The sequence below is a fragment of the Pedobacter cryoconitis genome (genome assembly GCF_001590605.1).
In the GTDB taxonomy this organism is placed as follows: Bacteria; Bacteroidota; Bacteroidia; order Sphingobacteriales; family Sphingobacteriaceae; genus Pedobacter; species Pedobacter cryoconitis_A.
The window spans coordinates 5,362,496-5,420,166 of sequence record NZ_CP014504.1; the positions used below are offsets into that span (position 1 = coordinate 5,362,496).

Annotated in this window: 49 protein-coding genes, 6 tRNA genes and 1 riboswitch (2 of these 56 running past the window's edge); of the genes, 26 read left to right on the plus strand and 29 right to left on the minus strand. The window is 40.1% G+C overall.

Translation table 11 applies throughout. The features are described 5' to 3' along the window. The 4 genes from AY601_RS22770 to AY601_RS22785 form a co-directional block, all read left to right on the plus strand. A protein-coding gene (locus tag AY601_RS22770) for a TonB-dependent receptor (protein WP_068405581.1) crosses the window boundary here: on the plus strand, positions 1-562 show its 3' end. It extends 1,862 nt beyond the left edge of the window; only the last 562 of its 2,424 coding nucleotides appear in the window; its start codon lies beyond the left edge, outside the window; the stop codon is at positions 560-562. A 546-nt stretch (positions 563-1,108) separates the two neighbouring features. Then, complete coding sequence (locus AY601_RS22775; protein ID WP_068405584.1) at positions 1,109-1,324, plus strand: FeoA family protein; 216 nt, start codon at positions 1,109-1,111, stop codon at positions 1,322-1,324. 7 nt (positions 1,325-1,331) lie between these two features. Then, positions 1,332-3,449 (plus strand): ferrous iron transport protein B, encoded by a 2,118-nt coding sequence (gene feoB / locus AY601_RS22780; protein WP_068405587.1) that lies wholly within the window; start codon positions 1,332-1,334, stop codon positions 3,447-3,449. An 18-nt stretch (positions 3,450-3,467) separates the two neighbouring features. Next, complete coding sequence (locus AY601_RS22785) at positions 3,468-4,082, plus strand: SprT-like domain-containing protein (protein WP_232324652.1); 615 nt, start codon at positions 3,468-3,470, stop codon at positions 4,080-4,082. Here AY601_RS22785 and AY601_RS22790 read toward each other — a convergent pair. From AY601_RS22790 to pdxA, 13 genes are all read right to left on the minus strand, one after another. After that, positions 4,031-4,849, minus strand: coding sequence for a hypothetical protein (locus tag AY601_RS22790; RefSeq protein WP_157288070.1), 819 nt, complete (start codon positions 4,847-4,849; stop codon positions 4,031-4,033). The two genes, AY601_RS22785 and AY601_RS22790, sit on opposite strands and share 52 nt — an antisense overlap. Positions 4,850-4,906: 57 nt before the next feature. Continuing rightward, a complete protein-coding gene (locus AY601_RS22795; RefSeq protein WP_068405593.1) occupies positions 4,907-6,883 on the minus strand; it encodes an alpha-ketoacid dehydrogenase subunit alpha/beta in 1,977 nt (658 codons plus the stop codon). Positions 6,884-6,888: 5 nt separating this feature from the next. Beyond that, the gene (locus AY601_RS22800; protein ID WP_068405596.1) at positions 6,889-8,280 is read right to left on the minus strand and encodes a LutB/LldF family L-lactate oxidation iron-sulfur protein; all 1,392 of its coding nucleotides are present in this window, start codon (positions 8,278-8,280) and stop codon (positions 6,889-6,891) included. Between the two features lie 105 nt (positions 8,281-8,385). Then, positions 8,386-10,020, minus strand: coding sequence for a M28 family peptidase (locus tag AY601_RS22805; protein ID WP_068405599.1), 1,635 nt, complete (start codon positions 10,018-10,020; stop codon positions 8,386-8,388). Positions 10,021-10,229: 209 nt separating this feature from the next. Further along, positions 10,230-10,664, minus strand: a complete 435-nt coding sequence (gene rpiB, locus AY601_RS22810; RefSeq protein WP_068405602.1) for a ribose 5-phosphate isomerase B — start codon at positions 10,662-10,664, stop codon at positions 10,230-10,232. 4 nt (positions 10,665-10,668) lie between these two features. Further along, complete coding sequence (tatC, locus tag AY601_RS22815; RefSeq protein ID WP_068405604.1) at positions 10,669-11,559, minus strand: twin-arginine translocase subunit TatC; 891 nt, start codon at positions 11,557-11,559, stop codon at positions 10,669-10,671. Positions 11,560-11,639: 80 nt separating this feature from the next. After that, complete coding sequence (gene accC / locus AY601_RS22820; protein ID WP_068405607.1) at positions 11,640-12,980, minus strand: acetyl-CoA carboxylase biotin carboxylase subunit; 1,341 nt, start codon at positions 12,978-12,980, stop codon at positions 11,640-11,642. A gap of 36 nt (positions 12,981-13,016) precedes the next feature. Further along, on the minus strand, positions 13,017-13,499 hold the full coding sequence (gene accB, locus AY601_RS22825; RefSeq protein ID WP_068405610.1) for an acetyl-CoA carboxylase biotin carboxyl carrier protein: 483 nt from the start codon (positions 13,497-13,499) through the stop codon (positions 13,017-13,019). Positions 13,500-13,571: 72 nt separating this feature from the next. Beyond that, the gene (locus AY601_RS22830) at positions 13,572-14,561 is read right to left on the minus strand and encodes a beta-ketoacyl-ACP synthase III (protein ID WP_068405612.1); all 990 of its coding nucleotides are present in this window, start codon (positions 14,559-14,561) and stop codon (positions 13,572-13,574) included. A gap of 13 nt (positions 14,562-14,574) precedes the next feature. Beyond that, on the minus strand, positions 14,575-15,513 hold the full coding sequence (plsX, locus tag AY601_RS22835) for a phosphate acyltransferase PlsX (RefSeq protein WP_068405615.1): 939 nt from the start codon (positions 15,511-15,513) through the stop codon (positions 14,575-14,577). A 100-nt stretch (positions 15,514-15,613) separates the two neighbouring features. Further along, complete coding sequence (gene rpmF, locus AY601_RS22840; RefSeq protein ID WP_068405618.1) at positions 15,614-15,805, minus strand: 50S ribosomal protein L32; 192 nt, start codon at positions 15,803-15,805, stop codon at positions 15,614-15,616. An 18-nt stretch (positions 15,806-15,823) separates the two neighbouring features. Next, positions 15,824-16,357 (minus strand): YceD family protein, encoded by a 534-nt coding sequence (locus AY601_RS22845; protein ID WP_068405621.1) that lies wholly within the window; start codon positions 16,355-16,357, stop codon positions 15,824-15,826. 75 nt (positions 16,358-16,432) lie between these two features. Further along, a complete protein-coding gene (pdxA, locus tag AY601_RS22850; protein ID WP_068405624.1) occupies positions 16,433-17,512 on the minus strand; it encodes a 4-hydroxythreonine-4-phosphate dehydrogenase PdxA in 1,080 nt (359 codons plus the stop codon). Between the two features lie 273 nt (positions 17,513-17,785). Between pdxA and rsmA the strand changes: the two genes are divergently transcribed. The 4 genes from rsmA to AY601_RS22870 all read left to right on the plus strand — a co-directional run bounded on the left by rsmA (position 17,786) and on the right by AY601_RS22870 (position 23,345). Next, positions 17,786-18,568, plus strand: a complete 783-nt coding sequence (rsmA, locus tag AY601_RS22855; protein WP_068405626.1) for a 16S rRNA (adenine(1518)-N(6)/adenine(1519)-N(6))-dimethyltransferase RsmA — start codon at positions 17,786-17,788, stop codon at positions 18,566-18,568. Positions 18,569-18,579: 11 nt separating this feature from the next. Beyond that, positions 18,580-19,503: a 2-hydroxyacid dehydrogenase gene (locus AY601_RS22860; protein WP_068405629.1), complete on the plus strand. Its 924-nt coding sequence runs from the start codon at positions 18,580-18,582 to the stop codon at positions 19,501-19,503. A gap of 112 nt (positions 19,504-19,615) precedes the next feature. After that, positions 19,616-22,120, plus strand: a complete 2,505-nt coding sequence (locus AY601_RS22865) for a DUF2339 domain-containing protein (RefSeq protein ID WP_068405633.1) — start codon at positions 19,616-19,618, stop codon at positions 22,118-22,120. Beyond that, on the plus strand, positions 22,113-23,345 hold the full coding sequence (locus AY601_RS22870; RefSeq protein WP_068405637.1) for a DUF3999 family protein: 1,233 nt from the start codon (positions 22,113-22,115) through the stop codon (positions 23,343-23,345). The genes AY601_RS22865 and AY601_RS22870 overlap by 8 nt, the downstream gene beginning before the upstream one ends. A 70-nt stretch (positions 23,346-23,415) precedes the next feature. Here the strand turns inward: AY601_RS22870 and AY601_RS22875 are convergent, their stop codons facing one another. Then, on the minus strand, positions 23,416-25,296 hold the full coding sequence (locus AY601_RS22875; RefSeq protein ID WP_232324653.1) for a M1 family metallopeptidase: 1,881 nt from the start codon (positions 25,294-25,296) through the stop codon (positions 23,416-23,418). A gap of 329 nt (positions 25,297-25,625) precedes the next feature. Here AY601_RS22875 and greA point away from each other — a divergent pair, with 329 nt between their 5' ends. Continuing rightward, the gene (gene greA, locus AY601_RS22880) at positions 25,626-26,099 is read left to right on the plus strand and encodes a transcription elongation factor GreA (RefSeq protein WP_068405640.1); all 474 of its coding nucleotides are present in this window, start codon (positions 25,626-25,628) and stop codon (positions 26,097-26,099) included. 9 nt (positions 26,100-26,108) lie between these two features. Then, positions 26,109-26,501 carry an HIT family protein gene (locus AY601_RS22885; RefSeq protein ID WP_068405643.1) on the plus strand — a complete coding sequence of 131 codons (393 nt, stop codon included), beginning with the start codon at positions 26,109-26,111 and terminating at the stop codon, positions 26,499-26,501. A gap of 109 nt (positions 26,502-26,610) precedes the next feature. Here AY601_RS22885 and AY601_RS22890 read toward each other — a convergent pair whose 3' ends face one another. Genes AY601_RS22890 through rsgA form a run of 3 tightly spaced genes read right to left on the minus strand, consistent with a single transcriptional unit; the run spans position 26,611 to position 28,316 of the window. Further along, positions 26,611-26,937: a nucleotide pyrophosphohydrolase gene (locus AY601_RS22890; protein WP_068405648.1), complete on the minus strand. Its 327-nt coding sequence runs from the start codon at positions 26,935-26,937 to the stop codon at positions 26,611-26,613. Beyond that, complete coding sequence (gene dtd, locus AY601_RS22895; protein WP_068405652.1) at positions 26,937-27,389, minus strand: D-aminoacyl-tRNA deacylase; 453 nt, start codon at positions 27,387-27,389, stop codon at positions 26,937-26,939. The genes AY601_RS22890 and dtd overlap by 1 nt, the downstream gene beginning before the upstream one ends. 6 nt (positions 27,390-27,395) lie before the next feature. After that, a complete protein-coding gene (gene rsgA / locus AY601_RS22900) occupies positions 27,396-28,316 on the minus strand; it encodes a ribosome small subunit-dependent GTPase A (protein ID WP_068405655.1) in 921 nt (306 codons plus the stop codon). Positions 28,317-28,702: 386 nt separating this feature from the next. Here rsgA and thrA point away from each other — a divergent pair, with 386 nt between their 5' ends. From thrA to thrC, 3 genes are read left to right on the plus strand one after another with little or no spacing between them, the layout of a single operon-like run. Beyond that, positions 28,703-31,150: a bifunctional aspartate kinase/homoserine dehydrogenase I gene (gene thrA, locus AY601_RS22905; RefSeq protein ID WP_068405658.1), complete on the plus strand. Its 2,448-nt coding sequence runs from the start codon at positions 28,703-28,705 to the stop codon at positions 31,148-31,150. Beyond that, positions 31,147-32,082: a homoserine kinase gene (locus tag AY601_RS22910; RefSeq protein ID WP_068405661.1), complete on the plus strand. Its 936-nt coding sequence runs from the start codon at positions 31,147-31,149 to the stop codon at positions 32,080-32,082. The genes thrA and AY601_RS22910 overlap by 4 nt, the downstream gene beginning before the upstream one ends. A gap of 11 nt (positions 32,083-32,093) precedes the next feature. After that, entirely contained in the window at positions 32,094-33,404 is a 1,311-nt protein-coding gene (gene thrC, locus AY601_RS22915; RefSeq protein ID WP_068405665.1) for a threonine synthase, read from the plus strand. A 241-nt stretch (positions 33,405-33,645) separates the two neighbouring features. Here thrC and AY601_RS22920 read toward each other — a convergent pair whose 3' ends face one another. From AY601_RS22920 to murQ, 7 genes are all read right to left on the minus strand, one after another. Continuing rightward, complete coding sequence (locus AY601_RS22920; RefSeq protein WP_068405011.1) at positions 33,646-35,097, minus strand: IS1182 family transposase; 1,452 nt, start codon at positions 35,095-35,097, stop codon at positions 33,646-33,648. A 131-nt stretch (positions 35,098-35,228) separates the two neighbouring features. After that, on the minus strand, positions 35,229-35,666 hold the full coding sequence (locus tag AY601_RS22925) for an META domain-containing protein (RefSeq protein ID WP_068405668.1): 438 nt from the start codon (positions 35,664-35,666) through the stop codon (positions 35,229-35,231). A gap of 74 nt (positions 35,667-35,740) precedes the next feature. Beyond that, positions 35,741-36,694 (minus strand): methylenetetrahydrofolate reductase [NAD(P)H], encoded by a 954-nt coding sequence (metF, locus tag AY601_RS22930; protein ID WP_068405672.1) that lies wholly within the window; start codon positions 36,692-36,694, stop codon positions 35,741-35,743. 18 nt (positions 36,695-36,712) lie between these two features. After that, entirely contained in the window at positions 36,713-40,372 is a 3,660-nt protein-coding gene (gene metH, locus AY601_RS22935; RefSeq protein WP_068405675.1) for a methionine synthase, read from the minus strand. Between the two features lie 117 nt (positions 40,373-40,489). After that, positions 40,490-40,599: riboswitch (SAM riboswitch) on the minus strand. A gap of 252 nt (positions 40,600-40,851) precedes the next feature. Then, positions 40,852-41,601, minus strand: coding sequence for a Bax inhibitor-1/YccA family protein (locus AY601_RS22940; protein WP_068405679.1), 750 nt, complete (start codon positions 41,599-41,601; stop codon positions 40,852-40,854). Between the two features lie 50 nt (positions 41,602-41,651). Next, complete coding sequence (locus AY601_RS22945; RefSeq protein ID WP_068405682.1) at positions 41,652-42,221, minus strand: hypothetical protein; 570 nt, start codon at positions 42,219-42,221, stop codon at positions 41,652-41,654. A gap of 7 nt (positions 42,222-42,228) precedes the next feature. Next, positions 42,229-43,035 carry an N-acetylmuramic acid 6-phosphate etherase gene (murQ, locus tag AY601_RS22950; RefSeq protein WP_068405685.1) on the minus strand — a complete coding sequence of 269 codons (807 nt, stop codon included), beginning with the start codon at positions 43,033-43,035 and terminating at the stop codon, positions 42,229-42,231. Positions 43,036-43,226: 191 nt separating this feature from the next. On the opposite strand from murQ, the gene AY601_RS22955 reads away from it, so the two are divergent. After that, complete coding sequence (locus AY601_RS22955) at positions 43,227-44,834, plus strand: S41 family peptidase (RefSeq protein ID WP_068405688.1); 1,608 nt, start codon at positions 43,227-43,229, stop codon at positions 44,832-44,834. Positions 44,835-44,921: 87 nt separating this feature from the next. Here AY601_RS22955 and der read toward each other — a convergent pair whose 3' ends face one another. After that, positions 44,922-46,223, minus strand: a complete 1,302-nt coding sequence (gene der / locus AY601_RS22960) for a ribosome biogenesis GTPase Der (protein WP_068405690.1) — start codon at positions 46,221-46,223, stop codon at positions 44,922-44,924. A 46-nt stretch (positions 46,224-46,269) separates the two neighbouring features. Beyond that, positions 46,270-47,148 carry a GTPase Era gene (gene era / locus AY601_RS22965; RefSeq protein WP_068407853.1) on the minus strand — a complete coding sequence of 293 codons (879 nt, stop codon included), beginning with the start codon at positions 47,146-47,148 and terminating at the stop codon, positions 46,270-46,272. Positions 47,149-47,259: 111 nt separating this feature from the next. Between era and AY601_RS22970 the strand changes: the two genes are divergently transcribed. The 7 genes from AY601_RS22970 (at position 47,260) to AY601_RS23000 (ending at position 48,944) form a co-directional block, all read left to right on the plus strand. Further along, a tRNA-Met gene (locus tag AY601_RS22970) sits at positions 47,260-47,332 on the plus strand. Between the two features lie 41 nt (positions 47,333-47,373). Next, positions 47,374-47,445: transfer RNA gene (locus AY601_RS22975), tRNA-Glu, on the plus strand. Positions 47,446-47,497: 52 nt separating this feature from the next. Continuing rightward, a tRNA-Met gene (locus AY601_RS22980) sits at positions 47,498-47,570 on the plus strand. A 44-nt stretch (positions 47,571-47,614) separates the two neighbouring features. Further along, a tRNA-Glu gene (locus AY601_RS22985) sits at positions 47,615-47,686 on the plus strand. A 179-nt stretch (positions 47,687-47,865) separates the two neighbouring features. Continuing rightward, a complete protein-coding gene (locus tag AY601_RS22990; protein ID WP_068405693.1) occupies positions 47,866-48,561 on the plus strand; it encodes a hypothetical protein in 696 nt (231 codons plus the stop codon). A gap of 197 nt (positions 48,562-48,758) precedes the next feature. Next, a tRNA-Met gene (locus AY601_RS22995) sits at positions 48,759-48,831 on the plus strand. 41 nt (positions 48,832-48,872) lie between these two features. Continuing rightward, positions 48,873-48,944: transfer RNA gene (locus AY601_RS23000), tRNA-Glu, on the plus strand. 460 nt (positions 48,945-49,404) lie between these two features. Here AY601_RS23000 and AY601_RS25975 read toward each other — a convergent pair. The 3 genes from AY601_RS25975 to AY601_RS23015 all read right to left on the minus strand — a co-directional run bounded on the left by AY601_RS25975 (position 49,405) and on the right by AY601_RS23015 (position 53,956). Beyond that, positions 49,405-50,916 (minus strand): glycosyl hydrolase family 18 protein, encoded by a 1,512-nt coding sequence (locus AY601_RS25975; protein WP_068405696.1) that lies wholly within the window; start codon positions 50,914-50,916, stop codon positions 49,405-49,407. Positions 50,917-51,209: 293 nt separating this feature from the next. Next, a complete protein-coding gene (locus tag AY601_RS23010; RefSeq protein ID WP_068405699.1) occupies positions 51,210-53,414 on the minus strand; it encodes an alpha-galactosidase in 2,205 nt (734 codons plus the stop codon). A gap of 110 nt (positions 53,415-53,524) precedes the next feature. After that, positions 53,525-53,956 carry a DUF417 family protein gene (locus AY601_RS23015; RefSeq protein WP_068405702.1) on the minus strand — a complete coding sequence of 144 codons (432 nt, stop codon included), beginning with the start codon at positions 53,954-53,956 and terminating at the stop codon, positions 53,525-53,527. A gap of 681 nt (positions 53,957-54,637) precedes the next feature. Between AY601_RS23015 and AY601_RS25450 the strand changes: the two genes are divergently transcribed. From AY601_RS25450 to AY601_RS23040, 5 genes are all read left to right on the plus strand, one after another. Continuing rightward, positions 54,638-54,901, plus strand: coding sequence for a helix-turn-helix domain-containing protein (locus tag AY601_RS25450; protein WP_232324654.1), 264 nt, complete (start codon positions 54,638-54,640; stop codon positions 54,899-54,901). Between the two features lie 580 nt (positions 54,902-55,481). Next, positions 55,482-56,036, plus strand: coding sequence for a hypothetical protein (locus AY601_RS23025; protein ID WP_068405708.1), 555 nt, complete (start codon positions 55,482-55,484; stop codon positions 56,034-56,036). An 83-nt stretch (positions 56,037-56,119) separates the two neighbouring features. Continuing rightward, complete coding sequence (locus tag AY601_RS23030; RefSeq protein ID WP_068405711.1) at positions 56,120-56,968, plus strand: bifunctional helix-turn-helix domain-containing protein/methylated-DNA--[protein]-cysteine S-methyltransferase; 849 nt, start codon at positions 56,120-56,122, stop codon at positions 56,966-56,968. Positions 56,969-57,084: 116 nt separating this feature from the next. Then, a complete protein-coding gene (locus AY601_RS23035; RefSeq protein ID WP_198163568.1) occupies positions 57,085-57,351 on the plus strand; it encodes an Ada metal-binding domain-containing protein in 267 nt (88 codons plus the stop codon). Beyond that, positions 57,324-57,671: the 5' portion of an alpha-ketoglutarate-dependent dioxygenase AlkB family protein gene (locus AY601_RS23040; RefSeq protein WP_068405714.1), read on the plus strand. The gene runs 252 nt beyond the window's last position; only the first 348 of its 600 coding nucleotides appear in the window; it begins with the start codon at positions 57,324-57,326; its stop codon lies beyond the right edge, outside the window. The genes AY601_RS23035 and AY601_RS23040 overlap by 28 nt, the downstream gene beginning before the upstream one ends.

Here is a 57,671-nt window from a genome sequence, read left to right on the forward strand (position 1 = left end):
AACTCCTGACCCGGCATACCCTCTTGGAGATCCAAATAACTTCATGGTACAATTAGGTGAAGTTCAATCTAAAGGTATTGAATTTGACTTAGTAGGAGAAGTAGCAGAAGGCTTAAACTTAACCCTGAACTATGCTTACACAGATCCAAAAGTAACCAGAGATGAGAACAAAGATCCGGCAAGAAATGCTACTGGAACTTACCTGGCGAATACAGCTAAGCACATTACTAACGGATGGTTATCATACCGATACAGAAATGCAAACTCGATATTTGACGGAATTGGATTCTCAGGTGGTTACCAAATGCTATTAAACCGTTACGCAGGATCAGGACCTACTCAAACCCCATTTGCAGATTATATCCGTTTCGATGCAGGTATATCTTACGTAAAAGGTAAATTCTCCATCACAGGTTTAGTAAGTAACTTGTTGGATAAAAAACTATTCACTCAAGGTTCTTATACTAAACTAGCAAAAGAAACAGCGACATCAGTTTCTTATTACACTTACATTTATGAAGTACCTAGAAACGGAAGAATCAGTGTTAAATACAACTTCTAATACTGAATAAATATTAAACAAATAATAACCTCAGGTGTCAATAAACAAGCACCTGAGGTTATTAACAAATAACAATCTTAAGGGGCTCCCAATAAGCACTTGAGGCTATTAACAAATAACAATCCTTAGCGTTTCTTCAATAAACACCTAAGACTACTAACAAATAACAATTCTTAGCGCGTCATCCAATAAATACCTAAGGTTTCTGACAATAACAATCCTTAGGGCGCCAACAAACAAGCAATCCTTAAAGCATCATCAAATAACAATCCTTAACGCGTCAACAAGTAAAGCGCCGACAAAGGCGTTAACCGCCATCCATAATTAAATTCCAAATAAATCCACTCGTATAAAACACTTCTCCATTGTGGATTGGATAAAAACAAAGATACTTAATGTGAGGGCATTCGTTCCGAGCCCCTTCAGGCGACGGCAATGTCGCCCGAACATAAGTATCCTTTGTTTTTATGTATTAATGGTGTCACAACGAGGGTCTTTATTTGGATTTATTATTGATAAAGGGTACATTGCGGGCTAATTAAATATATGAAACTTTCGCAGTTAAATCCAGGAGAACGTGGCACTATTGTAGCCTTTACAGATTTAGAAATGTCAGTAAAACTAATGGAAATGGGCTGTTTGCCTGGAGAAGTTGTGGAAGTTGAACGTTTTGCACCACTAGGTGACCCCATGGCAATACGCGTTGCCGGATACCAATTATGTTTACGTAAAAACGAAGCTTCTGTTATTATAATTTCTTAGATCTATCTTGGCTACTACACTGAAAATTGCGTTAGTTGGTAATCCGAATACAGGAAAATCAACACTATTTAACTTACTAACCGGATTGAACCAGAAGATCGGTAACTTCCCCGGTATCACTGTTGATAAGAAAACTGGTTTCTGCAAACTCTCCGCCACACAACAGGCCGAAATAATCGATCTGCCAGGAACCTACAGCTTATATCCAAAAAGCAGAGACGAAAGTATCGTATTTCAAGTATTAGCCGATAAAAAAAACTCAAGCCATCCAGACCTCATTGTATTGGTCGCCGACGCAACTAACCTGCGCAGGAACCTGCTCCTTTACTCACAAGTAGCAGACTTACGTATTCCAGTCGTACTCGCACTGAATATGACTGACATGGCTACCAAAGAAGGCATCAATGTCAATATTGATGAACTCTCTTCACGCCTCGGCATCCAGGTTGTTGCCATCTCTGCCAGAAGTAAAACAGGCCTTGACGCACTAAAACAAGCTATTGCCAATACCACTGCTATCCCTACACAAGTAGACGGAACTGACGTTAATGTACTGGCTCCAGCCGCTATTAATGAAAGCAAAACCCTCCTTGATACCGATAACGACTACTTTGCACTGCAAATTCTGCATCAGCACGAGCATCTTGAAATCTATACCGCTCAGCAACATTCGCAATTCGAGCAAATTAAAAAAGCACACGAATTCGAATCCTCCAAACTACAGGCAGCAGAAACCATTGCCCGTTACAGATACTTAAGTACCATATTATCCGGCGTTATCGAAGATACCGGCGCCTCCAAAAAATTTGCATTCAGTGATAAAATAGACTCGGTTCTGACCAACCGTTTCTGGGGATTCTTCATCTTCCTGTTTATCCTGTTCTTTATTTTTAATGCGATCTTTTCATGGTCTGCCTATCCAATGAGCCTCATTGAAGGTGCCTTTGGCTGGATTGCGAAAACAGGACACGAATACCTTCCCGACGGAGTATTAACCAACCTTCTTTTAGACGGGGTAGTTGCCGGACTAGGCGGGATTATTGTATTTATCCCTCAGATTGCCATTCTGTTTGCACTGATTTCCATCCTGGAAGATACCGGCTATATGGCCAGGGTAACCTTTATGATGGATAAGATCATGCGAAAGTTTGGAATGAGCGGGAAGTCAGTCGTACCGATGATCGGTAGTTTCGCCTGTGCCGTTCCCTCTATTATGAGTGCACGGAATATTGAAAACTGGAAAGACAGGATCATTACTATTATGGTTTCCCCCTTAGTCAGCTGCTCAGCAAGGCTTCCGGTTTATACCTTACTTATCTCCCTGATTATTCCTGACACCAAACTACTTGGCTTTATCAGTATGCAGGCACTGGCCCTGATGGGCATGTACCTGATCAGCATCATTGCTGCGGTTACCGTAGCTTTCGTGATGAAATTTATGATTAAGGCAACAGAAAAATCTTACTTTATTATGGAGCTGCCTGTTTACAGAATGCCAAGATGGAGTAACGTCCTGTTCACCATGTATGAAAAATCTAAAACCTTCGTATTTGAAGCAGGTAAGGTGATTATTGCAATATCTATAGTCTTATGGGTGATGGCAACCTACGGCCCCTCAGAGAAATTCGAGCAGATAGAAACGAAATACGCTAAAATAGAAATGCAAAAAGACAGTGTACAGATCAGTACGCTCGAAAGAGATAAATCAGCTGAAAAGCTGGAAAACTCTTACGCAGGGATTCTGGGCAGAAGTATTGAACCAGTTATTAAACCTTTGGGATTTGACTGGAAGATTGGTATTGCACTGATTACCTCATTCGCTGCCCGCGAAGCCTTTGTAGGCACGATGGCTACGATTTATAGTGTTGATAACGGAGAAGAAAACCCAGGTACTATACGGGATAAAATGAGAGAGGCGAGAAATCCGGAAACCGGGTTGCCAGTCTTTACCTTTGCCACCGGATTTGCCCTGATGCTGTTTTACGCTTTCGCCATGCAATGTATGAGTACTGTCGCAGTTGTTTACCGCGAAACGAAATCGTGGAAATGGCCGTTGATCCAAACCGTATATATGACCGCTATGGCCTATGTAGCCAGTTTAATCGCTTATCAGTTTTTGAAGTAAATTCTTTATCTTAGGGCTGTGGAAAAAGTTGATGTTTTAGCACAGTATATGCCCCCTGAAGCAGCTCCCGTGATTGCTAAATGGATCGACTACTTTCAATGCGAATTTAAGATCTCTAAAAGCAGGGCGACCAAACTCGGTGACTACAGACACCCTTTTAAAGAACTGGGACATAAAATCTCTGTCAATAATAACCTGAACCGGTATGCCTTCCTGGTGACTACAGTGCATGAATTTGCACACCTGTTAACCTGGAATGATCATAAAAATAAGGTCAAGCCGCACGGTGGGGAATGGAAACACAACTTTAAAAGAATGATGACGCCCTTTCTGGAGCAGCAAGTTTTCCCTGAAGACCTGCAAAAAGCCATTAGTACCTATTTAACAAACCCTTCCGCATCCAGCTGTACCGACTTAAGCCTCTCCAGAGCCCTTAAAAAGTATGACGGTACACTTGACCACTCCCGATTAGAAGAACTCCCCCAGCATACCATATTTACTATTAAAGACGGCCGCAGATTCAAAAAAGGGGAGAAGCTTAGAAAACGTTTCAGATGCGAATGCCTGGATAATGGCAATACTTATTTATTTAGCCCTTTAGCCGAAGTTATTGTATCTGCAACAGGTACATAAATAGAAGCATTATCTTCTATTCTCCATTTAAAGTTTAATTTGTCATCTTTAAACAACGAAGGGAAATTCAATAAACTATCGATATAAGCATCTTTGGTCTTCACCAGAATACTGGATTTGTAATTCGGCTGCTGCTTACTTTTAAGCATGATATAAAGCGCATCCGGGTAAGTGGAAATATTATCAAATACCATTTCAAATTTATCGGTGCCATTGATCGCATCATCGATTCCCTTCACATCCGAAGCATAACTTTCTTCAGGGTACTTATTGTCAGCTGCTTGTACAGGTAAATAAGGAAGTGTACGTAAAGCCTCAGCAGAGCTTGCTGTGCGGCTATCTATTTTGAAGATCACATTGTTTCGCATATAAGTCCGGACGTCCTTAAAAACGCTCCCTTCCTCATTCATAAGCTTAATCCTTTCTTTGACCAGGATCAGGCTGTCATTCTTAAAATAATAACTTTTTACCGAATTACTGATTGTGCCATTTGAAGTATAGGTTTTATACAACATCCCATCGTTATGTGCACTGTACTTTTCTGCATATACAGAAAGATCGCCCGATAAATAGATCAGACTGTATTCTTTCTTATAATCTCTCAATGTCCGGTCAATCGAAGCAGTATAGTTTAAAATAGACTTATCAGTCATATTTGTGGTGCCTTCTTCAGGTAAACCAGCTTGTGGGTGTGTAGATTTAAAATACTTACAACCCGGAAGTGTAAACAGTAAAACTCCTAAACATAGTAGATAAATGGTCTTCATAAAGCGCTCCGGTAAGTAATGGTCTTTTGATGAGCAGGCCATTATCGTGCCAAGGCCTTAGTAAGCCATCAATTTCTGAACAGTTTCATGCAGGCGGCTTTTAGCCAGGAACTGATCTTCAAGCAGCTTACTCATTGGAATAGCAGTGTCCAGACTCGCGCAGCGCATTACAGGTGCATCTAAAGCCGTAAAGCAATGCTCCCCGATCCATGCAGCGATCTCGGCGCCAAAACCACTGCTGAGGGTGTCTTCATGGAGGACAATCACGCGGCCCGTAACTTTTACAGCCGTTGCAACTGTTTCCTTATCCCAAGGCTGCAGACTGCATAAATCTACCAGGTTTACTGATAATTCAGGATGGTCATAAAGATAAGACAGCGACCAGTGAACGCCTAAACCATAGGTAATGATCGTGAATTGCTGCCCCTTTTTAAGCCAGTTAGCTTTGCCGATTTCCAGCGTATAATGACCAGCAGGAACTAATCCACATAAACTTCTGTAGAGAAGTTTATGCTCAAAATAAATAACAGGATTAGGATCTTCAATTGCTGCGAGCAACAAACCCTTCGCATCATAAGGAAAAGCAGGATAAACTATTTTAAGGCCAGGAGTCTTGGTAAACCACGCCTCGTTACTTTGAGAGTGAAAAGGACCCGCACCAGTTCCTGCGCCTGTAGGCATTCTGACTACTACATCCGCTTTTTCTCCCCAGCGGTAATGCGTTTTCGCCAGGTTATTTATGATCTGATTAAATCCACAGGTCACGAAATCTGCAAACTGCATCTCTACGACCGCTTTATAGCCATTGATGGACAGGCCAAGCCCGGCACCGACTATTGCAGACTCGCAAATAGGGGTATTACGGACTCTCGCTTTACCAAATTCTTCTGCGAAACCTGCTGTGATTTTAAATGCACCTCCATATTCAGCAATATCCTGCCCCATAATCACCAGGTTAGAATGCTGTTGCATACCAATTCTCAAACCATCACTGATTGCATCCAGATAACGGGTTTCTACAGAAGGTTCAGCAGGCGGGATTACTTGTTGTATATAAGGATAATACATATCCGTGAGTTCTGTTACTGCAGAAGGCTCGGGATCAGCATCTTTAAAAGCCTGCTCAACTTCCTGGTCCAGTTCAGTTTTAAAACCTGTTTTAATCTCTTGTAAAAGCTTATCAGTCAGAATACCCTGTTCAAACAGATAGCGCTCGAAATTCTTAACCGGATCTTTTTCAGCCCACTGCTCAAACAAGTGGGGAGGAACATATTTTGTACCTGAAGCCTCTTCATGACCTCTCATCCTGAAAGTGAGACATTCCAGTAAAACCGGTCTTGGATTGGCACGGATGTTTTTGGTAATCTCAGTAATCGTATCAAAGACCTCTAAAACGTTGTTTCCGTCAATCTGAATACCTTCAATTCCATAACCAATAGCTTTATCTACTAAATCATTACAATTGAATTGTTCGTTAATTGGTGTAGAAAGGCCGTAACCATTGTTTTCGACCAGAAAGATGACAGGTAAATTCCAGACTGAAGCCACATTAACTGCTTCATGGAAATCACCCTCACTAGTTGCACCTTCTCCTGTAAAGACAAGGGTAGCCTGTTTTTTTTCCGCTATCAGGTCGGCCAGGGCAATTCCATCAGCCAGCGCCAGTTGAGGCCCAAGGTGAGAAATCATCCCTATAATTTTAAATTCCTGGGTGCCAAAATGAAAAGACCGGTCTCTCCCTTTGGTGAAACCAGTCATTTTTCCCTGCCATTGCGCCATTAAATTACGCAGCGGGATATCCCTGGAAGTAAACACACCCAAGTTCCTGTGCATCGGCAAAATGTATTCTTCCGCATTCATGGCTAAGGCAGCCCCCACTGCAATGGCTTCCTGGCCTATACCAGAAAACCATTTACCTATTTGTCCCTGCCTGAGCAGGATCAGCATTTTTTCTTCGACCATTCTGGGATAAAGCAGACGCTTATAAAGCGATAACAACGTTTCATCGTCTTTTTCTTTCCGGTCGAAATGCATATAGGTTAGGTTTGCGGTTTATTTTTGGATTTTTCTTCCCACTGTTTGGCGAAAGATTTTGGTGCGACCTCTGGCATAGCACGGTACTTGCCCCACATTTTTTTGAAGATCAGCTTCATCAAAAAGTTCTTGATTTTTCCACCGAACAAGTCCATTTTTGATCTTTTGGACATCCCTGTATTCCAGATCTTCCAGCCAATATCTTCTGTTTTGGTATTTTGATGCTGTTCTACCGCATCTCTTCTGTTCAGCAGCAACATTTTATGGATGTCAATCTTTACCGGGCAAACTTCAGAGCATTTACCACAAAGACTTGACGCATAACTCAGGTGCTTGAATTCCTTCATCCCCTGTAAATGAGGTGTTATAATAGAGCCAATAGGGCCACTATAAGTGGTATTGTAAGTATGACCGCCAATATTCTTATAAACAGGGCAGGCATTCAGACAAGCGCCGCAACGGATACAATATAACCCCTGACGCTGATCTTTTTGCGCCAGCAGATTCGTGCGTCCGTTGTCCAGTAAAATCACATACATTTCTTCCGGGCCATCAGTTTCATTTGGCTGTCTTGGCCCGCTCAGGATTGAATTGTAAACTGTTAAATTCTGACCTGTTCCATGGCTGGACAACAAAGGCCAGAAAAGATCAAGATCAGCCATAGAAGGAATGATTTTCTCAATCCCGACAATAGCAATGTGTATTTTAGGAAAGGTGGTACTTAAACGTGCATTTCCTTCATTTTCAGTTAGCGCAATGCTCCCTGTATCTGCAATCAGAAAATTTCCACCAGTAATCCCGATATCAGCACTCAGGTATTTCTCTCTTAAGAGCTCCCTTGCTTTTTGTGTAAGCTGTTCTGGCGTATAATCTATCGGAGTACCGAATTTTTCATGGAATAGCTTCGCAATATCCTCCTTGGTCAGGTGCATTGCAGGTGTTACAATATGATAAGGTGCCTGTCCTAACAACTGTACAATAAATTCACCCAGATCACTCTCTAAAGATGATATCCCATTCTTTTCCAGAAAGTCATTCAGGTGAATTTCTTCAGTAGTCATGGATTTCGATTTAATAACCGATTTGCCACCACTTTTATTAATTATATTTAATATTTCTTTTTGTGCTTCTTCTGCATCATTGGCCCAGATTACTTTTCCACCACGGCGTTGGAAATTGGTTTCAAATTCCGGTAAGAACTTGTCCAGGTTTTCCATTACTCTCCACTTGATGACATGCGCCTTCTTTTTTGAGTTTTCTAAATTCTCAAACTTCGTTAAACCCCTTGCAACCGCATCATTGTACTTTCCTATGTTGTGGTTGATTGTGTTACGATGATCTACATCAAATGCCTTCTCATCTGCCTTCACCAAAAACTCTTCAGCAATCTTCGTCATGTTCAAATATAAATAAATGTTTGAGAGCCTGTTTAAAATTAGGGGCTAAAATTAACAAGCTCTTAATAAAACGAAAAAACCTGCAGGTTATGCAGGTTTTTAAAATTATTTCTTTGGTGTGCCGTCTTCATTTTTATCTACGACGGGGCGGGCAGGGCGGTTAACAAGGTTCCAGGCCGTATAATAGACTAACTGAGCACGTCGGGCCAGCAAGTCGAATTTGATCTTGCTCACCTCATCACCCGGCTGGTGGTAATCTTCATGTACCCCATTAAAATAAAAGATAACCGGGATACCATGTTTCGCAAAATTATAGTGGTCTGAACGGTAATAGAACTGGTTTGGATCAGTTCTGTTATTATATTTCATGTCCAGGTTCATTTTCATATACTGCTCATTCGCATTGATTCCTGCTGCATTCAGATCAGAACTCAGCATATCAGAACCAATGATATAAATATAGTCAGGTTTGTCTTCGTGTTCTTTATCCACACGCCCGATCATATCAATATTTAAGTTGGTAATTGTATGCTCCAATGGAAATACAGGATGTTCAGAATACCATTCAGAACCTAATAGTCCTTTTTCTTCTCCAACTACAGTCATAAACAGGATACTTCTTTTAGACCCTTTACCAGCAGCTTTAGCTTTGGTAAAAGCATCAGCAATCAGCAATACGCCCGTAGTTCCAGAACCATCATCGTCAGCTCCATTGTTTACTTTATCAGTACCCGAAGTTGTTAAACCAATATGATCATAGTGACCAGTGATCACCAGGATTTCTTTCTTTAAAACAGGGTCAGATCCTTCCAGAAAACCCAGTACATTTTCGGCTCTGACCTTTACTTCTTCCTTTTTAGCACTACCCGACAAAGCAATTTTAATTACCTGTGAAGCTGGCTGGCCAGTTGAACTGATCTTTTGTTGTAAAGCTTCTACAGTTGTACCTGCTGCTTTTAACAATTCGTTTGCAGTAGCTGTATTGATGTTAATGGTAGGAAAAGTTTTCATCTTTGCCATCCTTGCGGTATTCTCTTCACTTTTCAAAGTAAGCTGTCCTGAACCTGCATTCATCAATTTTGTTTCTTCATTCAAACTATCCAGTGAAGGATCTATCTGAATTACAGCCAATGCTTTGTGATTAGCCAGGTACTGAATTTTTTCTCTTTTCGCAGTCATTGCTTTTCTTCTTGCAGCGCGGTCGGCCGGAGCAGCTTCTGACTGCTGTGATGGGTTGCCAGAAGCAAAGATCACAATCACTTTACCTGCAACATCAATGTTCTTATAGTCATTGTAACCCTCTGTATCCAAGCCGTAACCAGCAAAGATGACTTCTTTCGTATTGAAAGTAAAACCTTCAAGAGAGACATTCGAAGCAGGAACAACAAAATCCCGGTTATATACTTTAGCCTGACCACCAATCGTAAAAACAGGTTGGTTCAGCTGATAAGTAACCATGCCTATCGGTTGAAAATAATCGCCTTGAACAGGGCCTTTTAAACCAATACTTTTGAAATAATTTTTGATATAATCTGCTGCCATCCAGGCACCTTTTTTACCAGTTTCCCTGCCTTCATATTCATCAGATGCGAGTACAGAAAGATGTTTGTAAGCGTTAGCTTTATTGATACTTGCGCTAAACTTTACTGCCGTTTGATTCTGAGCAGGAGTTTGATTTTGTGCACATGCACCCAAGCAAAGCAATAAAGCAATGCTCGTACTTAAAAAGTGTTTATTCATTATTTAGTTTTATGCTGTTTTCTTGTTTTCCAGATGAATTACCCTGGCCTTTAAAAGGTCTTAATATAGGAAATTAACTATTTCTTTTAGCGGCACACGGCCGATTTTTGAGGGAGTCACTATTATGTTACAGCGTAGTCAGAAAAACAACAGGCCCATAATGCCATAGCATTACGGGCCTGTTGTTTTTTTAAGCTAAGCCCGTAAGGCTAGCAGGATATTTTAGCTACGCGCAAAGCATGTCTTCCGCCTTCAAATTCCTTATTCAGAAAGGTCATGACCATTTCTTTGGCCAGATCTTCTGACACGAACCTTGCAGGGATACAAATGATATTCGCATTGTTATGCTGTCTTACTAAAGAAGCAATCTCATTTTCCCAGCAAATCGCTGCTCTGATTCCCTGGTGCTTGTTAGCTGTAATCGCAATCCCATTCGCACTACCGCAGATCAGGATTCCAAAAGCGAACTCCCCATTTTCTACAGCCGAAGCCACCGGATGTGCAAAATCAGGATAATCTGCAGATTCCGGGCTATAAGTACCGAAATCCTGCACCTGGAAATCCTTCAGAAAATCACGTAATAACTCCTTGTAAGCGAAACCAGCATGGTCAGCACCAATAGCGATTTTTAGTTTTGTGGACATCTTTTTAAGCGTTGTTACCTTTAGTTGTACCGTAAAGTTCTTTGTTTTTTCTGCGTTCAATTTTTGCAGAAATGAATATACTCAACTCATATAAAATAAAGAGCGGGAAGGCTACGACAAGCATCGTCATCATATCCGGAGTAGGGGTAACTACAGCAGCAATGATCAGGATGATTACAACCGCATATCTCCGGCTGGCACGCATAAACGCAGGTGTCATGATCCCGAATATCGAGAGGATATAAATGACAACAGGTAATTCAAATATAATCCCTGTTCCGATGGTTAAAGTAGAGACAGAGGATAAATACGAATCAATCGTGAATGTATTTTCGATCATCGGGCTCACCGAGAAATTAGTCAGGAAGTTAATTGATAATGGACAGATGATGAAATAACCAAATAAAACACCTATCAGAAATAATACAGAAGCAAAGAAGACAAATCCCCTTGCAGCCTTCCTTTCCTTTTCATGAAGGGCAGGTTTGATGAATAACCAAAGTTCAAAAAGGATATACGGGATTCCAAAAACGATACCCGTCATGATACAGGAATTAATCTGTAACGTAAACTGGCCTGCCATTTCTGTATTGATAATTTTACCCTTAATAGAGGTAATACAAAAATCAGATCCCAGCGAAGGGAAGATCTGAACCAGCTTACACATCATGCGGTAAGTCCAGAAATCAGGGCTCTTAGGGCCCATTATAATCGTGTTAAACAGGAAATCGTAAAACCAGAAGGCTAAACCAGTAAAAATTACGATCGCCAATAATGCCCTGAGCAAGTGTTTTCTTAATACATCAATATGGTCAAAGAAAGACATTTCAGACTCCAGATTCTTTCCTTTATTCTTAATGGCCCCTATAAGGTCCTGCGCTTTATTATCACTCATGTACGTTATTTGTAAAACAAAAATACCATTCTATTTTATTAGAATGGTATTTACGTTTTAAATATAATAATTAGATGTCTTTATTCAGAAAAAACAAATGTTTCCATGAATTTAGTCGTGAAATTTCCAGCTCTGAAGTTCGGATCTTTCATTAATTGCAAGTGGAAAGGAATCGTAGTTTTTACACCTTCAATTACAAACTCACTTAAAGCACGCTCCATTGTACTGATTGCTTCTTCACGTGTTTGTGCAACACAGATTAGTTTAGCAATCATAGAATCATAGTTAGAAGGAATCTGATAGCCTGCATAAACATGCGTATCAACCCTCACCCCATGTCCACCCGGAGAATGGAAATTAGTGATTTTTCCAGGACAAGGCCTGAAGTTATTAAACGGATCTTCCGCATTGATCCTGCATTCAATAGCATGCATGTTCGGAAGATAGTTTTTACCAGAGATAGGAACGCCGGAAGCTACCTTAATCTGTTCTTTAATTAAATCATAGTTGATTACTTCTTCCGTAACCGGATGCTCTACCTGGATACGGGTATTCATTTCCATGAAGTAGAAGTTACGGTGTTTATCAACTAAAAATTCGATTGTTCCAGCACCTTCATAAGATACAGCTGTGGCACCTTTAATGGCAGCCTCACCCATACGTTCTCTCAATTCCGGAGTCATGAAAGGAGATGGAGCCTCTTCAACCAATTTCTGGTGACGACGCTGAATAGAACAGTCACGCTCAGATAAGTGACAAGCTTTACCATATTGATCACCAATAATCTGGATTTCAATGTGGCGTGGATCTTCGATATATTTTTCTAAATATAAACCGTCATTTCCAAAAGCAGCGCCAGATTCCTGTCTTGCACTGTCCCATGCATTTTCAAAGTCTTCATCTTTCCATACTACACGCATTCCACGGCCACCACCACCGGCAGTTGCTTTCAGGATTACAGGGTAACCGATTTCATTCGCTAAGACAATACCTTCTTTTACACTTTCCAGCAAACCCTGAGAACCAGGGATAGTCGGGACGCCAGCTTTTTTCATCGTTTCTTTAGCGGAAGCTTTATCTCCCATAGAATTGATCTGCTCAGGTGTAGCACCAATGAACTTAATTCCATAGTCTCTGCAAACAGAAGAGAATTTAGCGTTCTCAGATAAAAAGCCGTAGCCTGGATGAATCGCATCTGCATTGGTCAATTCAGCAGCTGAAATAATATTTGGGATACTTAAGTAAGAATCTTTACTCGGAGGCGGGCCAATACAAACAGCTTCATCCGCGAAACGAACATGAAGACTCTCCCTGTCGGCAGTTGAATAAACTGCAACAGTTTTAATGCCCATTTCCTTACAGGTACGAATAATACGTAACGCAATTTCGCCCCTGTTGGCAATTAGTATTTTTTTAAACATATAATTGATAAGATGATAATTTGCCAGAAGCAAATATTACATAGGTTCTACTAAAAATAAGGGTTGGTCGTATTCTACAGGTGATGAGTTATCAACCAATACTTTAACGATTCTTCCAGAAACTTCACTTTCAATTTCGTTGAATAATTTCATTGCCTCAATGATACAGATCACTTTACCCGGAGCGATTTCATCACCAACATTTGCAAATGAAGGTTTGTCAGGGCTCGACGAACGGTAGAAAGTTCCGATCATTGGAGATTTTACAGTAATATATTTAGAATCATCAGCCTCAGCAGCAGACGAAGCATTGTTTGCCGTTACAGCAACAGGTTGTACTGCTGGAGCAGATGGTAACACCTGTGGTGCTACTGCCTGCGCAGGAACTGTTGTGGTAATAACTGTTGGGGCCTGATTAGTTTTAATAGTAATTTTGAAGTCCTTTTGTTCTATTGCAACTTCATTGACGCCCGAACGAGAAACAAATTTAATGAGTTCCTGAATTTGTTTGATATCCATTTTTAGGTATTTTGTTGAAAAGATATTGGTCTTTTAAAGACTCAAAGTTAATATTTTTATTTGTAATAAAATTTAGTAAGCCCACTTTATATAGACTGATCCCCAGGTAAATCCACCCCCAAAAGCAGCAAGAATAATATTGTCTCCTTTTTTTAGTTTGTCTTCCCATTCCCATAAACAAAGCGGGATGGTCCCATTGGTGGTATTGCCGTAACGTTCTATATTGATCATTACTTTTTCAGCTCCTATGCCCATTCTTGAAGCCGTCGCATCAATAATCCTTTTATTTGCCTGGTGCGGAACTAACCATTTCACATCTTCAGCATTCAGCTGGTTCCGTTCCATGATTTCGGCCGCTACATCTGCCATGTTGGTTACCGCAAATTTAAAAACAGCTTTTCCTTCCTGGTAAACGAAATGTTCTCTCTGGTCAATCGTTTCGTGCGAAGCTGGTTTTACAGATCCACCCGCTTTCTGATGCAGGAATTGTCTTCCGGCACCATCCGATTTTAAAACAGAGTCAATGATCCCATTACCTTCATCATTAGGTTCCAATAATACAGCACCACAGCCGTCACCAAAAATGATGCAGGTTGTTCTGTCCGTATAATCAATGATAGACGACATTTTGTCGCCGCCCACTACCAATACCTTTTGATGTTTTCCTGACTGGATAAATTGCGAAGCAGTAGAAATCCCATAGATAAATCCAGAACAGGCAGCCTGCAGATCAAAACCCCATGCATTTTTTGCGCCGATTTTGTCAGCTAAAATATTTGCAGTGGCTGGGAAAGGCATGTCGGGAGTCGTGGTACAAAAGATAATCAGGTCGATTTCTTCTGCAGTAATACCTCTTTTCTTTAACAGTCCGTTCACCGCGTGAACAGCCATGTCAGAGGTACCTAATCCTTCACCTTTTAATATTCTTCGCTCTTTAATACCTGTTCGTGAGGTGATCCATTCATCTGTTGTGTCAACTATCGTCTCTAACTCTTTATTAGAAAGGATATAATCAGGAACATAACCTTGAACCGCAGTAATAGCAGCGTGAATTTTACTCATTTGTTGTCAGATTTTATTTAAATGCATCTTGTATTTTTCCTACCAAACCTGTAATAATCATATCTCTCGCTTGAAAGATCATGTTTTTTACAGCGGTAGGCGAGGAGATTCCATGACCTATGATCACAGGTGCATTTACTCCAAGAACCGGACTTCCACCGTAATTTTCATAATTAAATCTGTCGAAGAACTCATCTTTAAGTCCTTTCTTGATAGTCATTATGTAAAACGATTCAGCTAATTTCAACATAATGTTCCCGGTAAACCCGTCACATACAATTACATCTGCTTTTTCGTTGAATAAATCACGTCCCTCAATATTTCCAATGAAGTTGAAGAGACTACATTCTTTCATCAATGGAAAAGTGGCCAGGCTTAACATATTCCCTTTTTCATCTTCTTCGCCAATATTGATCAGGCCGACTTTAGGGGTATTGATCTGCATGACATTTTCAGCATACAAACTTCCTAAAATGCCGAATTGAAGCAGAGTATCAGGCTTACAGTCAGCATTTGCGCCAACGTCCAGCATTAAACCTCTTCCTCCATCAAGTTTGGGGACGATCGTGCACAGACAAGGTCTGATAATGCCAGGAACAGTTTTTACACTAAAAACAGCGCCAACCATCATCGCACCAGAATTACCTGCGCCGACAAATGCATCGATTTCTCCTTTTTTTAACATAGAGAAACCCAGAGAAATACTTGAGTTTGGTTTTTGAGCAATTGCTCTTGTGGGATGTTCGCCCATACCAATTACCTCTTCGGTATGAACATATTCAAAGTGATCGGGATTGAACCCGCTTTCAGCGAGCAAAGGCTTAATTTGCTGAGTATCGCCTATTAGCACTAAATGCTCATTTGGCGCTAATAATTCATGAGCAGCTATTGCTCCCAAAACGTTTGCTTTGGGAGCATAGTCTCCGCCCATTATATCGAGACCTATTTTCATAGTAAAAAATCAGTTTGTGAATAAAGCATTATTGCCTTTTTTTTCAAGCGCCTAAGTTAAACTTAATGAAGCTGAAAACACAAACAATTTCTCCGAAAAATTAACCTATAGAGGTGTTTTCAATAACCAGTTTACCGTTGTAGTACAAATTCCCATCAACATTGTATGCATGGTGAGGAATGTGGATTGCACCTGTAGTTTGACAAGTAGATAAAGAAGGAGCTACCGCTTTATAGTGTGTTCTTCTTTTATCTCTTCTACTTTTAGAGATCTTGCGTTTTGGATGTGCCATTGCTGATTTATTTAATTATTATTTTAATTTTTTTAATGCTTCCCAACGTGGGTCAGCACTTGTTGTATTTTCTTCTTGTTGAGAAGGATTAGCCAGACTTTCCAGTCTTTCAATCATCTCTTTGTCGCATTTGGCACCATTGCCGTTCTGCTCACAAATTTTTATATAGGGTACCGATACTGTGATAAATTCATAAAGAATCTCCGCGATATCGATGCTACTTTCTTTTTTATTCAATACGATGATTTCTAAATCATCACTCTCCAGCTCATCTTCAGCGAATTTTACAATCTGCCTTTCTGAAATATCCAGAGGGGCATCAAATTCAGCTAAACATTTATCACAATCAAGCTTTATTGTTCCGGCAATGCGAATTTTCAAAATCAGCATTGTCTCCTGTTTATCCAATTCTACCGTAACTTTCAAATCCCCCTTTTTTACCAAAGAGTATTCAAATGCGTCAAAAAAGCTGTTATCAATCTCAAAATCAAATTGATGCTTGCCAATTTTTAAGCCAGTAAACGGGATCGAAAATTGTTTTAAAGGTTTCAATTGTAACAAAATTTTAGCCCGCAAATGTATGAATTAATTTGATACTTCTGAAATGTTTTAGAAATATTATTGTCGTTAATTTGCATCATCCTTCACATCTGCCGCAGTTTCTATAATTTTTCCGCCGCTTCTTAACTGGTTGCTTAACAGTTCATCCTGTTCACGTCTGTGTTTTACAATGTGGGTCGCCGCAAAAAGTGCCTCTATAAAAGAAGATGGATCTGCCAGGTCTTTTCCGGCAATATCGAAGCCTGTACCATGATCAGGAGAGGTACGTACATATTTCATTCCTGCAGTAAAGTTTACACCAGTTCCGAAAGCGATTGTTTTGAAAGGGATTAAGCCCTGGTCATGATACATCGCCAGTACCGCATCGAATTGTTTATAAGCACCTTTGCCAAAAAATCCATCCGCAGGATAAGGGCCAAAGCAAATTACACCCGAATCAAATGCTTCCTGAATCGCAGGCATAATAACGTCCTGTTCTTCACTGCCCAGCAAACCATTGTCACCAGCATGAGGATTTAGCCCTAATACGGCAATTCTTGGTTTCTCAATCCAGAAATCTCTTTTCAGGCTCTTATTGATCAACAAAAGTTTTTTAACAATACTCTCCTTTGTGATACTTTCTGCAACTTTAGAAACAGGGATGTGACCCGTAACTACGCCAACACGGATATCTTCACTCAATAAAAACATCAGTACATCAGAGCTGCCGGTACGTTCCTGCAAATATTCTGTATGACCAGGGAATTGAAAATTCTCTGCTTGTATCGTATGTTTATTGATCGGAGCAGTGACTAAAGCGTCAATATTTCCTTTGATCAGGTCTTCCGTTGCTCTCTCTAAAGATAACAAAGCATATTTTCCACCAATCTCATTGGCTACACCGAGTTCAATCTTTACATCCTCTTCCCAGCAGTTGATCATATTTGCTTTTTTAGGATTAGCTGCTTCAGCGTCATTAATTACGTTGAAACTGAAATCACCTAAACCCAGTGCTTTTCTATGGTAAGAGGCTACTTTTGTATGTCCATAAACGATAGGAGTGCAGTAATCCAGAATACTGTTATTGGCTAAAGTTTTCAGAATTACTTCTAGACCTATGCCATTTACATCACCTATACTGATACCTATTTTGATTTTATTGCTCATGCTCAAATGAAAATTTGCGCAAAATACAGAAATTCATTAGAAAACGTGCTGTTTTTAAGGGCGATCTGTTTAGCGCGGGTAATTATAGCTATTCAGGCTGTGGGCTTAGGTCATCAAGGATGAGTACTTGAATATAGCCAGTAACCTTGCTGATTAGTCGTTCTTAGCTAACGCTTCATTGCTAATAATTAGGCTGAACTCGTAAACTTTAGTTATTTTGCACCTTTTAGAAGTCTTGGCTTCTTTCGATTAATAAAATATAACAGCAATCATATGAGTTTGGTAAGGGCGAAAAAACATTTAGGGCAACATTTTTTGACCGATAAAAAAATAGCAGCTAAAATTGTAGACGGTCTTGTCCATACCGATCAATACAGTCAGGTGCTTGAAGTAGGGCCGGGTATGGGTATCCTTTCAGATATTCTGCTGGAAAGAAAAGACCTGGAAACATTTATGATCGATATCGATGTCGAATCCTATCATTTCTTAAATGATAAGTATCCACAGATGGGCGAAAGGTTGATTAATGGTGATTTTTTGAAAATGGACCTGAAAAAAGTATTTTCCGGTAAATACGCCATCATAGGTAATTTTCCTTATAATATTTCTTCACAGATCTTGTTTAAGGTTTTGGAACATAGAGAAAATGTAGTAGAGATGGTAGGCATGTTTCAAAAAGAAGTTGCAGAACGCTGTGCATCTAAAAGCGGAACAAAAGATTACGGGATTCTCAGTGTGCTGATCCAGGCCTATTATAATATTGATTATTTATTTTCTGTAAAGCCAGGGACTTTTAATCCACCTCCTAAAGTAAATTCAGGCGTAATCCGTTTGAGCAGAAATGAGCGGGTGACTTTGGATTGCGATGAGAAATTATTCTGGATTGTCGTTAAAGCCGGATTTAATCAGCGTAGAAAAACATTAAGGAACGCTTTGTCAGGCGTATTGCCTAAAGTTAAAATGGATGACAATATCTATTTTGAAAAAAGAGCAGAGCAATTGAGCGTAGAAGATTTTATTACCCTTACGCAGCTGGTCACCAAGCTGGCGTTATAATTATAAAACAGATGAACGGTAAAATTTTAATTGTTGATGATTTACATCCTGTATTCAAAATCATGGCAGAGCAATTAGGTTATGAAGTGGACGATCTTCCATTAATCACCAGGGCAGAAACGCTGGCGGTGATTTCAGGATATGACGGCATTGCGGTACGGACGAAGTTTAAGATAGACAGAGAGCTGATGGAAGCTGCACCGGGGCTTAAATTTGTAGCCAGAGCAGGAGCAGGATTGGATAATATCGACGAGGCTTATGCGAAGGAGCGGAATATTAAGTTACTGAATGCACCGGAAGGTAACAGGGATGCAGTAGGGGAGCATGCAATGGGGATGTTGCTTTCACTAATCAATACGCACCGCAAGGCTGATATGGAGATCAGGAACGGAATCTGGGACCGGGAAGGCAACCGTGGCTGGGAGCTAAAAGGCAAAACTGTCGGGATTATCGGTTATGGATTTATGGGAAGCAGTATGGCCAGAAAGCTTTCGGGCTTTGAGGTGAAGGTGCTTGCTTACGATAAATATAAAACGGGCTTTTCTGATGCTTATGCGCAGGAATGCAGCATGGAAGAAATTGTTAAACATAGTGATGTGCTGAGTTTACATATTCCTTTGACTTCGGAAACCAGGCAAATGGTGGATGAGGAATATTTATACCATTTCAAAAAGAATATATTTTTCATCAATACGGCCAGAGGTGAGATTGTGAATACGAAAGCAGTATTGGCAGCGATTAAATCCGGGAAGATATTGGGCGCCGGACTGGATGTACTGGAAGTTGAAAAATTCCCGGCATTGGCAGAACAGGACTGGTTTACTGAACTGAAAGAATCTGAAAAAGTTATTTTGACGCCACATGTTGGTGGATGGACTTTTGATTCGTACAGGAAAATTTCTGAGGTGCTTGCTGATAAGCTGGAGCAGATTTAGGGTAAAAGTATATTTTATGTTAGACCCGGTTGTGTAAATGACCGGGTTTTTTATTGCCTGAAATGTTTTGCTTTGAACTTAAATATTATCTTTATCACCAAACGCATCATTCATGGAGTTTCTTTACATCATCTTACTGGTTGTCATCATTGTGATGATTGCCACAACTAAAAGCAGTCTGAACGATAGGGTCGGGCGGCTTGAATACCGGATTTTTGAATTTCAGGAGCTTTTAAAGCAAAGCAGGCCCGGTTATGTTCCACCAGTAAGTACTGCAGAGGAATCAGAACCACAAGAAATGCGGCCGGTAGACTGGGGCGCAACGCAATTTCAAGCACCCGCAATTCCATTTGTTCCGCCACCCTATAAGACTAAAAAAGATCTTCATCCTGATCCTTTACGCGATTTTATACCTAAACCTGTTCAGGAAGAAACTCAGGAAGCAGTTGTTCCTGAAGAAAAAATACAACAGCCAGAGGCCGTTCATGAACCAGAATTTGTTCAGGATACACAGGCTAATATTTACAATGAACACTTAGCTGAAGAAAATACACCGCCATCGGTTCAACAACCTGTTCACCGCGAGCCCGCAGCACCAGAACTTTCCTTCTTTGAGAAACATCCTGACCTGGAAAAATTCATTGGAGAGAATCTGATCAATAAAATCGGGATTGCGATACTGGTACTGGCTATCGGTTACTTTGTGAAATTTGCAATTGACAGCAACTGGATAGGCCCGGTAGGCCGCGTTGGGATTGGTGTACTTTGCGGTGGTATCTTAATTGGTATCGCACACTGGATGCGTAATTCTTACAAAGCATTCAGCTCTGTTTTAGTAGGGGGAGGGATTGCAGTTTTATATTTTACCATTACGCTTGCTTTTCACCAATTTCAGCTGTTCAATCAAACCACATCCTTCATTATTCTGATCGGGATAACTTGTTTTGCCGTCGCGCTTTCACTGCTCTACGACCGGCAGGAAGTGGCTGTTATTGCTTTAGTAGGTGGTTTAACCAGTCCATTAATGGTCAGTACTGGTCATGCTAATTATCATGGTTTGTTTATTTACCTGGTGATCCTCAATGCAGGACTGCTGGTAATTGCTTACCGCAAATCGTGGCGTATCCTTAATGTTTCAACCTTTGTACTCACAATACTCATGTTTTCGGCAAGTCTGTTTAGCATGCCGGCCACGAGTTATGGAATCGGATTTTTATACGCCAGTATTTTATACCTGCTTTTCTTTGGAATTAATGTGGCTTATAATGTCAGGGAGAATAAAACATTTATCGGCTCAGATTTTACCATTCTGCTGGCCAATACGGCGCTATACTTTGGTGCAGGTTTATTCTTGCTGACCGGAATGCATCAGGAGCAGTTCAGAGGGCTTTTTGCGGTAAGTTTAGCTGTGATCAACTTACTGTTATCTTACTTGCTGTTCAGGAATAAAAAGGTGGATACCAATGTGCTTTACCTGCTGATTGGGATTACGCTGACCTTTATATCCGTTGCCGGCCCAATACAATTGCATGGCCATTATATTACGTTATTCTGGGCAGCAGAAACGGTATTGCTTTACTGGCTTTATCAAAAATCGCGGATCTATTTAATGCAGCTGGCTTCGCAAATCATCTGGGCATTGATGCTGCTAAGTTTATTTATGGACTGGGCCGCAATTTATGGTGATTCAGCAATAGCAGTCAATGTACTGATCAACAAAGGGTTTATTACTACATTATTTGCTGCAGTCAGTTCTTACTTATTATACGTTCTTTACCAAAAGCCAGACGTTGAAGGAAAAACCCAAAACGGTGATATCTTAAATCCTGTATTTATTAAATATACAGCTATTGTACTGCTGTTTTTAAGCGGACTGCTGGAAGTTAACCACCAATTCTCAAACCGGTTCCCCCATACTTCTTTAAATAATGTATATGTAATCTTGTATGCCTCAGTATTCCTTTACATTTATCTGTTTTTAGGAAAAAAAAGAGAATCAATCCGGTTAAACTGGAGAATAAGTGCCATCCTGATCAGTACTTGTATTGCCGTTTATCTGTTCTTTATGGTTGGATTTTTCGATCTGCAGGAAGCTATGCTCGTTCGTCAGGAAGTCGCATCATTTCATTTTATAGCCCATTGGATTGGCGCAGTATTTATCGGATTATTGTTTCACCATCTGATCCTGATCGCCAGAACTTTACTGCCAGAAACCTGGAAGAAAATAGCAGCCTGGGCTTTGGCAGGTTCAATGGTGCTGTTCTTAAGTCTGGAAGTCAGCTTAATCAGCAATGTGTTGTTTTATTCAGCTAACAACCCAATCAGCAATGTAGAAACGATTTATATTAAAACAGGGCTTCCGGTATTATGGGGATTAGCATCCTTTGCGATGATGTGGCTGGGCATGCGTCATAAATACCTTACACTGCGTATTATTTCGCTCAGCCTGTTTGCGCTTACTTTAGTAAAGCTATTTGTATTTGACATCAGCAATATCCCGCCTGCAGGTAAAATTGCAGCATTCTTCTTCCTTGGGGTCATATTGCTGATCATTTCGTTTATGTACCAAAAGGTTAAAAAAATCATTGCCGCAGATGAACCCCATAAAGATGAATAGACAGCTTTTTTTAACGCTGACCCTTTTACTGAGTGTTTTTAGTGTATTCGCACAGCAAACATTCAAGTACCAGGCGAAACTGCCGAAAGTAGAAACAGACGGGTTTTACCGGGTTGATTTAAGTCCTGAACTCATTGCCGGGGCTCAGGCAAATCTTGGCGATATCCGGATATTGAATCAGAAGAAACAGTTTTCACCTTATATTTTTGGAAATCAACTGGTTTTTAAAGATCAGCGGAGTTTTATTGCTTTTCCAAAATTGAAAGCATTGGCAGAAGTAGATACTGTGACTACTTTTATCGTGGAGAATGCGGCTCACCTCACCATAAACCAATTAAGTTTGCAGTTGCGCAATGCTTCTGTTAAAAGAAATGTAAACTTATCTGGAAGTGATGATCTTAAAAAATGGTACGCCATTAAAGAGAATATATCATTAGAAGAAGCAGTTTCTGATGAGCCGGGTAATGGAACTTATCAGCAACAACTGAATTTTCCTTCGAGTTCTTATCGGTATCTTCGGATACAGATTAACAATGAAAATAAAGAGCCGGTTGCGATTTTGCAAGCAGGTATTTACAGACAGCAAAGTATTCCGCCTGTTTATGTTCAGCTTAAAAAGCCTTTGATCCAGCAAAGGGATAGTGCCCAGGTGAGTTATATAACAGTACGTTTTAATGCGCCTTATCAATTGAATAAACTGCATCTGGAAATTGCCGGACAAAAGTATTATAAACGGAACGTCAGGGTTTATGCGGTACAGCAGAAGGAAAAATCACTGGTCGCAGATACCTTAATTAGTACTTCAGCGATTCCTAACCTGTACTTCTCGGCTAAAACAAACCACTTAGAACTTGAAATTGTGAACGGTGACAATCCACCATTGGTGCTCCATAAAGTCAATGGTTATCAATTGAGTCAAAGTTTAATCAGTTATCTTGAAAAAGATCAGGATTATACAATTCTATTTGGAGATGGAAAAGCAAATGCGCCAGACTATGACCTGAAGTTTTTTGGAGATAGCTTACAGCAGGAGTTAAAACCGCTAAACTATCAATCTGTTTCTGCTAATCCTTTATATCAAAAACCACAGGAAAAAAGTAAGGTTGCAAAAGGGGATGGGATTCCAGGATGGGTAATCTGGGCAGCAATCGTAATTGTAGCTGCTTTACTGGGTTTCCTGACTTTTAAAATGACGCAGGAAGTGAGCAAAAGAGATAAACTATAAAAATGCCCTCAAAAAGTATTTAACTTTTTGAGGGCATTGCAGCTGGTAACAGGGCTTTTACGCAAAGAATTTACTTTTTCCAGCTATTATCTGATGGTTTGGCATCCATATAAATACCGCCGTCAATTACCATTGAAGTCACTGGTTTTTCTGCAGTAAATTGAATGTTAATCGCTTTCTGGTTGAATTTCCAAACTACTGGAGTTTCATGGATCACATGCGTTGTTCCGTCAGCATAGGTTACTTTAATATCGAAAGGTATCGCAAAACCACCGATGTTCCGGATGGATATATTATAAGTCATGCCTTTGATCGTTACTTTGTCAATAGCCAGGTCTATATAATTATTGCTGAAGAACCAATTGTTCCAGAACCAGTTTAAGTCTTGTTTGGAAACATCATTGATCGTATGAAAGAAATCCCATGGAATAGGATGTTTTCCATTCCAGCGGTCCATATAAGCATGCAGATATTTCTTGAACAGTACATCTCCAAACATATCCTTTAAAGCCAGGTAAGCCAGCGAAGGCTTTACATATGCGTTATTGCCATATCCTGAACCCGAAACCTGGGTAGACAGGGTGATAATTGGCTGATCTTCTTCTGTAGAAGGATCTTTAATCCATCTTTCTACTCTGAATTTCTTGTAATTCTCATCTGCTTTCGCTTTTCCAAGCTGCTGCTGACCAATCAGGTATTCTAAAGTAGTTGCCCAGCCTTCATCCATATGCGCATAACGGGTTTCGTTCGTGCCCATGTAAAAAGGGAAATAAGTATGTGCAATCTCATGGTTCAGTACAAATTGGCTGAACTCCATATCCGGAGTACTGGTGTCATTCACCATCATCGGGAATTCCATGTCGGCAAAACCTTGTACCGCAGTCATTTTTGAGAAGGGATAAGGAACACCTGGCCAGTTATTTGAAAACCAGTCTAAAGCCAGTTTAGTCCAGGTTGCAGCATGTGAAAAGTCTTCAGCTTTGCTGTCATAAGCAGCTTGTACACTTGTCCTTCTGCCAGTCTTTTTGTCAACGACTACACTTCCTGCATCCCATAAATAATGATTACTCAGGGCAAAAGTTACGTCTGTAATATGATCGGCAGTGAATTTCCAGGTATTCCAATCGTTCTGTTTAGTCACTTCACCATTGGCCATTTCCTCAGCATTAGCAATCGATACCACTTCTTCGCTGGTATAAGACTTTTTAAGCTTATCTGCGAATTTAGGCTGTAAGACCTCATCAGGGTTCTTTAAATCGCCTGTGGCCCAAACTACATAGTTTTTAGGGGCTTTCACTGTCAACAGGTAATCATTGAAATCATTATAGAATTCAGTTCTGTCGGTATGCGGAATTTTATCCCATCCATTGTAGTCGTCATAAACTGAAACTCTTGGAAAAGAATAGGCTACAAAAAAGGTAGTGCTGTCGATCTGGCCTTCTCTGCCGCTTACTTTTGACAAAGGATAACTCCAGTTGATTTTAAAAGTAGCGGTCTTGCCCGGTGCTAAAGCATTCTTCAGTGGAATGTCTGAGGTCGTGCCCCAGTCTTTGCTATCCACATTGTAAGACTGGCCATCTACCGTAAATAAACTGATATCGAGCCCGCTTGTTAAATAATCTTTACTTACATAACCTGCTCTTGGCGCTTCTGGTTTGTGCATGTTATTGACAAACCTCATCGTTATTTTCTTCAGCGTATCAGGACTATGGTTCGTATACGTAATAGTTTCTGTTCCTTTGACTAATTTATCATTTGGAGTGACAGTGATCGTCATGTCATACTTTCCTTTATTCTGCCAGTAGTTTTTCCCAGGCTTGCCATCCAGCGCACGTGTGCCGTTAGCGAACGCTGCTTTGATATTACGTGGCATGTACAGTTCCTGGGCTTGCGTGGTAACGGTTCCCAATAAAAATAGCGTAGCTATCTTGAAAATGTTTTTGTGCATCATGTTTTTTTATAATTCGTTCAATACCTGTCTGAATTCACGTATTCCATATTTTATGACTTGTTTAAATTTATTCTTCAAATTTAAATGTGCATTAAAACAGGCAGCTGAATTCAGGCAGATTTTCAAAAGTAATCGTTTTAAGCCTGTAAACAAGTTATTCGATAAATATTAAAGGGGCTTTAACGGCTTTGCAAACAATTCAAATCAAAAGATTTGCTTTTGTAAGAATTGCCTGTTATCTTCGTTTTAATTGAAGCAAGACTATGTGGGCTTATTGCCAGTATAGTCTTGTTTGTATTTTAAAGGTTTTACAAATAATAAATTAAGCTATGACAGAGGTAACATATTACACTCAGGAAGGGTTGGATAAGCTAAAAGAAGAAGTACATTACTTAACGACTACAGGGAGACAATTGATCTCTAAAGCTATAGCTGAAGCAAGGGATAAAGGTGATCTATCTGAAAATGCGGAGTACGATGCTGCTAAGGAAGCACAAGGTCTGCATGAAGCAAAAATATCTAAATTAAAAACTACGCTTGCATCTGCAAGATTAATTGATGAATCGAAATTAGACCTGACTAAAGTGCTGGCTTTATCGATCGTTAAAATAAAGAACTTAAAAAACGGCGCAACAATGAGCTACCAGCTGGTGGCTGAAACTGAAGCTGACCTTAAAATCGGAAAGATCTCTGTGAAATCTCCGATTGCACAAGGTTTATTAGGTAAATCGGTAGGGGACAAAACTGAGATTGAAGTTCCTGCAGGTAAAATCGAATTTGAAATATTAGAAATCACCAGATAATCATTTTATATGTCAAGTATATTTTCCAAGATCGTAGCCGGAGAAATTCCCGCACATGTAGTAGCTGAAACGACTGAATTTATGGCGTTTTTAGATGTCAGCCCTTTAGCTATGGGCCATCTGCTGGTCATCCCTAAAAAAGAAATTGATTATATATTTGATATGGACGAAGAAAGTTATTTCGGACTTACCTTATTTGCAAAGATTGTAGCAGTAGCACTAAAGAAAGCTTTTCCATGTGTAAAAGTAGGAATGGCCGTTATTGGTCTGGAAGTACCTCATGTACATATCCATTTGATCCCTATGAACGCAGTGGGAGATATGAACTTTAGTAAAGCGAAGCTGAACCCTACGCAGGAAGAGCTGCAGGAAGCAGCTCAGAAGATTAAAGCACAGTTATAAAAAGATAAAAGCCAGTTAAAAAAACAAGGACTTGGTTTCGTACTGGAATTCATGAAAAATGAATTAGGTAAGAAACCAAGTCCTTGTTTTTTTTACCAGCGCTGTTGCTTCATTTCAGTTTCTCATTATTTTTATGTCTGTCGGCATCTCTGATACTCTTTTTTACCAGGTTTTTCTCCATGGCTTCGGTCAGGTTAATACCAGTTTGGTTAGCCAGGCAAATCAGCACAAATAAGACATCGGCCATTTCATCGCCAAGGTCTACCGCTTCATCACTTTTCTTGAAAGATTGCTCACCGTATTTACGGGACATAATACGGGCTACTTCACCCACTTCTTCCATTAATATGGCCGTATTGGTCAATTCATTGAAATAACGGATCCCGGTCGTATTAATCCATTGATCAACAGTATCCTGTGCTTCCTGTATCGTCATTATTCTTTGTTTTTAGTGTCAATTAATATCGTGACCGGCCCGTCATTGAGGAGGCTGATTTTCATATCTGCCCCAAAAATCCCTGTTTGTACAGGCTTGCCTGATAAAATGCTGAGTTGTTTAATCATGGCCTCGTAAAGCGGAATAGCCTGATCTGGTCTTGCAGCTCTGGTAAATCCGGGCCTGCTCCCTTTTTTTGTCGCTGCAAATAAGGTAAATTGACTGATCAGTAAAATGTTCCCATCTATAGCCGCAAGCGATTTATTCATCAGTCCTTGTTCGTCACTAAAGATCCGGATATTAAATATTTTGGCAGCGAGCCACTCCAGATCTTCCTGTCCGTCGGCTTCTTCAACGCCCAGTAGAACGAGCAATCCGTTTGCAATGGAACCGGTTACTACATCATCTACTTGACAACTGGCCTGTGTAACTCTTTGTATAACTGCTCTCATGAATGTTTAAGCTCTGGTTTCATTGCCATGATACATGCTCAGGTAACTTTCATAGCGGCTGCTTTCAATCTCTCCGGTTTTAACGGCATCTAAAACAGCGCAGCTAGGTTCATTGATGTGACGGCAGTTGTGAAATTTACATTGATGCATCAGATTACGCATTTCTCTGAAGTAATGACTTAGTTCTTCTGGTTTAATATCATAAATACCAAGCTCTCTGATTCCCGGACTATCGATCAGGTAACCACCAAAAGGCAAGGTGTGCATTTCAGCGAAGGTTGTAGTGTGCTGTCCTTTATCGCTGGACTCAGAGATTTCACCTGTTTTGATATTACGGTCTGGTAGCAATACATTGATCAGACTTGATTTTCCGACGCCTGAGTGGCCTGAAAACAGGGTTGTTTTATCTTTTAATAAACTTTCTATCAAAGGCATATTGGTACCTTCGGTTGCAGAAACTTCATAGCAGGGATAACCCAGACTTTCATAGATGTTTTTATATTCTGCCAATACTTCAAGCCCGTCCTCATTGTATAAGTCGAGTTTATTAAAGATTAATACCGAAGGAATGCTATAAGCTTCTGCAGTGACTAAAAAGCGGTCTATAAAACCCAGTGAAGTACGGGGAGAGGCGAGTGTAACGACCAGAAAGGCTTCATCTATATTGGCCGCGATAATCTGCGCCTGTTTTGATAAGTTGATTGATTTTCTGATGATATAGTTTTTCCGGGGATGAAGCTTATAAATAACTCCATTTTCAGAATTAGGCTCCATCTCGAAGTCTACCTGATCTCCAACTGCAACAGGATTGGTGGTCTGAATTCCTTTGATCCGGAATTTCCCTTTAATCCTGCATTGATAATCACGGTCATCTTCTCCATGAACCAAATACCAGCTCCCTGTTGATTTTATTACTAGTCCTTGCATAATTTACGCAGTAAAGGTAAGTAAAAAACGGGCAGGGTGCTTTTTGAGCGCATTGAATTAATTTTTTTTCATATTCTCTTGCTTATTAGGAAAATATAACTTTACTTTAGGGTATAGCAATAGCAAAGCAATGTTGTTATGTACATATGATAAATAATTCAACACTTACATCCATTATTATTACCACCACCGGGAAAGCCGGGGGCGGGTGTATATTGGTATAATAAGAATAATAAAAAACCATAAAAAAGCGCCTTCCTTTAAACCGGAAGGCGCTTTTTTTTTTGACCTGTACCTAAAACTGCCTATGCTTGTCCGGGACTGAAATACCCGGGAGTACAGGTAAACCAATACCTATAAAACCCAATAGATTAACAATTAAAACTATGAACATTCTAAAATTCGGCGGTACTTCAGTAGGATCAGCATCAGGTATACGAACCCTGATCAGTATCCTCAAAGAAAGGGAACAGGATGATTATCCAGTAGTTGTACTTTCAGCAATGAGCGGGGTAACTAATCTGCTCCTGGCAATGGCAGAAAAAGCACAGGTGGCAGAAGAGTATACTGCAGAACTTAAAGAAATCGAAGAAAAACACTTCGAAGTCGTGAGGACCTTGCTTCCGGCAGCTGCCCAGAATCCAGTATTTACAAAGTTGAAGATTTACTTTAACGAGCTGGAAGATGTTTTGCAATCAGTTTATCATTTAAAGGAATTAAGCCCGCAAACCAAAGATTTAATTCTGAGTTTCGGAGAACGCTGTTCTGCATTTATGATCAGCCATGTGGCTAAACAGGACTTCCCGGATGCACAATGTGTAGATGGGGCTGAACTGATTAAAACTGATAGTAATTTTGGACAGGCTAAAGTAGATACGTCTTTAACAGAATTGCTGATCCAGGACTTTTATGAAGCGAATAGAGCTAAACTATTATTTGTAACTGGATTTATAGCCAGCAATACCGAAGGAAGAACCACAACTTTGGGACGCGGTGGCAGTGATTTTACAGCTGCAATATGGGGTTCTGCCCTCCATGCAAAAGAGATTGAAATCTGGACAGATGTAGATGGAATGCTGACTGCTGATCCAAGGATCGTGGAAAAGGCATTTTCTTTACCAGAGCTGAGTTATACAGAGGCTATGGAATTGTCTTATTTTGGTGCAAAAGTGATTTATCCGCCAACAATGACCCCGGCTTTTCTAAAGAAAATACCAATCGTCATCAAGAATACTTTTAATAAAGACTTCAAGGGCACTTATATCCGTCATGGCGTTAATACTTCAACTTTTCCTATCAAGGGGATTTCTTCTATTGATGAAATCAGCATCCTGAATTTATCGGGTAGCGGAATGGTTGGGAAGACTGGCTTTAGTGGCAGGTTGTTCTCTCTTTTATCCAGAGAACAGATTAACGTGGTATTGATTACGCAATCTTCTTCTGAACATAGTATCACTTTTGCAGTGAAACCTGCTGATGCTTTAAGTGCACTGGCTATCATCAGTAAAGAATTTGAACTGGAGTTACAGGCTAAAAAACTGGAATATCCGGAAGTGGAAAATGGATTGGCTGTACTGGCTATTGTGGGGGAGAATATGAAACATACCCCGGGGATGTCTGGTAAATTGTTCCATGCTTTAGGTAGAAACGGGGTCAATGTGCGTGCAATTGCACAAGGATCTTCAGAATATAATATATCGGTGATTTTATCAAAAACAGACTTGTCAAAAGCCGTAAATGCGGTGCATGAGGCATTCTTTGAAAACTTGAAGAAAACGCTGCATGTGTTTTGCCTGGGTACCGGAAACATCGGTAAAACTTTGTTCCGTCAGTTATTGGTCCAAAGTCCGTTACTAGCTCAGAACAATGACCTGGAAGTCAAGGTGATGGGCGTTAGCAATACACGGGAGATGTATTTGAGTAAAACGGCAATGAACCTGGCGGATTGGGAAAATGAGCTGAGCAAAAATGCGGAGCCGGCAGATTTAGCTTCTTTCGTGAAACAGATGAAAGCGATGAATTTGCCAAACTGTGTTTTTGTAGACAATACTGCGAGTGGTAATCCGGTTAACTTCTATCAGGAAATACTGGAGTCAAGTATCTCCCTGGTTACTTGTAATAAGATTGGAAATTCTGCCGAATATGAGCAATATGCTGCTTTTAAAAATGCTGCACGTACTTATGGGGTCGATTTTCATTATGAGACGAATGTAGGGGCAGGTCTCCCGATCATCCGTACTTTGAAAGATTTGATGTTAAGCGGAGATAATATCTTCAGCATTGAAGCGATCCTTTCGGGTACAATTTCTTTCATCTTTAATAACTTTAAAAATGACGTGCTTTTCCACGAAATTGTAAAAGAAGCACAGGATAAAGGGTATACTGAACCAGATCCGCGTGATGATTTGAATGGGAAAGATTTTATGCGCAAAATGCTGATCCTGGCAAGAGATGCGGGATATCCTTTAGAAGAAGCAGATGTGCAGTTGGAAAGTATGTTGCCACCGGCTTGTCTGGCTGCAGCGAGTGTAGCTGATTTTTACCAGGAACTGGAAAACAATGCGGCTTACTTTGAAGATTTGAAGAACAAGGCCGCAGCTGAAAATAAAGTACTGCGGTATATCGGAAAACTAGAAGAAGGAAAAGTGACTATTAATCTGCAAATGGTTGATGATACGCATCCTTTCTACATGCTTTCGGGCAGTGATAATATTATTTCTTTCACTACAGACCGTTACAAAGATCGTCCTTTAGTAATTAAAGGGCCTGGTGCAGGTGCAGAAGTGACTGCTGCTGGTGTATTTGCGGACATCATAAATGTGGGTAAGAAATGAGAGATACAGTAAAAGTTTTTGCTCCGGCAACTGTAGCGAATGTAGTGTGCGGGTTTGATGTTTTGGGTTTTGCGGTGAATGCACCGGGGGATGAAGTGGTGATGCGGGTTACAGATAAACCGGGTGTAATTATTTCTAAAATTACGGGTGATGATGGCAGGTTACCGCTTAATCCGGATAAAAATACGGTGAGTGCAAGTGTACAGGACTACCTGAAACATATTGGGCGTACCGATATTGGAATTGATATTGAATTGCATAAAAAGATGCCTATCGGAAGTGGCCTGGGTTCAAGTTCTGCGAGTACGGTGGCTGGATTGTTTGCGATTAATACTTTGTTTGACAATCAATTGAGTAATCAGGAGTTAGTCCCTTTTGCGATGAAAGGCGAGGAGCTGGCCTGCGGTTATGGGCATGCAGACAATGTAGCACCTGCTTTATTGGGTGGCTTTGTACTGGTTAGAAGCTATGAGCCATTGGATGTGATCAGTTTGCCTTTTCCACAGGATATGTGTGCGGCAATTGTTTATCCAGAGGTAGATGTACCGACTAAGGATGCGCGGCAAATGATCCGTTCTAAAGTTTTATTGAAGGATGCGGTCAAACAATGGGGAAATGTAGCTGGTTTGGTAACGGGCTTGTTTACGAATGACTATGATTTGATTGGCCGGAGTATGGTGGATGTGCTGGTGGAGCCTACACGGTCTATTCTGATCCCTGATTTTTATAAAATGAGAAGTATAGCGATGGAGATGGGCGCAGTGAGTTTTGGGATTTCCGGTTCGGGGCCTTCTGTTTTCGCGCTGACCAAAGATCAGGACACAGCACATTTAATTACACAGGCACTTCAAAAACAATTAAAATCCATTCAGATTAACAGTCTTTCATTTGTATCATCGGTGAATAAAAAAGGCCCGGTTATACTTGATTAAAAAATGCGAACATGAAATTATACAGTACGAATAACCACGACCTGAAGATAGATTTCCAATCTGCTGTTTTCAATAGTATGCCACAGGATAAAGGCTTATATATGCCTGTGGAAATCCCTGCACTTGAGCAGGATTTTATTCAGCATCTTGACCGGTACACGCTGCGTGAGATTGCTTATAAAGTGAGCTTTGCTTTGTTACAGGATGATATTCCTGCAAATGATTTAAAATCAATTATTGACGATGCCATTAATTTTGAAGCCCCTTTACATCCGCTTGATGAAGATACTTATGTGCTGGAATTGTTTCATGGGCCGTCATTGGCTTTTAAAGATTTTGGCGCCAGGTTTATGAGCAGGGTCATGGCTTATTTCCTGAAAGACAATGAGCAATTGCTGGATGTTCTGGTAGCGACTTCCGGAGATACGGGTGGTGCAGTAGCGCTGGGCTTTTTAGGCGTGCCGAATACCAGGGTAACGATTTTATATCCCAAGGGTAAAGTGAGTGAGATTCAGGAGTTACAATTGTGCAGCAATGGGCAAAATATCCGTGCGATTGAAATAGACGGGACTTTTGATGATTGTCAGCATTTGGTGAAACAGGCTTTTGCTGATGACGAGCTGAATAGTAAAAGGAGGCTTACTTCTGCAAATTCGATTAACATAGCGCGTTTAATTCCACAAACCTTTTATTATTTTAATGCAGTAGCCCAGCTTTTCAGAAAAGGTAAAAGAGAAGTGGTCTTTGCGGTGCCCAGCGGTAATTTCGGGAACATCGCTGCGGGTTTATTAGCTTATAAAATGGGCTTGCCTGTTAAACAGTTCATCGCTGCTACCAATGTGAATGACACGGTTCCGCGCTTTCTGGAAACAGGGGTTTATGAGACCAGGCCTTCAGTACAGACTTATGCAAATGCGATGGATGTAGGTGCGCCAAGCAATTGGGTGAGAATTATGGCTTTGTTTAATGAGCAGCGTGAAAGCGTGAAGGAGATGGTAAAGAGCTACCGGTATACCGATGAGCAGACCGTTCAGGCGATTGCTGATATTTACCGGCAGTTTAATTATGTGGCTTGTCCGCATACGGCTATTGCCTGGCTGGCAATACAGGAGTATCAAAAACAACAAGCTCCGGCCGATGATACTTTTGTATTCCTTTCTACAGCACATCCTTGCAAGTTCCCTGATATATTCCCTGCTGAAATTGCGGCAAAGATTGATATTCCCGAGCAGGTGAATGCACTGAGACAAAAAGAGAAGATAGCTACGGCTATGCCAGTGGATTTTGACGCTTTTAAGGCGTTTTTATTGACGGCTGAATAGGTTTTCCTGGTAAATTCTGTAAAAAAAAAGCCTGTTTAACTCAAATGAGGGCACTGAAAAAGTAGACATAAAAAGGTCTTCAAACAGAAAAGCGGATGGATAGCTCTTAAGAGTTGTTTATCCGCTTTCTTTTTTGAGACATTTCATTTTTTTATTTGATAACGAACTTTACGTTCGATATTGAGAACGGGAGCACATTGTTAGTTTTTACCAGAATATTCGTTGGATTATTATCCTTTTTTTAGAATTTGAGGATTCTTTTAAGATTAACCACGAATATCGCAAGTGCACCTTGCATTTTCATGCTTTCCAGGCCATAGGAGTTCGCTCTGTTATATCCATGAACATTTTTCAATTCACTATTTTTTGCCTCAATTTTATATCTGTGTTTTGATTTCTCCCTGAAGTACTCGCTTTGTTGGAATATTTCCTGCTCTTTATGCTCATCTGGTTTTATTGCGACCGAGTATGTCCTGCTTTTGGCGCCTGGTTTGTAGCAGCCGTCCTTTAACGGGCATACTTTGCATTTTTCGATATCAAAATAATAGGTCATTGACTGATTGCTATTATCTACCTTTTTGCCCTGCACCCGTTTGTACATAGCCAGGTGCCCTGCAGGGCAGACGAACATATCAGCGTCTTTATTATAATCAAACTTTTCTTCCTCTTTTCTGGTGCCATGGGTAATAGCAGGGTTCATCCTGGCAACTATCCTTACCTTATTGCCGTTCACATCGCTGAGCTTGAGGTTATTCTTCCCGGAATAGGCTGCATCACCTATGATTGTCTCTACCTCCATTCCATTGGCCTGGGTCTGGCTCAAAAGTTTTGGTAGTTCAGGACCATCTCCCTTTTCTGCTGAGGTAACAACAGCAGCCGTTATAATGCGCTCCTCTGTCATGGCCAAATGAGTTTTGTAACCAAAAAAACTGCTGTCGGCTGTCTTGTGGCCAACCCTGGCATCCATATCTTTAGATATTGCATAATTCTCCCGGGTATCTTCAACTGTTTCCCTCAATAGGTTTAGTTTCTCCTTTACTGCAGGAATTTCACTTAACGCTTCATCAGACTCGATAAGTTTTTGTAGTTTACTGCAGTATTCTATTTCCTTTAGGATATCATTTGATTCATTCTTCTCGGGCATCCGGGTTTTGAAATCATCATCCATTGAATAAACTGCTCTTCGCAGCAACTTTGAACGTTGCCTGAGTACCTCAACAGGTGAGTATGGGTTAGATCTTGAAAGTGAATGTGTAGCATCGACAATAATGGACCTGGATTTAATAATACCTTTTTCCAGAGCTAAAGAGACGGTTTTTCCAATCAGCAGGTTTAAAAGATCCATGTCCTTAAGACGAAGCTTTCGGAACTTGGTCAGAGAGCTTGGATTTATCACGTCCTGTTCAGGGAACATCTCTAAGAAATATTTAAAGGACATATCATAACGGGAACGCTCTACAACATCCACATCAGAAATAGTGAATATAGTTTTCAAAAGCAGGTATTTGAACATGCGCACAGGGCTCTCTGCAAGACGTCCATTATCCCGGCAATACTTTTCTAAAAGCTCATTATAGATAAAGCTGAAATCTATTAACTCATTGATCTTGCGAAGAAGGTTGTCTTTGGGAACAATCAGATCGTAGAGCCTGGAAAACTCACTAAATTGGATTTTTTGTTGTTGAAGAAGCATCTTAAAGGCAGTTCTAATACACCTTTAAAATACAAAAAAGGAGCAGAAAAACTATGCTTTCTACTCCTTTTATCCATTTTTTTCTAAGGGACTTTTTCAGTGCCCTCTGATTTATGATACAGGCTTTATAATTATTTTATCTTTTTAAACCGCATGATGGCGATATCTCCCATCATAAAATTTAGTATCGTATCTCCTTTGATGGAGTATTTATTTACTTTTTTTAAGGTTTCAAAGAAAACCGATTCTCCTTCACCCGGGCAGGCCATTTTTGTAACTGCCATGGGCTGATTGAAGTTAATGGACGTATCATCTGCATTCAGCTTTCCGGAGAAAGAGTTACAGCTGCTGTTACCGCTTACCTTTTTATCTGCAAGGTCAAAAATCAGGGTCGGCTTCTGGCCTGGGTACAAACCGTTAAAAGCAATCCTTGGGCCTGAGATATAATTCAGCTCCCAGGTTCCTCCGAGTTTGGATAAATCTGAACTTGCTTCTACCGTATTCTTTAAAGCATTACAGGAAGTTAAAGTGCCAATAACTGTAAGTACCATCAATGTCGTCCTTCTCATATCGTTCTTTGTAGAGAACGAAATATACAAAGAATCTGCCAAATATTCATCAGGAGCAGAATCTGACCTCTAAATTAGAAAACTGCGCGGGCAATTCTTTTTGTTGGTTCAGGATTACTCATGGTATAAAAATGAAGTACTGGAGCGCCAACTTTGATTAACTCTTTGCACTGCTGAATCATCCATTCGATTCCTACCTCTTTTACGTCCTTTTCATTTTTACATTCCTGTATGGCTTCTGTCAAATCTTCTGGCAGGTCGATATGGAATATTTTCGGTAAACTGATGAGTTGTTTAGAAGAAGTAATCGGTTTAAGTCCGGGAATAATGGGGACATTTATCCCATTTGCTCTGCACTGGGCAACAAAATCACAGTATTTAGCATTGTCGAAAAACATCTGGGTCACGATAAATTCTGCGCCCATATCTACTTTTTGCTTCAGGTATTTGAAGTCAGCTTTTAAGTTTGGTGCTTCAAAATGCTTTTCAGGATAGCCGGCTACACCAATACAGAAATCTGTCTGAAAGGCTGAGTGATCTTCAAAAAGATATTTTCCGTTATTCATGTCGTTAACCTGGCCTAAAAGATCAGTCGCATAAGCGTGTCCGCCGGGGGTAGGGATAAAGGTCGAATCTGCGTGTCTTGCGTCTCCACGTAAAACCAGCACGTTATCAATTCCTAAAAACTGAAGGTCAATCAGGGCGTTTTCTGTTTCTTCTTTGGTAAAGCCACCACAAATTAAATGCGGAACAGCATCTACTTTGTATTTGTTCATGATCGCAGCACAGATGGCTACGGTACCCGGACGTTTACGGTAAGAAACCTTTTCCAGCAAGCCGTTGTCATGTTGTTTATAGATATAATCTTCTCTATGGTAGGTCACATCAATAAAGGGTGGGTTAAACTCCATCAAAGGGTCTATGGCATCGTAAATATCTGTGATGCTTTTTCCTTTAACTGGCGGCAGGAGCTCAAAAGAAAACAAGGTTTTGCCCTTGGCGTTGGTGACGTGGTCGGTGATCTTCATTTAAGTTTTGTTGTGAGGTTAATAGGCTAAATTCGGACTAAGCCATCTTTCGGTATCTTCAAGTGACATGTTTTTTCTGACTGCGTATTCTTCTACCTGATCTTTGGTTATTTTCCCGAGGCCGAAGTATCTGGATTGAGGGTGTGAGAAATAAAATCCGCTGACTGCTGCGGTTGGGTACATCGCGAAGCTTTCTGTTAAGCGCAGCCCGATTTTTTGTTCTGCACCCAATAAGTCAAACAGTGTTTCTTTTTCGGTGTGGTCCGGGCATGCAGGGTAACCTGGTGCCGGACGGATACCTGCGTATTCTTCTTTGATCAGATCTTCGTTAGTCAATTGTTCGTCTTTTGCGTAGCCCCAGTAATCTTTACGGACTAATTCATGCAAGTGTTCAGCAAATGCTTCAGCCAGCCTGTCCGCCAGTGCTTTTGCCATAATACTGTTGTAATCGTCATAGTTCGCTTCAAATTCAGCCACCATTTCGTCACAGCCAATACCTGTAGTCACTGCGAAACCGCCAAAATAGTCCTGAACACCATCTTCTTTAGTTGCCACGAAATCTGATAAGGCGTAATAAGGTTCTCCGGCAACTTTCTCCGCTTGCTGACGCAGGGTATGGATAGTCACGGGGTTGCCATCCACATCTAATACGATATCATCGCCTTTGGCATGTGCCGGCCAGAAACCGATCACTGCTTTAGCGGTCAGTAATTTTTCGTCAACGATCTTTTGTAACAGTACACGGGCATCATCGTATAGTTTTTTTGCCTCTACGCCAACTGATTTGTCGTTGAATATTTTTGGATAACTGCCTCTTAATTCCCAGGTGTGGAAAAAAGGAGTCCAGTCGATATAAGGCACAAGGATTTCCAGCGGGTAATCTTCAAATGTTTTAGTCCCGAGGAATTTAGGTGCAGGAGCTACAAGGGCAGGGTCAATCGTAAATTTATCGGTCCTTGCTTCTTCAATAGATTTGAAACGTTTATCATTACGTTTATTCAAATGTGCTTCCCGGGCCTTATCATATTCCTGCCTGATATTATCAATATAACCACCGCGGGTTTCTGCGTTCATCAGGGTACTGCATACGGTCACACTTCTGGAGGCATCCAGTACGTGAATGGCAGGGCCAGAATAATTTGGCGCTATTTTTACAGCGGCATGTATTCTGGAAGTGGTTGCACCACCAATCAACAGGGGTACGGTAAAGCCTTCACGTTCCATTTCTTTGGCAAAGTGAACCATTTCATCCAGTGAAGGTGTGATCAGCCCGCTTAAACCAATAATATCTGCGTTGATTTCTTTGGCTTTTCTGATAATTTCCTGTGCAGGGACCATCACGCCTAAATCGACAATTTCAAAGTTGTTACAGGCCAATACTACGCCTACAATGTTTTTACCAATATCATGAACATCGCCTTTTACTGTGGCCAATAAGATTCTGCCTGCCGAAGAGCTTTGGTCACCATCGGGGTTGTCCAGTTTCTCCTGCTCAATAAAGGGAAGCAGGTAAGCTACGGCTTTCTTCATTACCCTGGCCGATTTTACGACCTGTGGGAGAAACATTTTTCCGGCACCGAATAAGTCACCTACGATATTCATTCCGTCCATTAACGGGCCTTCAATCACGTGAATAGGGCGGGCGTATTGTTGCCTTGCTTCTTCTACATCGGCATCCAGGTATTCAATAATACCTTTAACCAAAGAGTGGGAAAGACGGGATTCTACGGGTGCTTTTCTCCATTCTTCGTCTTTAACGAGTTCTTTTCCTTTAGATTTTACCGTTTCTGCAAAGTCTACCAGGCGTTCTGTAGCATCTTCCCGGCGGTTTAACAAAACGTCTTCTACGCGTTCCAGTAATTCGGCAGGGATAGCTTCATAAACTTCCAGCATCCCGGAATTCACAATTCCCATATCCAGTCCGGCTTTAATAGCGTGGAATAAAAAGGCAGAGTGCATGGCCTCACGTACGGTATTGTTTCCTCTGAAAGAGAAAGATATATTGGATACACCACCGCTTACTTTCGCATAGGGCAGGTTTTCTTTAATCCAGCGTGCTGCGTTGATAAAATCAACTGCATAGTTATTGTGTTCTTCTAAACCCGTGGCTACGGTTAAGATATTCGGGTCGAAAATAATATCTTCTGCCGGGAAGCCAATTTCATCTACCAGGATGTCGTAAGAACGTTTACAGATTTCTTTTCTGCGTTCAAAGTTATCTGCTTGTCCGTTTTCATCAAAGGCCATCACCACTATCGCTGCACCGTAATTCATAATCTTACGGGCACTTTCACGGAATTTATCTTCTCCTTCTTTGAGTGAAATGGAATTGACAATCCCTTTTCCCTGTAAACATTTTAAACCGTTTTCAATGACACTCCATTTAGAAGAATCGACCATGATCGGCAGTTTTGAAATATCAGGTTCTGAAGCAATCAGGTTCAGGAATTTGGTCATTGCGGCTTCAGAGTCCAGCATCCCTTCGTCCATGTTCACGTCAATGACTTGCGCCCCGCCTTCTACTTGTTGCCTGGCAACGGTGAGTGCGGCTTCGTAGTCACCACTTAAAATTAGCTTGGAGAATTTTGGGGAGCCTGTGATATTGGTTCTTTCACCAATGTTGACAAACATGCTGTCGGGCGTAATGGTTACAGGTTCCAGTCCGCTCAGGCGAAGGTAACGTGGTATTTCTGGTATTTGTCTTGGGGTAATGTTTTTGGCTTTTGCGGCAATGGCTGCAATATGCTCTGGCGTAGTGCCACAACAACCACCCACAATATTGACAAAACCATGCTGAATAAAGTCTGAAACCAATGAAGCTGTTTCGTTGGGCATTTCATCATAAGCTCCAAATTCGTTTGGTAAACCTGCATTAGGGTATGCAGATACGTAACAGGGTGCTTTGGCAGACAGCTCTTCAATATGGGGCCTCATGTCTTTTGCACCCAGTGCACAGTTAAAGCCGATGCTCAATGGGTTGGCATGAAGGATTGAATTCAGGAAAGCTTCTACAGTTTGACCGGATAGTGTTCTGCCTGATGCGTCTGTAATGGTTCCGGAAATCATAATTTCAATTTTTCGCCCGATAATTTCTTCGTATTTTTTGATAGCAAAGATTGCTGCCTTCGCATTTAAAGTATCAAAAATGGTCTCAATTAATAACAGGTCTGATCCGCCATCAACCAATCCTCTGATTTGTTTGTAGTAAGCGTCAACCAGTTCATCAAAGGTTAAGGCTCTGTATCCCGGGTCATTTACATCTGGTGAGATGGACAAGGTACGGTTAGTCGGGCCTACAGCACCTGCAACAAAGCAAACGCGGTCTGGATTTGCAGCCATGAATTCATTGACTGCTTCTTTGGCTATTTTAGCGCCTTCAAAACTCATTTCATAGTCGAGTTCTTCCATCTTATAATCCGCAAGAGAGATTCTTTGCGTACTAAAAGTATTGGTTTCAATGATATCTGTTCCTGCTTTAAGATATTCGGTATGGATAGCTTTAATGATATCAGGACGGGTAATATTCAGCAGGTCATTATTTCCTTTGACGTCGCATGGATGATTCGCAAAGCGCGCTCCTCTGAAGTCTTCTTCAGTCAGGATATAGCGTTGGATCATGGTGCCCATTGCGCCATCGATGATTAGTATTCGTTTTTTAAGCTCTTCTCTTATGCTCATTATCTGTGTTGATGGGTAGCCATTTGTCTGTATTCAAGCAACTCATGCGATGCAGTATCTTAAAGACAGAAAATTTTATATAAAGGCCTAATCAGAAATCCGGTGCCGGATCGAATTAACTTATCTTTCAGGAATAGCCGAAACTGTTCGAGTAGAATGTAGCACCTTGTAAGCACAGGTTGCTAAGACTTCGTCGGGTCTAATCCCTCCGTCTTTCTTTATAAGCTTAATACAAAAATGCAACAAAGAAAAATCATTTCCAAGCAAATAGAGTTTAAAGCATATAAAATTGCAAAAATCAGGCAAATATTGGTATGATACGGAACAATGTTCTGTGTGGTTAGCGTATTTTTCTAAGGATGTAATTGAGAATAGTATTAAAGATCAGCAAAAAAAAGCCGGCCAATGAAGTGCCGTCATGAAGTGTTTAATTTCTTGACGGCACTTCATTGGCCGGCTTTATAACCACTAATACTGGTTTATTTTCTTCCTCCGAATATTCTCAATAAGAAGATGAAGATATTCAGGAAGTCAAGGTAAAGAGATAAGGCACCCATGATCGCTAATTTCTTAGTGTCATCAACAGCCATAGTACCACCGTTTTCTTCAATACCTGCACCGATACGTTTCAGTTTTTGAACATCATAAGCAGTTAATGCAGTGAAAATCGCTACACCGAAGAAACTCATGATATAATCAAAACTTGAACTTTTCAGAAACATGTTCACTACACTGGCAATTACCAGGCCTACTACACCAATCATTAAGATTGATCCGAATTTACTTAAATCGGTGTTGGTCGTATAACCCAATACAGCCATTAAACCAAATATCCCTGCTGCTGCAGCAAAACAAGCTACTACTGAACTTGTTGTATAAATCAATAAGATGAAACTCAGACTGACACCGGTCAATACTGAATACAGAATAAATACGCCTAATAAAGCGCTGTATGATAACTTGCTTAGCCCTGCACTCATTAAAAGCACCAGTCCAAGCGGAGCAAACATAGCAACATAACCTATCATAGACATTTTACCTGTTTCCTGATTGATCAGGTAGCTTAACATTTCTGGCGTATTTGCCATGTAAACCGCAGCCAGTGTTGATAGACTCAACGCTACAAACATCCATAAAAACACGTTGGCAAAGAATTTCTTTGCAACTGATCCTGTTTGGTTTTCCACAAATACTGATTGTTGTGACCAATTATTATTGTTGTTATCCATGTTATTTTAAAATTTAATTAAATATACGAATCTATTTCTATCAGCAAAAGCTATGCCCCTAGTCTTTTTGTCAGAATTTCTTCAACTTTATGAAAGATTTGAAGTGGCTTTGCTGTCCTCCATGCCAAATCGTCAAGTTCCCCACCAAAATTGATATAGTAATCAATATTGCTGCTTCTGAATTCTTCGATTACATGCGGATTGAAATTAAGCCCGGTAATCCATCCGTCTTCCACATCCTGAAACCATTCTTCATAGTAACTGTCTTCTGAAGAGTGGAAATTAAGCACGTTTTCTCCAATGAGGATAAACTTGTTGATGCCTTCGTCGATCATCAGTTCGAGAATTTCTCTTTTCAGCAGCATAATGTCATTTCCTATGGCATCATTCCATTCGCCAATAAATTCAATGATCGCGTAATGGTGGTCATAGTCTACATACAGCACTTTAATGTAAAGTGTGTTGGATCCAAAATCATCCCATTGCGGGTGGATCAGGAAATTGTAAAGCTGCTTATCGAAATAAAACTCAGAGTATTCGGTATTGTAAAATGGTGACCGGGGGTCTTCCGCGGCTATATAGTCGTCACGCCAGCGGTAAAATGGTTCTATTTCGTGCATAATATTTTTATTTAGTACCGGCTTCCACAGCCTTTCTAACACTTCCGTAACGGATCAGCAGGTCTTCGGCTTTTTTATAATCGATCTGGAGTTCGTTCATGACCATCTGTGTACCTCTGTCAACGAGTTTATGATTCGTTAATTGCATGTCGACCATTCTGTTTCCTTTGACGCGGCCTAATCTGATCATCACTGTTGTACTGAGCATATTCAGGACTAGTTTCTGGGCAGTACCAGATTTCATCCGGGTGGATCCCGTTAAAAATTCCGGGCCTACTATAACTTCAACAGGGAAATCGCTGGCTTCGACCACAGGGCCTCCTTCATTACAGATGATACAACCGGTGAGTACACCGTTTTCTCTTGCTTTTTTTAGTCCACCTACTACGTAAGGGGTAGTTCCTGATGCGGCAAGACCAATCAGGCTATCCTTCGCATTGATCGTAAATTCCTGCAGGTCTATCCAGGCTTGGGCATCGTCGTCTTCTGCGTTTTCTACGGCGCGTCTGATCGCTTGATCTCCACCTGCAATAATTCCGACTACCTGATCAAAAGGGACGCCAAATGTAGGTGGACATTCTGAGGCGTCAACTACGCCCAGTCTGCCGCTTGTACCTGCGCCAATATAGAATAACCTGCCTCCGCTTTTCATCCGCTCTGCTACAGCAGCAGCCAGTTTCTCAATTTGCGGGATCGCCTTTTCCACTGCCATGGGAACTGTTTTATCTTCGTTATTTATACCTTTCAGAATGTCAAGCACTTCCATCTGATCAATATTATGGTACTTCGATTCTTGTTCAGTGATCCGTATCATTTTATATATTTTTTGTTAAAAATCGTCAATTTCTTTTTAACAGGGAAATATGAATGCATTTCGGGCAGATTTACAGCTGAATATTTACAAACAATTGAGGATTATAATAAAATCTTAAACAATTACAATTCTAATGGGGTTAATAGGTTAATTAACAGCGTAATTTCATAGCTTTGTGCAACTGCTATTTCATGAAACCAACTACCCGCAAAAACCTGCTTGTCGCAATCACTTACTCTGTCACATTAATAGGTGGTATGTTCTTGGGTTACAAGTTTTTAAAGGATCAGGGTTTCACTTTTCAACACAGTGTCCAGTTCGCGGATAAAAACTCAAATAAGGTAGATGAAATTATCAATCTGATCAACAGAAATTATGTGGATGAGATTAATGCGGATACTTTAAGTCACCTGGAGATTGATAGTTTATTACATCAGCTCGATCCTCATAGTGTTTATCTTCCTCCAGTCAAAGCAAATGCACAGACAGATATGCTGGAAGGCAATTTTGAAGGTATAGGTATTGAGTATTATATTCTTAAGGATACGCTGCTGGTGACAAATGTGATCAAAGATGGGCCGGCTTCGGTTGCAGGGTTAAAACTTGGAGATAAAATTCTAAAAATAGACAGTTTATTTGTCAGTGGTAAACACTTGACCAGAGATAAAATGATTGGGAAAATCAAGGGCAAAAAGGGAACTCCGGTCCAATTGGTCGTTTTGCATTCCGGATCTGCACATCCTGTGATGTTAACTATTAAAAGGGGCAGAGTCAGTGTGAGCAGTATTGATGCGGCTTATATGATCAATGCGGATGCGGGTTATATCCGGATCAGTGAATTCGGGGCAAATACGGATAAGGATTTTATAGAATCTGTAAAAACATTGAAGGCTGCGGGAATGAAAAAACTGGTACTTGATCTGCGCGATAATGGCGGAGGTTATTTAACTGCAGCTACCGGACTGGCTAATCAGCTTCTTTCGGAAAATAAACTGATTGTTTATACAGAGGGAAAACACGAACCGCGTACTGATTATATTGCCACTGGGGGAGGGGAGTTTGAAAATGGTAAACTTGCTGTGCTGATTAATGAAAATACGGCTTCTGCAAGTGAAATACTGGCAGGCGCTGTTCAGGATCTGGATAGGGGGATTATTATTGGACGCCGCTCATTTGGAAAGGGGCTGGTTCAGGAGCAGTTTCCTTTTGGGGATGGTTCTGCACTGAATCTGACTATTGCAAGGTATTACACACCTTTGGGCCGTAGTATTCAAAAGTCTTATAAAAAAGGGTACACAGCTTACCAGAATGAGATCGATGACCGTTATAATGATGGTGAGCTAACGGATAAACCTGTAGCTGCAAAAGATAGTTTAAGAAGAAATCTTGCTTTTACAACGGGTTCTGGTAAAAAAGTTTTTGCAGGTGGCGGTATTGAACCGGATATCTATGTGAAAATGGACACAACCGGGATGAATAAGTTCTATGGAACGCTTTTGACCAAAAAGGTTCTTTTTGACTATGTGTTTGATGTTTTGGCGAACCGTTATACTGCGGCTTACCTGGAGCAGAATTTAGCAAGTTTCAGTATCAGTGATACGGATTATAAGGACTTTGTGAAATTTATACAGAGCAAAAACATGGTGATTGATCCCAGGCAGCTGGCTGCTGCAAAGCCGGTTATTTATAGTGACCTGAAGGCTTTACTGTGTAAGTATCATTTAGGGGAAGCGGGCTATTATAAGGCTTTGAACTTAAATGACAGTATGGTGAAGCAGGCGATATCGAGCATGCAATAAAATTTATCCGGTATTCAAAAACCTATTTATTGAGGCATAAAAAAAGCGGTATTAAATCTAATACCGCTTGTTGATGTTTTTTAGTTTCTATTTCTGTCTGAAGTAGATCTGGATTGGTGCTCCGCTAAAGTCGAAGTTCTCACGTAATTTATTCTCTATGAAACGTTTATACGGTTCTTTGATATATTGAGGAAGGTTACAGAAGAAAGCAAACATTGGTGAGGTTGCATTGATTTGCGTCACGTATTTTACTTTAATGTATTTTCCTTTTAATGCTGGTGGCGGATATTTTTCAATGATTGGCAGCATCACATCGTTCAGTTTAGAGGTAGGGATTTTCTTTCCTCTGTTTTTGAATACTTCCAGTGCTGTTTCAACTGCTTTGAAAATACGTTGTTTACTCAATACTGAAGTAAATACAATTGGAATATCTGTGAATGGTTGTAGTTTAACACGGATTTGTTCTTCGAAAGCTTTCATAGTTTTATGATCTTTCTCTACTAAATCCCATTTGTTGACCAGAATTACAATACCTTTTTTATTCTTTTCTGCCAGGTGGAAAATATTAACGTCCTGAGACTCCAGGCCATCAACAGCGTCAATCATCAGCAATACTACATCAGCCTCTTCAAGGGCTTTAATGGTACGCATCACAGAATAAAACTCGATGTTCTCTTTTACTTTTGTTTTTTTACGAAGCCCTGCGGTGTCGATGAACATAAATTCATGTCCGAACTGATTGTAGTGAATATGGATGGAGTCGCGTGTTGTACCTGCAATTGGGGTAACTATGTTTCTATCCTGGCCCATTAAGGCATTGATCAGGGAAGATTTACCCACATTTGGTCTGCCGACAATTGTCAGCTTTGGTAAAGCATTTTCTTCGACTACGTCATCTTCAAAGTGTGAGATCACGTCATCCAGTAAGTCACCTGTACCTGAACCTGTCATGGAAGAGATTGAATAAATATCTCCAAGGCCAAATCCGTAGAATACAGCTGCATCATTTTCTAATGAAGTATTGTCTACTTTATTTACGACAATGAAAACCGGCTTTTTACTACGGCGTAATAGCTGTGCTATTTCATCATCTAAATCTGTAATTCCAGTGATTACGTCAACCATAAACAGGATAACGGAAGCTTCTTCGATCGCGATAACTACTTGTTCACGGATCGCCGCTTCAAATAGATCTTCAGAATTTGCTACATAACCTCCTGTGTCAATTACAGTAAATTGTTTGTGTGTCCATTCAGCAACGCCATAATGGCGATCGCGTGTTACACCACTGAAATCATCAACAATTGCTTTACGACTTTCTGTTAAGCGATTAAAAAGGGTAGATTTGCCTACGTTTGGTCTTCCGACGATTGCGATAATGTTACTCATGTGTTTTGTGAATTGTATTAATTATTAAGGGGTTGCAAAGGTAGGTTTAATTTTCGTACCCGAAACTTTTTAAATAGTTCTTTTTACTACGCCAGTCCGGAAGTACCTTTACGAAGGTTTCAAGGAAGACTTTCTGATCTAAAAATTTCTCAATATCCTTACGTGCTTCAGTACCAACCTTTTTTAGCATAGCGCCGCCTTTACCAATCAGAATGTTTTTCTGAGAATCACGTTCTACAATGATTTCTGCACTGATCCTGGTAATTTTCTCTTCTTCTTTAAAAGAGGTGATCACTACTTCTGTACTGTAAGGGATTTCTTTCTGGTAGTTGTTGAAGATTTTCTCTCTGATAATTTCAGAAACAAAGAAACGTTGTGTCTTATCTGTCAGGTCACCTTTATCATAGTAGGGTGGGTGTAGGGGAAGGTATTCTAAGATTCTTTCCATAATCCCATCCAGGTTATATTTATGCAGGGCGGAGATTGCATAAATATGTTTTGGTTTTAACAGTTCCTGCCAGTAGGCTTGTTTCTCTTCTACTTGCTCCTGGGTTGCACCGTCAATTTTATTGATCAGTACAATCATAGGGATCGTGGTATTGATTATTTTTTCCAGTACGTCGTTTTCATCGTGTTGTTCATTGATGTCTGTAACGAATAAAATTAAATCTGCATCGCTTAATGCGCCTTTGACAAAATTCATCATTGAATCCTGTAGTCCATAACGGGGTTTTATGATGCCGGGTGTGTCAGAAAAAACAATTTGTGAATCTTCTTCATTGACAATTCCAAGAATACGGTGACGGGTAGTTTGGGCCTTCGGAGTGATGATCGATAGCTTCTCCCCCACCAGGGCATTCATTAACGTGGATTTACCAACATTTGGCTTTCCTATTATGCTTACAAAACCTGCTTTATGCGACATTGAATTTTTTTTAAAATAAATTTGCATTGCAAAGAAACGAAATATATCTTTGCAGACCAATTTAAAACAAAGGAAGATTTAATCTTTTATAGTTTTCAATTGTAAATATAGTGCGGGGTGGAGCAGTTGGTAGCTCGTCGGGCTCATAACCCGAAGGTCATCAGTTCGAGTCTGGTCCCCGCTACCTGGAGAAGCATAACCTGCAAAGGTTGGTCGCTTTGAAATGGCCCGTTCGTCTACCGGTTAGGACGCCAGATTTTCATTCTGGAAATAGGGGTTCGATTCCCCTACGGGCTACAAAAGAAAAGGCTGGTTGCATACTAGCCTTTTTTGATTATAAAATACATAGTGCGGGGTGGAGCAGTTGGTAGCTCGTCGGGCTCATAACCCGAAGGTCATCAGTTCGAGTCTGGTCCCCGCTACCTGGAAAGCGTTTAACCCTTAAAAGTTAAGCGCTTTAATTTATGGCCCGTTCGTCTAGGGGTGAGGACGCCAGATTTTCATTCTGGTAACAGGGGTTCGATTCCCCTACGGGCTACTCAAATTTTCATCTTATTTCTTTGGTGAAGAAAATATCCTTAATGAGCTTCTGGTTTACACGTTTACTATTTATATTTTTCTATTCTCTATTTCTATAGTTAGTTGTTTTATAGTTATATATTTGATTCTTTAAAAGAATAATTGTTGATTATATAAAAATAAATACGAGCCCGGTTTATGAAGATTTCTCCTTTTTGGTGTGGCATTTTTGCCATATGTTTATTCGCAGCCTGTAAAAAGGACAACCCTGCACCTTTAGAAATAAAACCTGATCCTTTATTAGCATTGGGAGATTCTTGTTCTTATCAGATGGATGGTAAGTCTTATTCTTTTACGCATCAGAATGGTTTTCAGATTGGAAATGCGCAACCCAATTTTAGGTTGGATTCTTTTATAAACGGAACAAGTTATTATTCTGGCGATAAAGATTCTGTAATGTTCAGCAGAGGTTATGATTTCAACTCGAAGGAGTATGATGCAGGAATCAATATTTCTTTTGCCAAAAAATACAATAAGAAAGAAATGGAGAAAAATGTGCTGGCTTTTTTTACACCGAAAAATGGACTGGATCTTTTTCAGCCTGGAAATTATAGTTACCCTATTGATTATCAAAGAGAGCATACGCAAAATGGTATAGCTATTGATCTGTATACAAGCGAACATTTTTCTACGTATAGCAAAGTTTCTATAGGAAGTCCAACTGCTATAACTTTAGAGAGTCAGCGACAGTCAAGATTCGAAATCATTCGTTGTGTTAAATTAACAAATGGTAACTATTTATTGGAGGCGAAATTCAATACCGTTGTTTTTGATAGGGAAGAAAAGGTTAAAAAGAACGTTGAAAATGGATATTTAAGGTTAATTTTATATTAACAACTACAAAATTTTAATTTTTAAACGTAAAAATTAAAATTAGATCTATCTGTTAATTAAAGGGATAGGGTTGTTTTTTTAAAATAATACAAGTATTTACTACTAATACTTGCGGTTTTTGAAAAATAACCCTATGTTTGCATCACTTTAAAAAACAGTAGTATTAGCCTCTGAAGGCCTGTTTGTTAAGTATATAGTGCGGGGTGGAGCAGTTGGTAGCTCGTCGGGCTCATAACCCGAAGGTCATCAGTTCGAGTCTGGTCCCCGCTACCTGGAGAAGCATAACCTGTAAAGGTTGGTCGCTTTGAAATGGCCCGTTCGTCTACCGGTTAGGACGCCAGATTTTCATTCTGGAAATAGGGGTTCGATTCCCCTACGGGCTACTTAAAAGGTCTTTCTATTCATTTAGGAAGACCTTTTTTTTGTGCTGAATTTTGAGGTAATGCGGGGCGGGCAGTTTGTGGATCAATACCAAAACTTGTGGGGAAGCGTGAAAATTTTTAGTTTTGGGCTTTGAATTTTACAGATGTTATCAAGTTACCAAGAGCTCCTACGTTTATTGGGATCAAGCCATAAATTTGTGGAGCAGTCTTTCTTTTAAGCATACATTTGTATTTGCGATGCCAATGTAATTGATAAGCTGTTAGGGTAGTCTATAAGTTCATTGTCACTGATGCCATGCGTATGAGGCAAATATCCGGTGCTCAGCAATTGACCTTCTGAATCAAAATAACAAGGCTATTTAAAAAATAGTAGCCTATCCAATTTGATCTTAAAGCTAAATATTAATACTGCTCAGGATATAATTCCTATATCCTGAGCAGGTTAATTTAAAAATACTACTTACTTAGGGCAGTTCTCTACAAACTCCCAGGGCCCCCATTGGCCGGCTTCTGGTAATTCATTAGGATTTACGTACCATTTGTTTTTGTATATTTTGCCATTGTAATATACTTTGGTACCAGGTGCCGGATAAGCAATTCCTGCATTATAAGGTGCTACACCACAATTTTCAGTGCCAGGATTGGTTGGGTTGGTAGGATTAGTTGGATCAGTGGGTATAACTGGTGTCTCATTCTTATAGTCAAATGCATTTGCAAGTGCTGCTGATGTAGTTTGTCCATTTAAAACTTTCTTAGCCACATTTAAATAAGTAACACCAGTATAATTCGTTCCTTTTGCGGATAATAAGTTAAGGTTCCAAATCATAATACCATCATTTTTACCTGCTCTGCTTTGTGTACCACCATCATGGATGTATTTTGCTAAATCAGCTTCAAATTGAGGGGTGTGTTCAAAATAAGGTCCCCATGGTTCGTTTGGTACGTGCGTACCATGTGCTAATTGGAAGCCGTAGATGTTGGCATAATAAGCGTAAGAGTCATACATTAACTTGCGGTTAGGCGCTGCTCCGATATTGTAAGCCTGATAAGCAATGATATCCAGTTTATCTCCGGCTGCTTTGATTACAGGAATCATTGCGCCAGTTGCGCTGAAACCAAATAAGCTGATGCTTTTTGTTCCATCGGTTGCACTGTACAAGTAGCTATCAGATTCGCCGGTTATCGTGTTTCTTTTGCTATAAGCAAATGGAGATGCGGCATCATCATTGTTTAATCCGCCTAATGCTCCTGATCCTACAGGTGCTGTCGCGATAATATAGCCTGCCGACTTTGGCATTAATTTCCTGGATTCGGTAATGAACCTGGTTAAATAAGCTACATTAGCTGCATTTCCTGATTCGCTAAAGCTACCAGCAGGCTCAAAATCCCAATCAATCCCTCCAAAACCTATATCATCTACAAAATCTTTGATCTGCTGATAGTTGATATTGTTGAAGTTTTCCGGAGCTCTCCAATAGGTTTCACCGCCTAATGATAAAATTACTGTGATACCGCGTTGTTTCAAGATTCCAACTGCACGTTTCAACATCAAACCGCCTTCAGTTGCCTGGTAGCATTCCAGTCCGGTATTTGCTGTAGAAATATTATAAGAACCCTTTACATACGTCAGGTTAGGTTTGGCAAATGCAAAGAAAACATGTGTTACAGCAGTTGGTAAGGTTGTGAATGCACTTTTTCCATCTTCATTTAACCATCCTTCCGTCCAGCTTGGATAGTAGCCAATAGTGATTGGCTTAGTTAAACTTGCGTTAGCATTGCGTTCGAAATTTACTTGTGTTTTCGAATTGCTTAATGATTGGTTGTCTGATTGCGAATTTCCAGGCTCTGATTTTTTGCAGGAAGAAAAAGCGGTTAGTATAAAAAGTCCTGCTGTAGTGCTCTTTTTTAAGAAATTGCACACTTTCTTTTTCGATGACAATATTTTGTCATCAATTGATAAATGTTGTTTCATAGGGTTAGGTTTTTAAGTTAACCTCAAAAATAGCACGGCAAATAACAATCACAACTTTAATTGTAACATTTTCGATATAAATTATTGAATACTATTCTTGTGGTATTTAATTTTCTTTACAGAATAATATTTGTGCATTTTTTCTTTGCTTTCGAAAATGGCTTTAACTTGTTTATATGTCTCATTGTCACATGATTGCAGGTTTGTTTATTATTATATTTTCTAAAATAATGAAAGTATAAGGTGTTGTATGGAAATATTTGGGCTATTTAATTATATATATTTAATTTTTACTATTTAACAACAAGCCAGGTATATCCGTTTGCCGGTATGGTTACTTCATAAGTTGCCTGATTATTTTTATCTAAAGTATAGGAAACGGCTTTGCCCTCTTTCTCTCTGATATAAGCTTTTCCAGTAAGGCCCGTATAATAAAGCGGCAATGTAATTTTACGGGTAATTTTCTCTTCCGAAGGATTATATAGCATGGCCAATCCCTTTTCTTTTTGACTTGGATTCACATGTAAAATTCCATCCCATTCTCTTCCATCAGCCCTGCGCAGGTGTATAATATCTGAATTTAAAATAGATCTGTATTTCTTATACCAGCTGATTACAGCTGTAACCAATTTCTTCGTTTCTGGCGTATCGTATAACCTTGGGCCGCGGTAACAGGCTTGTATCCCTGCTCCATAGTATTGCATCATCAGTAGTTCATAGGAATCTTGATGTTCTGCCAGCGGTTCTAATGTGGATGCCGCATCACCACCTCCATATTCAGTTAATGGAACGAAACCCCAACTCATAGAAGGGCTCTTCTCCCATGTTCCGTCATAGATATTCTGACGGTTTAAAATAGCTTGTTCCGCCCTGGGTAGTTTGAAATTTGCTTCTTTATACCCCAATGCTATTTTATGAGTCCCATCCAGAAAATACCAATCAGGCGCATTGACATAAACACCATTTTCATTACACCAGCGATATAGCCCTTTCTGCAGTTCTATTTGTGCCCATTGTGAATCTTCCAGTCCCATATGGCCCGGGTGTTTTGTCGATGCACAAACATCACCAGGATATGGCCCGTCATTCTCAAATATATCCAGTCCTGTTTTTTTGATAAATGCTTTAATCTTATCCAGATAAGCTAAGCCCCAGTTTGAACCCAGGCAAGGTGCATGAAGAAACTGAGCATGGACATCTGCTTTTCCTGTTTTAGGATCGATAACATCTTCCTGATCATTAATCCGGCGGCTGGAAAATAATGAATATCCACCCATCAGAATGCCTTTGCTATGCGCGTAATCTACCAATTCCTTCATTTTTGCTATGTTTTCTTCGCTTTGGTCTTCCATATCCACTCCACTGCCAAAACTGAGGATAATAGCCTCATAGCCGGTTTCTGCACATTGATCGACAGCAGTTTTTACTACCTTTGGATCGGTAGAGATCAGGTGCATAAAGATTGGGTTTTCTGTTGACCAAGGGGCGATTTTACGATACATCTTGCGCTGTGCCAATCCATTTCTGTCCCTGTCATAGCTATCCAGCAGCAATTCATTGGTTCTGATAGATTTGAAGGTATTTCTAGGGGCAATTTCTACGCTCGGACCAATCGGCGGATAAACCTCTAGTAAACATGGTGTTTTACGGTTATAGTTAACCTGCGAAGTATAGGTCGAATCTGTGTTCCAATGGGTCGTTTGATCCGATAAACGGGCATTCATGGAATTGTTAAAGGCGTAATTACTTTCTACATAAATTCCGTGCGGAGTCTTGATGTCTTTGGGATTTCCATCTACTGTAGATTCCTCTTCATGTGCAGCAATGATCTCGTTAATCACTTGAGCTAACTTGATGGTTTGCTTTCCTTTATTTTCAACGCTAAGCCATTTACAAATCAGCGGTATGCCATCATATAATTCATAGTTTATATTAACCAGTACCCCTTTTAAAGAAGGCAAATCGGATTCAAAAGAAAACGTAAGCATCTTTCCTGTTGGTTGTTGTCTGTTGGATGCCCACTCATTGGCAGCAGGCTTCCATTTTATAAAGGGTACAATAGGAGTGATCTGATAAGATTTAAAAAAGAAATCTGAATTATTTGCAGTCAATCCGTCCAGCCATTGAGTTAAAAGGTAAGCCTTTTGCTTTTGACCGTATAATCCGCCAACGTTATAAGACTTACCATTGATTGTTAATTTTGCTTCCGGGCTAACTGCTCTTAAAATTTGCTGTCCATTGCTTAGGTTGCTAAAATCTGTACAGGCGAGATTCGGGAATAAACGGAATGATCTTTTAATCAGCCCATTTGATAGAATGATATCTTTATTTGTTATATCGCGATATACTTGCGCTATTTTGCAGGTACTATTGATCAGCCAATCCCGGCTTTTAGCCGTTTCTTCTGTTTTTTTCCATACTGGTAATGACGTTATTTTATCTTGTGCCAGAAGGTGACTGGCTTGAAATAATAGTAAAGCAGCTAATATTTTTCTCATTTTTAATCTCCGTTTTCACGAATATAAAGAGATAAATATGGAAATAAACAGGAAGTTTGGGACTTAATAAAGTAAAATGATTTAGTTGTATCTATTTGATAACTAATTTTTTAATCGACAATTTTGTTTGCGGATCTTTCTAAAACCTGTATCCCTATAGCCAAAAATGCCAGATCTTTCAAGATAAAGAAATCAGTAACCGGAATCCCGTCCATTTGTTTCCATATACCGGGTGTACTCAGTAAAAAACTTAAGGTGGAGACGAAAATAATAAGGGTTAATATTCCGGCAATTTTCCCTGCTTTTCTGCTCCAGAAAGAAGCAGTAAGGAATAGCGCAGTAATAATTTCAAAGATTCCTATGAGAATTGATCCCGTTTGAATAGAGACAACCTGATATAGCCAGCTCATCAACCAGCTATTTTCGACTAAGGGTTTAATAGCTTTTGCTTCTGAAGGCGTAAATTTTAGGATGCCTATCCAGACCAATACTAATATGGTGGCGATAACGCCTGTTGTGTAACCTGTTTTATTTGTTTTCATATCCCTTTGTCGGTTGTCATAAAGAAACCTTACAGGAAATTATAAAAAGATAAGAGCCTTTTTAAATTGGGCTCTTATCTGGTTTTAACTTAAACAGTAATGACTATTTTTCCAACTATTCTTCCCGACTTTATAGCAGAATGTGTTGCTGGCAATTGCTCAAACGTATAGGTTTAGCCTATATGAGATTTAACAATCCTTTTTCCAGTAAGCCAGCAAACTGTTTCATATCTTCTCCATTTGATTCTACTAAAATAAAATAACCATTAATCCCTTTAGCTTTTACCCCTTCATTCAGGCCAGAAGGAATACTGACAATTGTACCAGCTGTTTTAATGACCTCCAGTGAACGATCAATATTGTCGCCCCGAGTGGTCTAAAACAAAATCTAACGCTTCATTAGCGTCCTCAAAGCGTTGGCTGGTATAATCAATATGTTCGTCTGCACCAAGTTCCATCACAAAGTCTTTGTTTTTTGCAGAGAACGTTCTAACTACATAGGCTCCGATATGCTTTGCAATTTGTACGGCATAAATGTCCTACACCTCCGGCTGCTGCATGGATCAGCACTTTGTCTGTTGCTTTGATCTTTGCATGGCTAGTAAGGGCTTGCAATGCTGATGAGTACATTGATTGTAGTTGTTGCGCGGAACATCGCAAAATATCTGGCTGAAGATGTGAATGAGTGTACAGAAGAAAAGGCTTTATTTTGGGATTTCAGAAACTTATCTGAGCCGTTATTTTAAAAAGCATATGAATGAGCTGATGCAGCAGTATATCATCAATTACAGAACAAAGTTCATTATGAACAGGTTGCAGCACAGTGATATGCGAATCAATGAAATAGCTAATGATCTGGGTTTTACCGATGAGAGCCATCTGAATAAGTTCTTGAGGAAACAGAAGGGGCAAAGCCCGGGGCAGTATAGAAAAATTTTTAAATGACCGTTATGCTGATACTATCAGCATAACGGCAAGCGTTAATTTATTATGGTTTTTATAGAGGGCCGAAAATAATACCTAATGTACTGCCTAAAAAGCTAACAGTGCTCTTCACAAAGTTAGTGGTGATGGATGGCTTTATTTAAAAGACCTTTAACCAAATCATTAATGATACCACCGCCTTCGATAGTTGACATTTTTTTTGTGTTCAATTCTTTAACACCAAATTTTTTTAATTCTAATTTTTCATAATGGGGGATTATTATAAATAAACTCCTTATTCGTTAAAGGCTTTTCAGGGTACGCCTCTTTGGTCAAACGCTGAATCGAAATTAAATAATAAAAAGTTAAAAACATTGCTGGGCTAAATAATGAAAAGACAGACGGCCTTAAATTTAATGAGTTGAAAGCGAGCTGTGAGGCTGCTAAAAGGTCTTTTTGCGGAGAAAAGGGGGATGCTTGAGTTCCTATTCAATTCATTCATTATTTAGGGTTGTGAAGAACGCTGTATTAAAGACAGAAAACAATTCAGGTTGATAACAGGATTTTATTACCTTGTGTGCCTTGCAGGCCTGTTTTTTTTATGAAGAAATATATTTTTTATACCCTATTGGTTAGCTTACTTTTCGGAGTAAATTTAGTGTCATTTGCGCAGAATGGGATTGATTGTGCTCAGGTGCTTGATCAAGAGCCTTATTTTTCCAAGCATCAAACACTGCAAAATGATGCACTATTTTTAAGAGATCTCGAAATCCTGAAACATTGCGGAAACTACGGCAGTGTGGATAGTTTGCTGCTGAAAGGTTCGGTTCTTTCCGCGTTTTTGCGGACCGCGATGGATGAAGGACAGCCTGCTACTTACCGCACGATGATCGGATTTATGGATAAGTTTAAGGGTACGCAAGACTATCTTCAATTTGTAGAATCCTTAAAGCTTTACAAAAGCCTGGAAAATAGAAAAGTGAACCTGGAGGAGTGGGATCTTGCTCAGCCTTTTTTTGTGAAAATGGGTTTTACCCAAAATGATATTGATGATTTCAAGCAGTTTATTGCTGAGCCTGCCCATCATGAGCTAACTTACATTGCGGCTTACTACCTGTATATGAAAGAACTTAATGAAGTTACAGGAAGTAAGTAATTGTTGAAACTGAGCAAGTTTCGGGTGGTTAAAACTTGTTGTTGTCTTTATTTTTGTATGGTCAGATAAATTAGGCGAAAAAAATGAAAGCACAGGAAGAAACTAATTATAGCCGCATTGCCCAGGCAATCAGTTATATCAATGGTAACTTTAAGACCCAGCCCGGTCTGGAAGAAGTTGCCGAAAAAATCAATCTCAGCCCCTTTCACTTTCAACGGTTATTTACGGAATGGGCAGGCGTAAGCCCAAAGAAATTTCTGCAATACCTGACCGTTGAACACGCGAAGAAAATGCTGAAAGAAAATCAGGCTACCTTGTTTGAAACTGCATTTGAAACAGGTCTTTCAGGAACAAGCAGGCTGCATGACCTGTTTGTCAATATTGAAGGGATGACGCCTGGTGAATATAAAAATGGTGGAGAAAACCTGACTATCAACTATAGCTTTGCTGAGACCCCCTTTGGTAGCATCCTGGTAGCCTCTACAGCTAAAGGAATCTGTCATATTGCCTTTACTGAAGATGCAGAAGAAGCATTGGAAAACTTGAAAACTAAATTCCCCAATGCTATTTACCGGCAGTTTGCTGATACCGTACAACAACATGCGCTTCATATCTTTACGCACGATTGGGACCGTGTCAGCGAGATCAAATTACATTTAAAGGGAACAGATTTTCAATTGAAAGTATGGGAAACTTTATTAAAAATCCCGACCGCACAGTTGACAACATATGGCACTATTGCTAAAGAAATAGGAATGCCATCAGCCTCCAGGGCTGTAGGTACAGCTATAGGTGCTAATCCGGTAGCCTTTATAATCCCTTGTCACCGGATTATTCAAGCTACAGGCTCACTTGGTCAGTATCACTGGGGAACTACGCGTAAAACAGCTATAATTGGATGGGAAGCGGCAAAGATAGGGAGCGATGGATAAGATGGAAACAATTCAGGAAAAAATAGAAGTTGCAGACTGGCCGCAGCTGACAGAAATATGCACGGTCAGGGTTATGCAGTTGGGATCATATTTCACGATGCATTAACTTAAATCTGATGAATCCTGTAAATTTGCTGAATCATACAGAAATTAGTGCTGCCCAGCTAAGAATGCTGATCAGAAAAGGTGAGATTACGTTAGGTGGAAATAAGAAACTGAAGATCTATGGACTGCTGAGTTGTAAAAGCGGAAAGCGAATGAAAGCAGAGAACAGGGTGTTTTTTAAAGATGAACAGCAGGCTATAGCAAACGGATTCCGCCCATGCGGAAATTGCAAAAGAAACTTATACAAGAAATGGATTTATTCAGTACCGGAGAGTTAGTAAATTTGTTGCCTTATGATGGCGAAGTGATCTATTATGGACAATTAATACCTGCTGATAAGCTCAATTATTATCTGGAACAGCTAATGAATCAAGTTATCTGGAAAAATGATGAAGCAGTTATTTTTGGCAAACATATCATCACCAAAAGAAAAGTTGCCTGGTACGGTGATGCTGAATATGCCTACACTTACTCTAATACAACCAAACATGCGTTGTTATGGACGGCAGATCTGCTGGCCTTAAAGAATTTGGTGGAGCAGCAAACAGGCGCCCGGTTTAATTCTTGCCTGCTTAATTTATACCATGATGGTGATGAA

Coding starts and splice junctions, on each gene's coding strand:
- AY601_RS22775 (WP_068405584.1), top strand. CDS start 1,109: ATGAAACTTTCGCAGTTAAATCCAGGAGAACGTGGCACTATTGTAGCC.
- AY601_RS22790 (WP_157288070.1), bottom strand. CDS start 4,849: ATGAAGACCATTTATCTACTATGTTTAGGAGTTTTACTGTTTACACTT.
- AY601_RS22795 (WP_068405593.1), bottom strand. CDS start 6,883: ATGCATTTCGACCGGAAAGAAAAAGACGATGAAACGTTGTTATCGCTT.
- AY601_RS22800 (WP_068405596.1), bottom strand. CDS start 8,280: ATGACGAAGATTGCTGAAGAGTTTTTGGTGAAGGCAGATGAGAAGGCA.
- AY601_RS22805 (WP_068405599.1), bottom strand. CDS start 10,020: ATGAATAAACACTTTTTAAGTACGAGCATTGCTTTATTGCTTTGCTTG.
- rpiB (WP_068405602.1), bottom strand. CDS start 10,664: ATGTCCACAAAACTAAAAATCGCTATTGGTGCTGACCATGCTGGTTTC.
- tatC (WP_068405604.1), bottom strand. CDS start 11,559: ATGAGTGATAATAAAGCGCAGGACCTTATAGGGGCCATTAAGAATAAA.
- accC (WP_068405607.1), bottom strand. CDS start 12,980: ATGTTTAAAAAAATACTAATTGCCAACAGGGGCGAAATTGCGTTACGT.
- accB (WP_068405610.1), bottom strand. CDS start 13,499: ATGGATATCAAACAAATTCAGGAACTCATTAAATTTGTTTCTCGTTCG.
- AY601_RS22830 (WP_068405612.1), bottom strand. CDS start 14,561: ATGAGTAAAATTCACGCTGCTATTACTGCGGTTCAAGGTTATGTTCCT.
- plsX (WP_068405615.1), bottom strand. CDS start 15,513: ATGAAAATAGGTCTCGATATAATGGGCGGAGACTATGCTCCCAAAGCA.
- rpmF (WP_068405618.1), bottom strand. CDS start 15,805: ATGGCACATCCAAAACGCAAGATCTCTAAAAGTAGAAGAGATAAAAGA.
- pdxA (WP_068405624.1), bottom strand. CDS start 17,512: ATGAGCAATAAAATCAAAATAGGTATCAGTATAGGTGATGTAAATGGC.
- rsmA (WP_068405626.1), top strand. CDS start 17,786: ATGAGTTTGGTAAGGGCGAAAAAACATTTAGGGCAACATTTTTTGACC.
- AY601_RS22860 (WP_068405629.1), top strand. CDS start 18,580: ATGAACGGTAAAATTTTAATTGTTGATGATTTACATCCTGTATTCAAA.
- AY601_RS22865 (WP_068405633.1), top strand. CDS start 19,616: ATGGAGTTTCTTTACATCATCTTACTGGTTGTCATCATTGTGATGATT.
- AY601_RS22870 (WP_068405637.1), top strand. CDS start 22,113: ATGAATAGACAGCTTTTTTTAACGCTGACCCTTTTACTGAGTGTTTTT.
- AY601_RS22875 (WP_232324653.1), bottom strand. CDS start 25,296: ATGATGCACAAAAACATTTTCAAGATAGCTACGCTATTTTTATTGGGA.
- greA (WP_068405640.1), top strand. CDS start 25,626: ATGACAGAGGTAACATATTACACTCAGGAAGGGTTGGATAAGCTAAAA.
- AY601_RS22885 (WP_068405643.1), top strand. CDS start 26,109: ATGTCAAGTATATTTTCCAAGATCGTAGCCGGAGAAATTCCCGCACAT.
- AY601_RS22890 (WP_068405648.1), bottom strand. CDS start 26,937: ATGACGATACAGGAAGCACAGGATACTGTTGATCAATGGATTAATACG.
- dtd (WP_068405652.1), bottom strand. CDS start 27,389: ATGAGAGCAGTTATACAAAGAGTTACACAGGCCAGTTGTCAAGTAGAT.
- rsgA (WP_068405655.1), bottom strand. CDS start 28,316: ATGCAAGGACTAGTAATAAAATCAACAGGGAGCTGGTATTTGGTTCAT.
- thrA (WP_068405658.1), top strand. CDS start 28,703: ATGAACATTCTAAAATTCGGCGGTACTTCAGTAGGATCAGCATCAGGT.
- AY601_RS22910 (WP_068405661.1), top strand. CDS start 31,147: ATGAGAGATACAGTAAAAGTTTTTGCTCCGGCAACTGTAGCGAATGTA.
- thrC (WP_068405665.1), top strand. CDS start 32,094: ATGAAATTATACAGTACGAATAACCACGACCTGAAGATAGATTTCCAA.
- AY601_RS22920 (WP_068405011.1), bottom strand. CDS start 35,097: ATGCTTCTTCAACAACAAAAAATCCAATTTAGTGAGTTTTCCAGGCTC.
- AY601_RS22925 (WP_068405668.1), bottom strand. CDS start 35,666: ATGAGAAGGACGACATTGATGGTACTTACAGTTATTGGCACTTTAACT.
- metF (WP_068405672.1), bottom strand. CDS start 36,694: ATGAAGATCACCGACCACGTCACCAACGCCAAGGGCAAAACCTTGTTT.
- metH (WP_068405675.1), bottom strand. CDS start 40,372: ATGAGCATAAGAGAAGAGCTTAAAAAACGAATACTAATCATCGATGGC.
- AY601_RS22940 (WP_068405679.1), bottom strand. CDS start 41,601: ATGGATAACAACAATAATAATTGGTCACAACAATCAGTATTTGTGGAA.
- AY601_RS22945 (WP_068405682.1), bottom strand. CDS start 42,221: ATGCACGAAATAGAACCATTTTACCGCTGGCGTGACGACTATATAGCC.
- murQ (WP_068405685.1), bottom strand. CDS start 43,035: ATGATACGGATCACTGAACAAGAATCGAAGTACCATAATATTGATCAG.
- AY601_RS22955 (WP_068405688.1), top strand. CDS start 43,227: ATGAAACCAACTACCCGCAAAAACCTGCTTGTCGCAATCACTTACTCT.
- der (WP_068405690.1), bottom strand. CDS start 46,223: ATGAGTAACATTATCGCAATCGTCGGAAGACCAAACGTAGGCAAATCT.
- era (WP_068407853.1), bottom strand. CDS start 47,148: ATGTCGCATAAAGCAGGTTTTGTAAGCATAATAGGAAAGCCAAATGTT.
- AY601_RS22990 (WP_068405693.1), top strand. CDS start 47,866: ATGAAGATTTCTCCTTTTTGGTGTGGCATTTTTGCCATATGTTTATTC.
- AY601_RS25975 (WP_068405696.1), bottom strand. CDS start 50,916: ATGAAACAACATTTATCAATTGATGACAAAATATTGTCATCGAAAAAG.
- AY601_RS23010 (WP_068405699.1), bottom strand. CDS start 53,414: ATGAGAAAAATATTAGCTGCTTTACTATTATTTCAAGCCAGTCACCTT.
- AY601_RS23015 (WP_068405702.1), bottom strand. CDS start 53,956: ATGAAAACAAATAAAACAGGTTACACAACAGGCGTTATCGCCACCATA.
- AY601_RS25450 (WP_232324654.1), top strand. CDS start 54,638: ATGAGTGTACAGAAGAAAAGGCTTTATTTTGGGATTTCAGAAACTTAT.
- AY601_RS23025 (WP_068405708.1), top strand. CDS start 55,482: ATGAAGAAATATATTTTTTATACCCTATTGGTTAGCTTACTTTTCGGA.
- AY601_RS23030 (WP_068405711.1), top strand. CDS start 56,120: ATGAAAGCACAGGAAGAAACTAATTATAGCCGCATTGCCCAGGCAATC.
- AY601_RS23035 (WP_198163568.1), top strand. CDS start 57,085: ATGAATCCTGTAAATTTGCTGAATCATACAGAAATTAGTGCTGCCCAG.